Here is a 56976-nt window from a genome sequence, read left to right as displayed (position 1 = left end):
TGTGCGTGTAGAAGGTTGCGCCATCGCGCAGCGCCGCCGCGGCGGCCGCGCGGATGAAGTCCGGTGTCACGCGATCGGATTCGCCGAACCAGAACGGCAGCATGTCCGGCACGCCAAAGCCGGCGTTTGCCACTTCCCGGATCAGCGACGGACGCAACGCGTGTACGGCGTCGCGGGCCGCCGGCGAGCCGGCCACCGGAAGAGAATCTGCGGAATGCACCATCGAGAACCACCTTCGAGGAACACGATCCGCGTAGTGTACCGGCCCGCAAGCAGGGCCGGCGCACGTCGATGCGCGTCAGTCGAGGTCCTCTGCCCTCGCCGGCATCTGCCGCACGAGTTCCCAGATCGCCTGCGCAGCGGGCGACAACGACCGGTCCCGGCGGCGCACGAGTTCGACCGTGCGCTCGGTGCGTGGCGTGAGCGGCCGCGCGACGAGCGTCGAGCCGGCCGGTAGCGGCAGCGACAGCCACGGCTGCACGCTCACGCCGACGCCGGCCTCGACGAGTCCGAACACGGTCGCCGAATGCCCGAGCTCCTGCATGACCGTCGCGTTGACACGATGGGCGGCCAGCGCGGCATCGATCAGCGGCCGGCTTCCCGATGCATGATCAAGGAGCACGAGGCGCTCGCCGTCCAGCGCCGTCCAGGGCACCTCGGCACGCGCCGCGAGCGGATGGTCGGCACGCGCGACCAGGCAGAACGAATCGGTCATCAACGATTCGCAGACGAGATCGGCCACCGTGAGCGGGCCGATCACGACGCCGAAATCGACCTCGCTCGACTTCACCTTGCGCAACACGTCGCTCTGCACGTCGTCGCGCAAACCCAGCGTCACGAACGGAAACTGGCGCTCGCACGACGCAACCACGCGCGGCATCAACCGGCACGCGATCGTCGGACTGGCCGCGACGATCACGCGCCCTCGGCGCTGCTCGCCGATCTCGCGAATCTCGCGCAGCGTGTCGTCGAGATCGTCGAGCAGACGGGACACGCTCGCGATCAGGTTTGCACCGACATCGGTCAGCTGCACGTCGCGCGTCGTGCGGTCGATCAGCTTCAACCCGAGCTCGGCCTCGAGCTCGCGCACGCAGCGACTGACCGCGGACTGCGTGAGCCCGATCTCGTCGCCCGCGCGACTGAAGCTCTTGAGCCGCGCGACCTCGATGAAGACGCGAAGCTGACGCAGCGTGACGTTCATTTCCTGACCTCATCAATCGTCGATATCGATGCGCGATTTTAATGCGTGAATCCGGCTTCGATGTGCGAATCAGGCACCTGCCCCACATGTTTCGCTGCGGTGCAATACGTCAGCGAACGCACGTGGTGCGGGCGAACTGCACAAGATTGGTGATTGTCCCGATTTGCTGGCGGGTTATTTTGGCGTCTTATACGCCCCTAGCTGACTTAGCCGTTAGCTCGCTGCCAAGCGGCTCTCGAGGGAATTACCTCCGACATGGCACGCTTCGTGCATTACCTGACGCACAGGGCGCAGGTTTCGTCGGACGGAAGAGCAGAAACGCCGCTGCCGGCCAACCGGACGCCCTCACCCGGCACTCGACGATCGAGTGCTTGAAGAGTGCGCGGCGCAGGGCAGCGCACCGGAGTTAGCTTCGCTGAGGTGAGGACATGATGCTGTTCGACGATTTGAGAGATAACGAGTGGGCGCTGGTCGAGGGTCTGTTTTGCTCTGAACCCGCACGGAGTGAGCGGCGCGGCCGCCCCCGCGTGGAAGCCCGCTCGGTGGTGAACGCCGTGCTGTGGGTGCTGTCGACGGGTGAAGGCTGGTCGAAGCTGCCGGGCCGCTATCCGTCGCCGCCGACTTGCCGCCGTCGCTTCGACGAATGGCAGGCGGACGGCACGCTCGCCGAAATCGTGAAGCGACTCGGCACGAGCGGCCGGCAGATCTCCCTGCGCGGGCGCATCGGCGCAAGCGCCGCGAAGCCGCCCGCACCGCCGAGCCGCGACCGGCTGCGCGGCGCCTTCTGGACCAATCCGGAATCCTGGCGCGCGCCCGTCAAGATGGCGTAACGAATGCTCGATCGGGCGGCTTCGGCCGCCCGGTTTCTTTCAGCGACGCGACTTGCCCGCGACGCGTGCGTTGCCGTCGATTACCGTTGACGTGCCGCGATACATCTATTTACCAATATTTACAGCAAGCCTGCGCTCCCACGCTTACCTTAGCGAATTATCAACAGGCCGCGTCGACGGCTTGAAGGGAGCCCCGCCATGAAACCAATGTCACTGCTCGTCGCATGCGGCATTGTCATTTCCGTGGCGTTGTCCGCTCCGGCCCACGCCGACGATCGCGTGAAGCCGCCCCACCGCCAGCAGGATCACCGGAACACCCTCCGCCAGCCGCCGTCCGCCAACCTGCCTAGCCGGCAAACCGTGCCGCGTGGCGACCTGCGCGGCGACATCGCCAGCAACGCGAGAGCGCGCATCGGCTCGCAGCCGACCGACGTCCCGCGTCATCCGTAGTCCTGCTAATTTCGGGATTTCGCCAAAGAAAATGCCCACGGTCGGGAACTGCGCCGCACGCGACGAGTCACAACGTTGCCATGAGCACAGCGTGGCAACAGCAAAAGTATCCGGTACGCCCGTATCCTCGCGATACGGGCTTTTTTTTGGTTATCGCCAGCCGCGCGGCGATGCGCGTGACGGGATGATCGACCGCTACAGGCGGCTTTCGAGAATCGCCACGGCACTCGCTTCGCTCAGTGCGTAGTCGGCCATGCGGCGATCGGTCCAGGAAAGTAATTTCTCGTCGCGCTCGAGGCGCGAGAATTCGGCTCGACCGCTTTCGGTCAGTACGGCAATATCGACCGGTGCATGGAAGCCCGGCGCGGGGGCAACGGTTTTCTGCCTGACCGTGTCCATCAGCCCGAGCGAACGGAGATACTCGAACACGCCCGGGCGGCGCGCCCACGGTACCTGGCGGTACTGCACTCGTCTCAATGCGTCGAGCACCGCTTCGTTGGAATACGTGGCCATCTCGATTCTTTCTTAAAGTGCAGCGACAATGCGAAGCGGCGCGCCGGGCGGCTTCTCCGCCCGCCGATACCACCACCGATTCTGGATGCCGACGTTCGGCGTCGCGTCAGGGCCGGATCGTCAGCCGTCCATAAAAAGACACCATACCCCAATCAAATTGATTCTGTTCGATTCATTTGTACTTCTCTTCATCTGTTTCATGCTCTGCCGCAAACGGCGACGAATCATCTCGATCGCCGCCGCTGCGTTGTTCTGGCTGCTCGCGACAGGCTGGCTCGCCGCGCCGCTGATCGCCTGGACCGAGGCGGGCGTCGAACCCGTCGAGCACCCGGACATGCATGGACGGACCACACTGATTCTCATCGGCGCAGGTACGAAGCACGGCGACTCCGGGCTGCGGCCGCCACCTGACGGAACCGCCCGCATCCACAAGGTCGCAGCGCTCTACCGCACCTGCCGGCAGCAAGCCGAGCGCTGCACCGTGGTGATGTCGGGCGGCGACCCGCAGCATCACGGCGAAACCGAGGCTGCCGTATACGGGCGCCAACTCGTCGCCGAAGGCGTCGCGCCCGCGGACCTCGTGCTGGAGCCGGATAGCCGCACAACCTACGAAAACGCGAAATTCACTGCGTCTATACTACGCTCACAGTATGACGACGCACGCATTCTCGTCACCTCCTCATACCAGATGCGCCGCGCATTGCTCGATTTCCACCGGTTCGGGATCGATCCGCAGCCCGTTTATGCGAATCGCCGGCGTGCGCAAACGGGCTGGCTGCCGCACTGGCGCAATGTGGTCAACGCCGAGCAGGCGCTGCACGAACTGGTCGGCATCGCGCAGTTCCATGTCTATCGATGGCTCGGGTGGTTCTGACGGCTCCGGGAAACCGCAGCGGAAATGACCGCGACGGCGACGATGGCAGGCGCGTGACGGAGTGAGCGAAGTGTTGCGCGACTTCAACGGGACCTTGCGTCGCGCCACGATCCGGTGCACATTGATCCGTCACTTTTGTTACACTCGACACGCACTCGATTGCAGTCGCCAGACAAAACGGCAACACTCGGGTTCATCACCACTTAGCGGAGGTAAAGCAATGAAGAAGACGTCCCTGGCTATCCTGGTAGCGATGTCGGCGCTGACTGGCGCAGCGTATGCGCAAGAGAGCACGGAAATCAAGACGATTACCGATCCGGCCAAGATCTCCGAGATCGAGCAACGCGCACAGGCGCTGCAGCAGCAGCAAGCGACTGAAGCCGCACAGCCGGCGATGCAGGAAGAGCATCACCACGGCAAGAAGGCTGCTCACCACAAGGCTGCTGCGAAGAAGGCCGGCAAGAAGGCTGCCAAGGCCGCAGACGCTGCCAGCCAGTAAGTTCGACGGCACCGCACAAGCGAAAAGCCGAATCCGGGCAACCGGGTTCGGCTTTTTTGGTTGCGGTGCCCGTGCGCTGTGCTAAAGTCGCGCACCGAAATTTTCCACCCGTGCGCACCCCGGTGCGGAGGACAGCATGAGCAACATTCAACTCGACATCGAGTGGACCGAAGCCGCCACTCGCCAGATCAAGCAACTGATGCCCCGCGGCTCGGCTGACGCGTTCCTCGCGCTGCCGCCGATCGAATGCCTGCCGATGGAGGGCGACGTGCTTTTCCTCGGCCCGCAAGGCAAGCAGCAACCGTTCATCGTCGCCGAGCGCCAGTACCATCACGACGGCGACGCCGACTGGACGATCATCCTGATCCTCGACGTACCCAACACGTCGCACTGACGCACCCCGCGACCGGACACGTCCGGTCGCCCCGCCCGGCTCAGACGAGCTTCGACAGCACGCGGATTTCGGAACGCTCGATCCAGTCCGCGGCCGCTTCCCGATAAGCGAGAATGTGCGCGGAACGCGCATGAGCAGCCAGTGCCTCCTCGCTTTCCCAGCGCTCGACGAATACGAATCGCGCCGGCTCCTTCAGGTCCCGATGCAGGTCGTACTGCAACCCTCCTGCTTCGTTGCGGGTCGGCTCGACGATCCCTTCGAGCTGAGCACGCAACTCCTCCTCGGCGCCCGGCTTCGCCACGACCAGCGCCACGACTGCAATTTCCGCCATTCCCGCTCCCCTTCATCTGGAAAAGCCCGAGAATACGCGAATCGTGCATCGGCTGCGCCAGCACGGTATCGCACGACGGCCCCAAAAAATAGCCCGCGCTTCAGAGAAGCGCGGGCGAAACCGTCGCCCTACGAGGATAGGCGACGGGGCCATCGAGATCCGCACACTGGCGCGGATCGTCATTCGTTGCGCCGACGCTTGCCGCGGCGACATTCGAAGACGTCGATACCGTTGATCAGGCGCTCGCGGCGCACGCCCGGTATCTGACGCCATCCTCCCTGTTTCAACAATTCCAACATATAAAGCAGGTTGCGTGCCAACTGACATGAACCAATCATCCCATTGATTCATAAGGACAAATTTTTGGACGCCGACGATGCGGCAGGTGTTTTGCCGCCGTAACGCACGGATGTTACGTAACGTCACGAGGAGGGACCGACCGTCCAGCACATGCGCATGCCGGCGAGCGGCCATGAAAAAAGCCCGCCATGTGGCGGGCTTTCCATTGATACGAAGAAACGTCGAGATCAGCGAAGCTGATTCACAAGCAGCCCCATGATCTGGCGAGCCGGTGACGACGTGTCGATCGCACCCGAATCGTCGACGATCGCGACGCGCGTCTGGTCGGCCGTGAGCGCCTTCACGTTGACACGGTATTGCTTCGCCTGCTTTTCCTTCTTGCCGTGGAACAACTGGCTCCAGAAGCCCTGCTCGGCCGAGGTCAGATCCTTCGGATCGACATAGCGCACGAAATACAGGCCCTTCGTGCGATCACGATCGTCGACGGTGAAGTTCGCACGATCGAGCGCCAGACCGACGTGCAGCCACGACCGGTCGTACGGCTCGCCGAGCGTGACTTCCGACGGGACGGCAGCATCGGCCGCATCGTTGCCTTGCGCCGACGTGCGGGAGACGTTTTGCGCGGCAATCGCTGCAGCAGCCTTCGACGATGCGTCGTCGGCCTTCTTGTCCTTGGCCACCGGTACCGTGTTGTCCTTGATGTTCGCGATTGGCGGCTCGCCGTTCTTCGCGCGCTGCTCGTTCTGTGCGAGCACGGCCATCAATCGCTTCAGGTATTCGGTCTCGAGCGCCGGATCATTCGGCTTCGCTTCCCACTTGCTCGAATCGTTGTTCGAGCCCGTGATCGCTTCGCGCATCCCCTTCTGGCTGATGAACACGTAGGTGCCGCCATTCGGTGCCGAATCGAGACGCGTACGGTACTTGTTGCGCTCGGCCGTCACGTACGAGTTGCCCATCGCCTTCGAGATCACGCTGCGGATCAGGCCGTCGTTGATCTGCGGATGGGTTTCGTTCCAGTCGGTTTCCATCACGCCCTTGTCGCGCTGGTCGACGACGAGCAGGAAGCCCTGTTCCTGCCAGAAGCGGCGAACCTGCGGCCAGACGTCGGCGGGCTGCTTGCCGTCGATCACGAGCCAGCTCTCGGTGCCGTCGCGCTGGATATGCATGCCGGCGACGGCCGGAGCAACGGTGTCCAGCGCAGGCGCGGCCTGCTGGACCTGCTGAAGCGCGGACAGGGAAGTCGCGCCGCCCTGGGGCGGCAGCGAACGCTGATCGGCCGTCTCGTCGAGCATGTTGGGCGGCACTGCGAGCGACGCTTCCTTCGATTTCGAATCGCTCTTGTAGTCCACTTTCGTGGGCGACGACGTACCGCAACCGGCGACGAGCGCGCCGGTGGCGAGCACTGCAGCGAACCGCATGGTAAGACGAAGATCAGTCATGTTCGGGGAATCCTCTTCCGCTAAATCACGGCGCTTTCCGTGGATCAACCTTGCATTTTACCGGGGCCGCGCCGCGATGTGCAAAAAAGCGACCGGCAAGAAAAAACCCGCGTCAGCCTGAGCTGACGCGGGTTCTTTATCTGGTCGGGGCGAGAGGATTTGAACCTCCGACCACCTGCACCCCATGCAGGTACGCTACCAGGCTGCGCTACGCCCCGAAAGAAAAAAATTATAACAGACAGTTTTCCGATTTAGAACGGGTCGCATGCATTTTGTGAATATTCTTGTGAAATTTTTTGGCGTGAAGGCGCCGATGCGAGCAACGACGCGCGTGGCATGGACGATTCGCGCGCCGGCCACACGGCCCCGCATCGCATTCACCGCTTGCGCGCAACACAGATGACTGTCAGCCCGGCGACGCGGTTGAAGCGGAAGATCGGCAACTCGATCCGGCAGATCGACTTGAGCAGGCCGTTGACGAACGGATGGTGACGACGCAATTGCGACGCCGGCTCGCTCGGCTGCCGTCGCACCCGCTCGCCGAGCCGCAACGCTGCCGCAAGCGGAAACGTGAGACCGAAATAATAGGCGCCGTGCTCGACGTCGAGCCCCGAGCGACGCACCACGTCCTCGAGACTGCCGAGCGTATATCGGCGCTTGTGCTCGAGAAAATCGTCATGACCGCTCCAGAGGAACTGGAACGCGGGAACCGTGATCAGGAAGCGGCTGCCCGAAGGCGCGCCCCTGACGTACTGCGTGAGCAGACCGACATCGTCGTCGACATGCTCGAGCACGTCCATCAGCAACACGAGATCGGCGTCGAATCGGTCAACGGATCGCCGAAAGTGGATGGGCTTGCCGGACGCCTCGCCGTCGGTATCGTCGGCATAGCTCGTATCGACACACCACGCCTCCGTCGCCTGCGTACGCTCCAGCAAGTGCTTCGAAAAAAAGCCCGAGCCTGCACCGACATCGAGTATCCGGTTCGCGCCTGGCACCCCCAGGAACCGACGGATCGCACTCGCCTTCGACGCGTAGTACCAGTGATCGCCCACGCCCGCACCCAGTACGTCGACTTCCTTGAGATCCATGACGTTTCCCCGTGATGGCTACTGTGCTTTGGTCGATACAGCCACTGATGCCGATCTTACCTCGCTGCCGCCGCCGATCCTACCTGTCGACAACGCGCAGCCGACACCGGCAACCCGCATTCCGACCTAATCGAAAAGGACGATGGCCGGTTCGCCGCAAATCGCTACCGTGCGGTTACCCGGCGCGAGATCGATGCGCACGGGCGGACCGTCCGACTGCATGCCGATCGATCCGGCCCGCCCCGGCTTTGCCGCGTCGCGTGAGACAGGGGCGACTTCGGTCACCCCCGCAGTCGCGATCTCTTGTAACCGTCTTCGACACAGGGCATTGAATGCATCAGAAAAACGAAATTACCCGTCGACATTTTCTCCGGCTGGGCGCCGGCACGATAGGCATGGCGCTGGGAAGCGCATCACTTCTGTCGGCATGCGGAGGCGACTCGATTTCGGTCGCGCCGGTCACGACACCGCGGCTGAGTTCCGCATCGAATTTTCGCGACACGGCCGGGCCGGACGGAACCGGCTACGTGACAACGAGCGGCGCCAGGATGAAAAAAGGCGTGATCTATCGTTCATCCGCGCTCGCGTTGTCGGCCGCGGACATCGCCACCGTCGGCACGCTCGGCATCAGGCAGGTCTGCGACCTGCGCACGCCCGCCGAGATCAAGACGCAACCGGATGTGCCGCTGGCCGGCGCCACCTGGCAAAACCTCAACGTGCTCGGGGCTGCCAGCATCGATCCGATCCCGACCACCGGCGCCACGGCGACGGCATTCATGTCGAGCATGTACCGCGCGTTCGTCACGTCGGACGCTGCGCATGCCGGCTATCACGCGCTCTTCACCGGCTTCTCTGGCTCAGGCGCAAACCTGGTGTTCCACTGCACGGCCGGCAAGGATCGCACGGGCTGGGCAACCGCGATCCTGCACACGATCCTCGGCGCGTCCGAGCAGACGATACTCGCCGACTATCTGTTGACGAACATCTATAGCGCGTCGGAAATCGCCGCTTCAGTCGCCCAGGCACAAAAAGCCGGCGGGCAAAATGCAGCGGACATGATGACCGCGCTGCAAGGCGCGCACACCGACTATCTGCAGGCGGCATTCGACCAGGTCACCGCGTCGTACGGCTCGATGACGTCGTATATCGCGAACGGGCTGCAACTCGACCAGGCGACGCTGAACGCAATCCGGCAGCACATGCTGGTCTGACCGACCCGCGGGGTGCTGCGACGGGGCCGGATCGCATCCCCGCTTCGACCGCCGCGGCCGCTGCCCGTCGCATCCGGCGAAACCCGCATTGGCGAAGGCTGCGACGGATTTTCCAGGTCGCAGAAGCATTCGCCGACGACGGGCCGCGCAAACCAAACGACCGTTTGAGCCCGCCGCCCAACCACCGCGAATCCATTGTCCCGCAGCCCGCCGGACCGCCGCGCCCCGGCGCCCGTTGTTTGGTAACGCCGCTCTAGCGCGCTATGCCACACTGCACGGCATCGACGCTCGCGCCGTGCAGTGGCGCGCGCCGCCGTCGATCACGACAAGACATGGAGACAGACGATGCGGAATGCGGTCCGGCGCGGCCATCGCTCGCCTTTGGCAATTTTCGATTGGATTTCCGGCCCGCCACGTGCGGCCCGCCCCATCTCGCCCGGGACATTCCGCGTGTTCGGCTGCGGCGTGCTGACGCTCGCGCTGCTGTGCGCCGGTTGCGCGGAATCATCCGCGCAGCGTGACGGCAACACGTCGGTCGCGTCGACGAAGATCGAACGCACCAAGGCCGAACGCCTCGCCCGCGAGCAGCAGGTCGCACGCACCATGCCGTCGCTCGCATCGATCAGCCTCACGCAACCGCGCCCGTTCACGCTGCGCGACTCGGGCCAGAACGGCGCGATGACGTTCCTGCGCGACGTCGATTTCCGCATCGTCAACAACCTCGGCTTCTTCATCCATCAGTTGTCGGCCACGCTGGTACCGACGCAAGCCGGCGCGCCGATCGTGTTCGACGATCCGACCAGTTTCCAGATCGACGTGCATGAAGGCACGGTCACGCTCGACGACGCGAAGCTCACCGCCCTCTTCAACACGTACATCTTCGGCTACCGCAACGCGCCGCTGCGCAAGCTCGCCGTGTCGGCCGGCGACGGCGTGATCCATCTGCAAGGCGAGATGCAGCGCGACGGCTGGGTGCCGTTCTCGCTGACCGGTACCCTCGCGATCCGTGACGGTAGCCAGCTCGTGTTCCATCCGACAGGCGTGCGCGTATCGGGCATCAACGCGCAGCCGGTGATGCGCGCGGCCAACGTGAAGATGGCCGACCTGCTGAAAGTCCAGACGCCGATCGCGCAACTCGCCGGCGACGATCTCGTGATGTCGGTCGACAAGCTGATGCCGCCGCCTCGCCTGAAGCTCACGATCACCGCGCTGCGCGTGACGCCGGCCGGGCTCGACCTGAAGCTCGACGACGGCACGCATGCCGGCTTCGCGATGCCCGCGAACGCACCGCAGCAAGCGATGTACATTCGCGGCGGCGACGTGAAGTTCATGCGCTCGATGCCGATGAACGCGGACATCCTGATCGGTCCGGTCGATTCCACGAAGCGCGACCAGATTTTCGTGTTCGATCTCTATCACTATCGCGACCAGGTATCGGCCGGCTACTTCAATTTCGACGAAAGCGGCGCGATGGCGATCCGGATGCCGTCGTATGCGGGCCCGGCCAGCGGCGCGCTGCTCGGCAGCGCGACCGCGCGCCTGAACGACAGCTTCCTCGCCGCGCAACAGAATGCGCTGCGCGACATACGCCAGCACTGGGAAGCCTACGCACTCGCGGCGAACACCGCTCACCCCGGCATGCAGAAGGTCGCCATGCGGCGCACGTCGACCACGCCGTTCAACGAACGGCACGTGTCGAACCGCAACCCGACGATCCATCTTCGCAACGTCGACTTCAACCTGTCCGGGGATATCGGCTTTCACGTCGAGGACCTCGACGTGGAACTCGTCTCGAAGCGGCCCGGCGAACCCGTCGATCTCGACGATCCGAACCAGTACGACATCCGCATTCTTGGCGGCACCGTCGTCGAGTCGTGGAAGGCGATGTCCGCGCTCTTCAACAACTATCTGCTCGACTACTCGCCGCGCTCGCTCAACGACCTGCAACTGAGCGCGGACGGCACGAACCTGCGCGTCCAGGGCGGCATCAAGCTGTGGAACCACGTACCGGGCGTCTGGCTGCCGACCGACATGAACGGCACGCTGTCCGTGCTCGATGACCGGCATCTCGCGTTCAAGCCATCCCAGGTGTCGGTGCTCGGCATCCCGCAGGCGAAGCTGCTGCGTTCGCTCGGCATCGAGCTCGCTTCGCTGACGCCGTTGCAGCGTCGCGGCGCGGAACTGCGTGGCGACACGCTCGTGCTCGACCAGTACACCGTGTTCCCGCCCCCCGTGCTGAACGGCAAGCTCGGACAGGCAACGGTCGAACGCGACGGGCTGCGCCTCACGTTCAGGCGCATGGCAGGCGCGCCCGCGCCGCAACGGCCGCAGATCGATGCACCGAGCTACATGTGGATGGAAGGCGGCGACATGAAGATGTTCAACGTGCTCGAACTGAACGTGCGCGCGCTGATCCGGAATTCGGCCGAGGCCGGCCCGATGCGTTTCGACCTGTACGGCTACCGCAGCCAGGTCGCGCAAGGCTCGGTGCGGATGCTGCCGGACGGCACGCTGGTCGTCGACATGGGGCAGAAGAACCCGCTCGCGTCACGCTGAAACGCACATGGCACGCATGAAAAAAGCCCGGTGGCACGCGGCCAACCGGGCTTTTCATTTCATCCTTCGCTTCGCGCTTGACTCGGAAGACGGTTACTCAGTCGTGCTTCAGTCCGTCGAGCACGTCGAGCAGCGCCTGCCGCAATGCAATGACGTCGACGGTCGCGCCCGGCTTGCCCGGTGTGCGTGCATCGGTGGCCGGCGCCTCCGGCTCGACGGGTGCCGCCGCGGCCCGCTCGCCGGCCGGCGAATCGAGCCGGTTGCGCGCGCCGTTGATCGTGAATCCCTGCTCGTACAGCAACTCGCGAATCCGCCGGATCAGCAGCACTTCATGGTGCTGGTAATACCGACGATTGCCACGCCGCTTCACCGGCCGCAGTTGAGTGAATTCCTGTTCCCAATAACGCAGCACATGCGGCTTGACCCCACACAGTTCGCTGACTTCACCGATCGTGAAGTAGCGCTTCGCGGGAATCGGAGGCAAGACGACTTTCTCAACCGTAGTGGTCATCGTCGGTTAACCGTCGGTAAAGGGTGCGCGGCGGCCGCGCGGAGACGTCAGCGCGCGGGGCTTACTCCGCGCCGTTTTCGACCAGCGCCTTCAGCTTCTGGCTCGCGTGGAAGGTTACCACCCGGCGGGCCGCGATCGGAATCGCCTCGCCCGTCTTCGGATTGCGGCCCGGACGCTGCGGCTTGTCGCGCAACTGGAAATTGCCGAACCCCGACAGCTTGACGCTCTCGCCGTTTTCGAGCGCGTCACGGATCACCTCGAAAAACGCCTCGACCATGTCCTTCGCTTCACGCTTGTTCAGCCCGACGCTGTCGAACAGCAGCTCCGCCAGTTCCGCCTTCGTCAGCGTGGGCGTCTCGGTGGACGCCGGCGCCGAAGCGTCGCGGTTCATGGCGCTGCGTTGCGCCGTCAGGAGGGCTTCGAATTCACTCGAGGTCATGTCGTTCATATCTGCCATACAGCGCGTTAAATCAAAACTTACGATCGGAAAAGGCCGCCCGCAAGCGGACGGACCTCCCCCTTAGCCGCGCAGACGCGCACCGGCACGAGCCATCCGCTCGACCAGCGTCTGGATCGCCTGATCGACGACCTCGTCCTGTAGCGTGCCAGCCGCGTCCTGCAGCGTCACGCGGAAGGCAAGGCTCTTCTCGTGCGCGGCAAGACCACCGGAAGTATTTGATTTTGCACGAAATTCGTCAAAGAGTACAACCTTCTGAACGAATCGGCAGGCCTCTTCGGCAAGCGCCTTCTTCATTTCGTCGAAAAGTGCCTGAACCTCGACCGCCTGATCGACGACAACGGCGATATCGCGACGAACCGGCGGGAATTTCGATACGTCGGTCGGCGCGGGCAACGCACGCGCAATCAGTGCGTCCGCGTCGACCTCGAACATCACCGGCGCGTGCGGCAGTTCGTACTTCTGCATCAGGCGCGGGTGCAGTTCGCCGATCCAGCCGACCGCACGACCATCGACTTCGATGCGCGCGCTGCGGCCCGGATGGAGGGCCGGATGCTCTGCCTTCACGAAGCGTGCGGTCGCGGGCGCGAGCAGTACCTCGAGATCCCCCTTCACGTCGAAGAAATCAACCGGGCGGGTCGCCGTGCCCCATTGCTCGTCGAGTGCCGGACCATAGGCAAGCGCACCGACGCGCTTCGGCTGCACGTAGCCCTCGACCGTCAGCTCACCGGCCTTCGCCGCCGTATCGGTGAGGAACACGCGGCCAGCCTCGAACACGCGCACGCGATCCGCGCGGCGGTTCAGGTTGTGGCGCAGCACGGAAATCAGGCTGCCGAACAGCGTCGTGCGCATCACCGACAGCTGGCTCGCGATCGGGTTCAGCAGGCGGATCGGATGGTCGTTGCCCGCGAAATCCTGCTCCCACTCCGCATCGACGAAGCTGAAGTTGACGGTTTCCGCGTAATCGCGCGCGGCGAGCGCGTGACGGATGTCGTGGATCGAGCGCCGCGTCTCGTTGGTCGCGCGCATTTCGCTCGTCGCGACCGGCGGACGCGCCGGGATCTTTTCGAAGCCGAAGATGCGCGCCACTTCCTCGATCAGGTCTTCCTCGATCTCGATGTCGAAGCGATGCGACGGCGGCGTGACGAGGAATGCGTCGTCTTCACGCTCGAACGGCAGGCCGAGGCGCGTGAAGATGCTGGCGATCTCGTCGGCGTCGATCTGCACGCCGATGATGCGGTTCGCACGCGATACGCGCATCTTCACCGGCGCGCGCTGCGGCAGGTTCACGGACTGATCGTCGACCGGGCCGGCCTTGCCGCCGCAGATCTCGAGAATCAGTTGCGTGATGCGCTCGACGTGCTCGACGGTCGTCGCGTAGTCGACGCCGCGCTCGAAGCGATGCGCCGCATCGGTCGAGAAGTTGTACTTGCGCGCACGGCCGCGGATGCTGTCCGGCCACCAGAATGCGGCTTCCAGGTAGATGTTGGTCGTATCGAGCGTGACGGCCGTGCTGTCGCCGCCCATGATGCCGGCCAGGCTTTCGACCTGACGGTCGTCCGAAATCACGCCGACCGTTTCGTCGAGTTCGACCATGTTGCCGTTGAGCAGCTTCAGCGATTCGCCGCGCTTGCCCCAGCGCACCTCGATGCCACCGTGGATCTTGTCGAGATCGAACACGTGCGACGGACGGCCGAGCTCGAACATCACGTAGTTCGAGATGTCGACGAGCGCCGACACGCTGCGCTGGCCGGAACGCTCGAGGCGCTCGACCATCCACTGCGGGGTCTTCGCATGCGCGTTCACACCACGGATCACGCGACCCGAGAAGCGACCGCACAGATCGGGCGCGGCAATGCGCACCGGCAGCGTTTCGTCGAGCTCGACGCGCACCGGGCGGATGTCGACCGGCGTCAGCGGTGCGCCGGTGATTGCAGCCGTCTCGCGCGCAATGCCGAACACGGACAGGCAGTCGGCCTTGTTCGGGGTCAGCTTGATTTCGAAGATCGTGTCGTCGAGGTTCAGCGTCTCGCGGATGTCCTGGCCGACCGGCGTGTCTTCCGGCAGCACCAGCAGGCCGCTGTGATCCTCGGACAGCTTCAGCTCGCGCGCCGAGCACAGCATCCCCTGGCTCTCCACGCCGCGCAGCTTCGACAGCTTGATCGCGAACGGCTTGCCGCCCTCTTCTGCCGGCGGCAGTTCCGCGCCGACCAGCGCGACCGGTACCTTGATGCCGGGCGCGACGTTCGGTGCGCCGCAGACGATATTCAGCGTCGCGCCGGTGCCGGCGTCGACCTGGCAGACATTGAGCTTGTCCGCATCCGGATGCTTGACGACTTCGAGCACGCGGCCGACGACGATCTTCGACGTCGGCGGCGCAGCCTTGCTCAGCGATTCGACTTCGAGCCCCGCCATCGTCAGCGCGTGCGACAGTTCGTCGGTCGTCAGCTGCGGGTCGACAAAGGTTCTCAACCAGGATTCAGGGAATTGCATGGATGTCTACGTTCGAAACAGGTTAGATCGACGCCCGGGCCCCGTCGGATCATCCGTCGGGGCGTGCACGGGCACAGGTCGGCGCGGCGCGCGGCGTTACGCGAACTGGCGCAGGAAACGCAGGTCGTTCTCGAAGAACAGCCGGAGATCCTGGACGCCGTAGCGCAGCATCGTCAGGCGTTCGAGGCCGCTGCCGAACGCAAAGCCGATGTAGCGCTCGGGATCGAGGCCCATGTTGCGAATCACGGTCGGATGCACCTGCCCCGAACCGGAGATCTCGAGCCACTTGCCGGCGTTCTTGCCTTGCTCGAACATCATGTCGATCTCGGCCGACGGTTCCGTGAACGGGAAATACGACGGACGGAAGCGCACGAGGATGTCGTCGCGCTCGAAGAATTTTTTCAGGAAGTCGGTATAGACGCCCTTGAGGTCGGCGAAGCTGATGTTTTCGTCGATCCACAGCCCCTCGACCTGATTGAACATCGGCGAGTGGGTCGCATCGCTGTCGACGCGATACGTGCGGCCCGGCGCGATCACCTTGATCGGCGGACGGTTCATGCGCGCGTAACGCACCTGCATCGGGCTCGTGTGCGTGCGCAGCAGCAGCTGGCGGCCGTCGGCATCCTTGCCTTCGACGTAGAAGGTGTCCTGCATCGAACGCGCCGGATGGTTCTCCGGGCTGTTCAGCGACGTGAAGTTGTACCAGTCGGTCTCGATTTCGGGGCCGTCGGCCACATCGAAGCCGATCGAGCCGAAAATCTGTTCGACACGCTCCCACGTGCGCATCACGGGGTGCAGGCTGCCTGCACCGGCGCCGCGGCCCGGCAACGTCACGTCGATCGCTTCGGCAGTGAGGCGCTGATTCAGCAGCGCGTCGGCCAGCGCCTGGCGACGGGCGGTCAGCGCGGCTTCAACCTGTTGCTTCGCGACGTTGATGCGTGCGCCTTCGGTCTTGCGTGCTTCGGGATCGAGCTTGCCGAGGCCCTTCAGCAACTCGGTCAGCGCACCCGATTTGCCGAGAAATCGTGCTTTCTCGTTTTCGAGCGTGGTGATGTCGGCAGCCTGTTCGAAGGACTGCTGCGCGTCGGCGACAATCTGGTCCAGATCCATAGATCCCATCATTTCCAACGTCATTCGGTCTTGGCGAGCGAAATCGCCCACCAAACAAAAAAGGGGCTCGGAAGAGCCCCGTTTTCGCTGCAGCGGCCGAGACTACCGGAACCTCGCTGCAACTAACCACGCAGTGCTAATTTCGCAATTAGGCTGCAACGGCGGCTTTCACCTGCTTGACGATCGCAGCAAAAGCAGCCTTGTCGAACACCGCCATGTCGGCCAGAACCTTACGGTCGAGTTCGATCGACGCCTTCTTCAGGCCGTTGATGAACACGCTGTAGGTCATGTCGTGCTGGCGAACTGCCGCGTTGATACGCGTGATCCACAGTGCGCGGAACACACGCTTCTTGTTGCGGCGATCGCGGTACGCGTACTGACCAGCGCGCATCACCGCCTGCTTGGCGATGCGGTAGACGTTATTGCGGCGGCCGCGATAACCCTTGGCCAGGTTGATGATCTTCTTGTGGCGGGCCCGTGCGGTTACCCCACGTTTGACTCGAGGCATGTTTCTCTCCTTAGAGTATCAGTTAGGGGTTACGCGAACGGCAGCATCGCGCGGACGGAGTTCAGATCGGAATCATGAACTGCCGTTGCGCCGCGCAGGTGACGCTTGTTCTTCGTGGTTTTCTTGGTCAGGATGTGACGCTTGAAGGCTTGACCGCGCTTGACGGTACCGCCCGGACGCACCACGAAGCGCTTTGCAGCACTCTTCTTGGTCTTCATCTTAGGCATGACGAACAACTCCAGTTTATTAGATGGCGATGGGTGTGCGGTTGGCTTGCGCCCTTGACCCGCCCTTCGAAACCCAGTCCACTTGTGTACGGCGAACCGCTTGCGCAGCCGCCGTCATTGCTGGCGCGCCGCCCTGACCGGGCAACGCACCGAACCTCTGCGAACCTGCGCGCGACGCGCGCGGGCCCGTTACTTCTTTTTCTTCGGCGAGAGCACCATGATCATCTGGCGCCCTTCCATCTTCGGCATCTGCTCGACCTGGCCGACTTCCTCGAGATCCGTGCGCAGACGCTCAAGCATCCGCATACCGATTTCCTGGTGAGCCATTTCGCGGCCGCGGAAACGCAACGTGATCTTCGTCTTGTCGCCTTCTTCGAGGAAGCGCACGAGATTGCGGAGCTTGACGTTGTAGTCACCGTCATCGGTACCCGGGCGGAACTTGACTTCCTTGACCTGGATGACCTTCTGCTTCAGCTTCGCTTCGTGCTGCTTCTTCGACTCCTGGTACTTGAACTTGCCGTAATCCATCAGACGGCAAACCGGGGGAACCGCTTGCGGCGCGATTTCCACCAGGTCAACATCCAGTTCTTCCGATTTACGGAAAGCATCAGCGAGTTTTACGATACCGAGCGGTTCGTTCTCGATCCCGACCAGGCGCACTTCCGGCGCAGTGATTTCACCGTTGATGCGGTGCGACGACTTATCAGTAGCGATGTTACGTTTCCTCTAAAAATTAAAAAAACGAGCCGCGCTGCCAGGGCGGTTACTTGAACGAGCGCAGGTCTTCCTGCAGACGCTCAACGAAGGCTTCGACCGGCATCACGCCAAGATCGACGCCGCCACGGGCACGCACGGCTACCGTTTGCGCATCACGCTCCTTGTCCCCCACGACGAGGAGATAAGGCACCTTTTCCAGCGTGTGCTCGCGTATTTTATAGCTAATCTTCTCATTGCGCAAATCGGCCGTCACTCTAACCCCTTGTTTTTGCAACGATTGGGCCAGAGATTGCGCATATTCGGCCTGACTTTCGGCGATATTGAGCACAACTGCCTGGAACGGCGCGAGCCAGGCAGGCATCGCACCAGCGTGGTGCTCGATCAAAATGCCGAGGAAACGCTCCATCGAACCGACGATCGCACGGTGCAACATCACCGGACGGCGACGGCTGCTGTCATCCGCGACATACTCGGCGCCGAGGCGCTCCGGCAGGACCATGTCGAGCTGCAGCGTGCCGCACTGCCACGAACGGCCAAGCGCATCCTTGATGTGGTACTCGATCTTCGGACCGTAGAACGCGCCTTCACCCAGCAGCTCTTCCCACGTGAGGCCGCATGCCGTCAGCGCGTCGCGCAGGCCCTGCTCGGCGCGATCCCAGGTCTCGTCCGTACCCGCGCGTTGCTCCGGGCGCAGCGACAGCTTGATGTCGATGTGATCGAAACCGAAGTCCTTGTACACGCTCATCGCCAGCGTGTTGAACGCGATCGATTCCGAGATGAACTGGTCTTCCGTACAGAAAATGTGCGCATCGTCCTGCACGAAGCCGCGCACGCGCATCAGGCCGTGCAGCGCGCCCGACGCCTCGTTGCGGTGGCACGAACCGAATTCCGCGTAACGCAGCGGCAGGTCGCGGTACGAGCGCAGGCCGTGCTTGAACACCTGGACATGGCCCGGGCAGTTCATCGGCTTGATCGCGTAGTCGCGCTTCTCCGACTCCGTCGTGAACATATTCTCGCGGTAGTTCTGCCAGTGGCCCGACGCTTCCCACAGCGAGCGGTCCATGATCATCGGCGTCTTGATCTCGAGGTAGCCAGCTTCGTTCACGCGGCGGCGCATGTACTGCTCGACCTGCTGCCACAGCGCCCAGCCCTTCGGATGCCAGAACACCATGCCCGGCGACTCTTCCTGCATGTGGAACAGGTCGAGCTGCTTGCCGAGCTTGCGGTGGTCGCGCTTTTCCGCTTCCTCGAGCATGTGCAGGTACTGGTCCTGGTCTTCCTTCTTCGTCCAGGCCGTGCCGTAGATGCGCTGCAGCTGCTCGTTCTTCGAATCGCCGCGCCAGTACGCGCCGGCGACCTTCATCAGCTTGAAGACCTTCAGCTTGCCGGTGGACGGCACGTGCGGGCCACGGCACAGATCGGTAAAGCCGCCGTGCGAATACAGCTTGATTTCGTCGCTTTGCGGAATCGATTCGATGATCTCGGCCTTGTACTTCTCGCCGATGCTGCGGAAGTAGCCCGCCGCTTCGTCACGCGACACGACACGGCGCGTCACGGGCTCGTCCTTCTTCACGAGCTCCTGCATGCGCTTTTCGATCTTCTCCAGATCTTCGGGCGTAAACGGACGGTTGTACGAGAAGTCGTAATAGAAGCCGTTGTCGATCACCGGGCCGATCGTCACCTGCGCGTCCGGATACAGTTCCTTCACCGCGTACGCGAGCAAGTGCGCCGTCGAGTGACGGATGATGTCGAGGCCGTCGGCATCCTTGTCGGTCACGATCGCGAGCGACGCGTCGCGGTCGATCACGGCCGACGTATCGACGAGCTCGCCATCGAGCTTGCCACCAAGCGCAGCCTTCGCAAGGCCGGGACCGATCGAGGCTGCAACCTCGGCAACTGTCACCGGATGCTCGTATTGTCGAACTGAGCCGTCAGGCAAGCGTATCGAAACCATAGCAATCTCCGTGATGCCGACAGTGGGCGGCAGACCAGGTACGCGATATAAAAATCACGCGGGAAAATGTCGCGACAAAAAAAATGCGGCCCCGCTTTCGAGGGGCCGCATTCGATACTTCACTCAAACTAAAAGGGCGAAAGGGTTCCTCGACTAGCGTCGCTCCGAAAAGGTTTCGGTCAACGTTCGCGGTGTCATAACCGTATTCGCCTTGTTCGCGTTGAGTTATTTACTGCATCGAACACCCGGAGACCGGGCATTCTCAATTCGTTGGTAGGCTCGATTGGACTCGAACCAACGACCCCCACCATGTCAAGGTGGTGCTCTAACCAGCTGAGCTACGAGCCTAGTGAAGCTAAGATTATATGGAGCCGTTACCCGCTTGGCAAGTATTTTTATGCGGCCGCAGCAAAATAACGGTGTTCGAACCCCACATCACGCCTTCCGCCCCGCCCGCACGACGCCCTGCACCTCACCAAGCAACGTGCACGCGCGCTGCACTTGCGCCGAGTTCGACACCTCGACCGTGAACTGCATGAATGCCGCATTGCGGCGGCTCTGCGTCTTCACGCCGACGACGTTCATCTTCTCGCGCGCGAACACTTCGGAGATGTCGCGCAGCAGCCCTTGCCGGTCGCTCGCCTCGATCATCAGGTCGACCGGATAGACGGACGCACCGCGCCCGCCGAGCACGTCGGCCGACCAGGTCGTCTGCAGCACGCGTTCCGGCGCACGCTCGACCATCCGGCGGAATGTCGGGCAATCGGTGCGGTGGATCGACATCCCCTTGCCGCGCGTGACGAAACCGCTGATCGGATCGGGCGGCGCCGGACGGCAGCAGCGCGCCAGCTGGGTCAGCAGCGCGTCGACGCCCACGACCAGCACACCGGTCGACGCGCCATGCGCCACGCTGGCGCCGCTGCTGCGCTTTTCGAAATCGGCAGGCGCCTCGGGCGCCGGTTCGGGCGGCGGCGCGTCGGACAGCGCGTGCTCGACATTGCGCAGGCTGAACTCTTCCTTGCCGACGACCGAGAACAGCTCCTCGGGCGACTTGAAGCCGAGCTTCGCGGCGAGATTATCCAGGCTGACCGACGTCTTGCCCTCGCGTTGCAGCGTCTTTTCGACGAGCGCGCGGCCATGCGCGACGTTTTCTTCCTGCTCGATCGAGTTGAACCACGCCCGCACCTTCTGACGGGCGCGCGGGCTCTTCATATAGCCGAGCTGCAGGTTCAGCCAGTCGCGCGACGGTCCGCCCTCCTTCACCGCGACGATCTCGACCGTCTGGCCGTTTGCGAGCGGCGTGTTGAGCGGCACCATCGCGCCGTCGACGCGTGCGCCACGGCAGCGATGGCCAAGCTCGCTGTGCAGGTGGTACGCGAAATCGACCGGCGTGGCGCCCTGCGGCAACGCGATCACGCGCGCCTGCGGCGTCAGCACGTAGATGTGATCGTCGTCGAGCGACGTCTCGCGCAATTGCGCCCACGCCTTGTCGCCCGACTTTTCCGCGCCGTCCTCGACGTCATCCTTCCACGCGAGCAGCTGGCGCAGCCATGCAATCTTCTCGTCGTACTTGTCGCTTGCCGAGAACTGGCCGCCGTAGCCACGCGCGCCGGCTTCCTTGTAGCGCCAGTGGGCGGCGACGCCGTACTCGGCGAAACGGTGCATCTCCTGCGTGCGGATCTGCACTTCGAACGCACGGCCGTCGTCGCCGATCACGACCGTGTGCAGCGACTTGTAGCCGTTCGGCTTCGGCCGCGAGATGTAGTCGTCGAATTCCTTCGGCACCGGCTGCCACAGGTGATGCACGATGCCGAGCACCGCGTAGCAATCCTTGATGTCCGGCACGATCACGCGGAACGCGCGCACGTCGTACAGCTCGGAGAAGTCGAGTTCCTTGCCGCGCATCTTGCGCCAGATGCTGTAGATATGCTTCGGCCGGCCGCTCACGTCGGCCTGGATGTGCGCATCCGCCAGCTCCTGCTGCAACCGGTCGATCGCCCGCGTGACGTACGCTTCGCGCTCGATGCGCTTCTCGTCGAGCAGCTTCGCGATCCGCTTGTAAGTGACGGGATCCTCGAAGCGGAACGCGAGATCCTCGAGCTCCCACTTCAGTTGCCAGATGCCGAGACGGTTCGCGAGCGGCGCATAGATCTCGAGCGTCTCGCGCGCGACGTCGGGCGGCGGGTCGATCTTCGCGGCCGCGTAGTAGCGCAGCGACTGCAAGCGCGACGCGAGCCGGATCAGGACCACGCGGATGTCTTGCGCGAACGCAAGCAGCATCTTGCGCAGCGCCTCGATCTGCGTGCGCCGCTCTTCAGCCGCATCGCGCCCCGCGTCGGACCCCGCGTTCTGCGCGGCGCGCAGGCTGACGGTACCGAGCCGCAACAGTTTGCGCACGTCGGACACGAGCCGCGCCACTTCGTCGCCGAAACGCTCGGTGAGCTCACGCTCGGGGTCGCTCAGGTGCGGCGTCAGCACGAATAGTGCGGCCGCCTGCATCGCGGACGGATCGACGTTCAGCGTGCGCATGATCGACGCCGTGCCCGCCGAGTGATCGGCAAGCAGTTCGCCCGACGACAGGCGCACGTCGCCGGCCCGCTCGCGCACGAACGCGAGCACGTCGTCGAACGACGGCGCCGCGACGGGGGATGCGGAAACGGACTCGGTCATTGCTCGGTCTGGCGGAATGCGATCATCGTCGGGTTACGTTCAGTTCAGCTCCGCTGCGCAGCGACGACCACGATTTCGACGAGCAGCGCGGGATCCGCGAGCTTCGCCTCGACGGTAGCGCGCGGCGGCGTGTTGCCGTGCGCGACCCATGCATCCCACTCCGCATTCATGCCTTCGAAATTCGCCAGATCCGAGATGTAGATCTGCACCGACAGCAGATGCGCCTTGTCGCTGTTCGCTTCGGCGAGCAGGCGATCGATGTGGCCGAGCACTTCGCGCGTCTGGCCCCTGATGTCCTGTGTGGTGTCTTCGGCGATCTGGCCGGCCAGATACACGGTACCGTTGTGGATCGCGGTTTCGGAGAGACGGGCCCCGACGTGGTGACGAATGACTGCCATGGAATGTTCCGGTCGTGAGTGGATGGAGATTCGGGCGGCGGCACGGCCCGCGTGCCGCTGAACCGCATATTATGACGCGTTTATGCGCCGCCTTCGACGAAAAACCGCCGCGCGAGGGCAATCTGGCTTGCGTCGATGAACGCCGGCGCGTGGCCCGCCCCTGGGATCTCGGCATGCGTCACATGCCGGCCGCGACGCTCCATGTCGGCCACCGTCTCGCGCGACAGCAAGTCGGACGCCTCGCCTCGCACGACGAGCAGCGACGCGTTCGTCGTCTCGATCGCGTGCCACAGCGCAGCCTCACCGAGCGCCGCCAATTCGGGCGTCGTCGCCCTGAACGGTTCGGCGATGCGCGGATCGTAGCGGATCGTCCAGCCCCCTTCGGGCAGCTCGCGCAGCAGCGGCCCGTTGATCTCGCGCCACTCGTCGGCGGTCAGCGCCCCGAACGGCAGCGACAGCGATGTCAGATAGTCGATGCCTTCCTGCCGGGTCGCAAAGCGCGGCTGCACGCCGAGATATTCGCCGATGCGCGTCAGCGAATCGGGCTCGATGCGCGGGCCGACGTCGTTGACGATCATCCGGCGCAGCGGCGAACCCGGCAGCCCCGCGAACGCCATGCCGATCAACCCGCCCATCGACGTGCCGAACCAGTCGACCGATTCGACATCGAGCCGCGCGATCAGCGTCACCATGTCGGACACGTATTGCGGGATCGCATAGAGCCGCGGATCGGCCAGCCAGTCCGACTGGCCGCGCCCGACGACATCGGGGCAGACGACGCGATACGTATCGGACAGCGCCGCGGCGAGCCGGTCGAAATCGCGCCCTGAACGGGTCAGCCCATGCACGCAGACCAGCACGCGCGGGTTGGCGGGATCGCCCCACTCGGTGTAGGCGACGTGGTGAAGGCCGGCGGCACTCGCGCACTGCACACGCCGCTGGCGAGGAACCTGGGAATTCGCTGGGGTCGTTGGCATCGTTGGCATCCTGTCGAACGGGGGCGACGCGCGGGGCAACGCTTGCGACGCCCGATGCAAACGATTGTAAACCGCTTCAGCCGCACGGGTCCGCTCGCCGGGCACCCGACAATCGGCCTGACGGAGGACACGATGACAAACGCCCCGCATGCCGTCGTCCGGCATGCGGGGCGTCGAAGCCGCGCCGACGCGCGGAACCTTATGCGACCGCGCTGACGTCGAGCGGCGCGCCCGTCTTCGCCTGGATCTCGTCGACGCTCACGCCGTCGGCGAGTTCAAGAACCTTCAGGCCGGACGGCGTCACTTCGATCACACCGAGATCGGTGATGATCAGGTCGACCACGCCGACACCCGTCAACGGCAGGTTGCATTCCTCGAGGATCTTGTGCTGGTCGCCCTTCGCGACATGCTCCATCAGCACGACGACGCGCTTCACGCCGGCGACGAGATCCATCGCGCCGCCCATCCCCTTGATCATCTTGCCGGGGATCATCCAGTTCGCGAGGTCGCCCTGCTTGCTGACCTGCATCGCGCCCAGGATTGCGAGGTTGATGTGGCCGCCGCGGATCATCGCGAACGAATCGGCCGACGAGAAGATCGACGAACCCGGCAGCGTCGTGACGGTCTGCTTGCCGGCGTTGATGAGATCGGCGTCGACTTCGTCTTCGGTCGGCGACGGGCCGATGCCGAGCAGCCCGTTCTCCGACTGCAGCCACACCTCGACGCCTTCCGGCACGTGGTTCGCGACGAGCGTCGGCAAGCCGATGCCGAGGTTCACGTAGAAGCCGTCCTGCAGTTCCTTCGCCGCGCGCGCGGCCATCTGGTCACGATTCCAGGCCATGTCAGTCTCCTTTCGCGCGTACGACGCGTTGTTCGATGCGTTTTTCGGGCGTCGCGTTCAGCACGATGCGCTGCACGAAAATCCCCGGCGTGTGGATGTGGTCCGGATCGAGCGCGCCGTTCTCGACGATCTCCTCGACCTCGGCGACGGTGATCTTGCCGGCCATCGCACACATCGGGTTGAAGTTGCGCGCGGTGCGGCGAAAGATCAGGTTGCCGGACTTGTCGGCCTTCCAGGCCTTCACGAGCGCGACATCGGCCGTCAGCGACGGCTCGAGCACGTAGTGGCGATCGCCGAACTGGCGCGTTTCCTTGCCTTCCGCAATCACGGTGCCGTAGCCCGTGTTCGTGAAGAACGCCGGGATGCCCGCACCGCCCGCGCGCAGCTTCTCGGCGAGCGTGCCTTGCGGCGTGAATTCGAGCTCGAGTTCGCCGGCCAGGTACTGGCGCTCGAACTCCTTGTTCTCGCCGACGTATGACGAGATCATCTTCTTGATCTGGCGCGTTTCCAGCAACAGGCCGAGGCCGAAACCGTCGACGCCCGCGTTGTTGCTGATGCAGGTGATGCCCTTGACGGCCGAATCGCGCAACGCTGCGATCAGTGCCTCCGGAATCCCGCACAGGCCGAAGCCGCCCACCGCGAAGGTCTGTCCGTCGCGGACGATCCCTTCCAGCGCGGCAGCCGCGCTTGGATAGACTTTGTTCATCAGTTGTCCCTTCCTCTATGGAAACCAGCGAAACCGGTTCACGCGCCCACGTGGCCCGCAAGCCCGCCGCATCATTCTATGCATGCACGGCGATGCCTGCGTCGAGGCGCGCTGTTTTTATATCGCGGCAAACCGCCACGAGATGCCTGAAAGGGTACGATGCGGCGCGGATGCGGCACAATACGCAAAAATACATAAGCGTTTGCCTCCGCTTGCCTGCGCCATGCCCGCTCTCGATTACCAGACCGCCTTCCTCCTCGCGCCGCTCGGCCTCGTCCTGTCGCGCGACCGCGTGATCGAGGACTGCAACGACGCGCTCGCGTCGATCTTCCGCTGCGTGCGCGCCGACCTGATCGGGAAATCGTACGAGGTGCTCTACCCGTCGACGGACGAATTCCAGCGCATCGGCGAACGCATCGCGCGCGTGATGGCCGCGAATGGCATCTACTCGGATGACAGAATCATGAAACGGGCGGACGGCGAGCTGTTCTGGTGCCACGTCACCGGCCGCGCGATCGACCGCACCGCGCCCCTTGCGGCGGGCGTGTGGACCTTCGAGGATTTGAGCGCGACGCGCCGGGTCGCCGTCGAACTGACCCCGCGCGAGCGCGAGATCGCCGCGCAGCTCGCGACCGGCAAGACCAGCAAGCAGATCGGGCGCGTGCTCGACATCAGTTCGCGCACGGTCGACATCTATCGCGCACGGCTGATGCGCAAGTACGGGACCAACAATACGCCGGAGCTGCTGCAACGCCTGCTCGGGCAGTGAATGACGGCGCCCGGATGACAATCGGCCGCTCATGGCGGCCGATTCGGTAAACAACGGATATGGCGTGCCGCCCCGGCGACCTTGTGCCGGCCCGGACTCGCCGACTCGACGCTCAGCCGACCTTCGCCGCGAGCGCGCGCTCGATCGTGTCGCGCAGCAACTGCGGCAGCGGCACCGACTTGCCGAGCGCGTAGTCGACCCACACGCAGCGCGCATTGCCGCGCGCATAGACATGCTGCGGATCGTCGGCGCGCGTCAGCTCGAAACCCGTGTCGAAGCTGCTCCGGCCGGGTTTCGCAGCCGACATCTTCGCGATCACGTCGCCCGGATAGTGCAGCTGCTTGAGAAATTCCATCGACGCCGTGACGATGACGGGCCCCTGCCCCTCGCCATTGCCGCCGGCAATGCCGAGTTCCTCGAACCACGAGATCCGCGCCTGCTCCATGTAGCGGAAATAGACCGTGTTGTTCACATGGCCGAACGCGTCCATGTCGCCCCAGCGGATCGGCATCGACATCTCAAAAACGGGGGAATAATCGCTCATTGCAGTCTTCTTTGTTGCTGAATGTCATCCGCTCAGGCGAGGCCGAAGCCGTCGTCGGCGGAGATAATCGAGCCATTGATGAACTGCGACTCGTCGGCCGCGAGCAGCAACAACAGCCCGTCGAGATCCTGCGGCTTGCCGACGCGCCGGCGCGGCAGCATCGACTGCAGCTTCTGGCCCTGCTCGGTTTCCCACAGGTAATGATTGATTTCGGTATCGATATAGCCCGGACAGATCGCGTTGACGTTGATCCCGTGGCGCCCCCATTCGAGCGCCATCGCACGCGTCATCTGCACGACCGCGGCCTTGCTCATCGCGTACAGCCCGATCTGCGGAAACACGCGCAGCCCGGCCACCGACGCGATGTTGATGATCCGGCACGGCGGCTTGCCGTTGCCGCTTCCGTTCGCGCGCATGATCATCCGCTTCGCGACTTCCTGTGCGACGAAAAATGCGCCGCGCGTGTTGGTGTCGAATACGAACTCGAAATCCGCCGGCGTCACGTCGACGAGCTTCTGCATCGTCGAGACGCCCGAATTGTTCACGAGGATGTCGATCGTACCGGCCTCCGTCTCCGCGTGCGCGACCGCCGCCTTGATGCTCTGGACGTCGGTGACGTCGAGCGACACGACGTGCGCGGCGCCACCTGCCGCCTCGATCTCGGCACGCAGCTCCTTCAGGCGCTCGACCCGACGGCTCGCGAGCACGACCTTCGCACCGGCCTGCGACAGCACCTGCGCAAAGCGCTGCCCGAGGCCGCTCGACGCGCCCGTGACCAGCGCAACCTTGCCTTCCAGATTGATCGATCGACCCATTTGCACTTCCCCTTTCGATGTCGTTTCGCCGCCACGGGCAGCACGGCCCGAGCGGCATTACCCTAGCACGAAAATAGAACGATCGTGCTAATCTAGCCGCATGCTGTTGCGGCAAGCGTTTCGTTTCGCAGACAATACGCTCCCGAATAAAAGCATTCTAACGGTTAGAGGAACGCCAATGACCCCCGCAAGCCTCATCGAGCAATATGGCCCGCGCGAATCGATGGAATACGACGTCGTGATCGTCGGCGGCGGCCCCGCCGGGCTGTCGGCGGCGATCCGGCTCAAGCAGCTGGCCGCCGAGAAAGGCACCGAAATCGGCGTGTGCGTGCTCGAGAAGGGCTCCGAGATCGGCGCGCACATCCTGTCGGGCGCGGTGATGGACCCGCGCGCGATCACCGAGCTGTTCCCCGACTGGAAGGAACGCGGCGCGCCGCTCGACGTCGAGGTGACGGAAGACCGCTTCCTGTTCCTGTCCGAGAAGAGCGCGGTCACCACGCCGAACTGGGCGCTGCCCGCCAACTTCCAGAACCACGGCAACTACGTGATTTCGCTGGGCAACGTCACGCGCTGGCTTGGGGCACAGGCCGAGGCGCTCGGCGTCGAGATCTTCCCCGGCTTCCCGGCCGCGGAGATTCTCTATAACGACGATGGCTCGGTCAAAGGCGTCGCGACCGGCAACATGGGCGTGGGCAAGAACGGCGAGCCGACCGAGAACTTCCAGCTCGGCATGGAGCTGCACGCGAAGTACACGCTGTTCGCCGAAGGCTGCCGCGGCCATCTGGGCCGCCAGCTGATCTCGAAGTTCAAGCTCGACGCGAATGCCGATCCGCAGGCCTACGGGATCGGCATCAAGGAACTGTGGGAAATCGACCCAGCCAAGCACAAGCCGGGCCTCGTGATCCACACGGCCGGCTGGCCGCTGAAGTCGGACACCTACGGCGGCTCGTTCCTGTATCACATGGACAACAACCAGGTCGTGGTCGGCTTCGTGGTGGGCCTCGGCTACACGAACCCGTACCTGTCGCCGTTCGAGGAATTCCAGCGCTACAAGACGCACCCGTCGATCCGCGCGTTCCTCGAAGGCGGCAAGCGCGTGTCGTACGGCGCGCGCGCGATCACCGCGGGCGGGCTGCTGTCGCTGCCGAAGACGGTGTTCCCGGGCGGCGCGCTGATCGGAGACGACGCGGGCTTCCTGAACGCGTCGCGGATCAAGGGCAGCCACGCGGCGATCAAGACCGGCATGCTGGCAGCCGACGCCGCATTTGACGCGGTGCAGGCCGGCCGCCAGTCGGACGAGCTCAACGCCTATCCGGACGCCTTCAAGCAGTCGTGGCTGTACACGGAGCTGTACCGCGCGCGCAACTTCAAGCAGTGGATGGCCAAGGGGCTGTACCTCGGCACGCTGATGGTCGGGCTCGAGCAGAAGGTGATGGGCGGCAACGTGCCGTGGACGCTGCACCACAAGCATGCGGATCACGAGATGCTGAAGCCGGCATCGCAATGCCAGCCGATCGAGTATCCGAAGCCGGACGGCAAGCTGACGTTCGATCGCCTCTCGTCGGTGTTCATCTCGAACACGAACCACGAAGAGAACCAGCCGGCGCACCTGACGCTGAAGGATGCGAACGTGCCGGTGAACGTGAACCTGCGCACTTACGCGGGGCCGGAGGCGCGCTTCTGCCCGGCGGCGGTGTATGAATTCGTGAAGAATGACGACGGCAGCGATCGCCTGGTGATCAACGCGCAGAACTGCGTGCACTGCAAGACCTGCGACATCAAGGACCCGACGCAGAACATCGTGTGGGTCACGCCGGAAGGCGGCGGCGGGCCGAACTACCCGAACATGTAATTGCCGGAACGCGCCGCCACGAGCGGCGCGTTGTTTGGCTGCCGCAAACGAAACGGGGCGCTGCATCAAGCAGCGCCCCGTTTTGCATGCTCCGCGCAACGGCCGGGCGAGACGCGCAGCGCCCCACCCGCTTGCGTCAGGTCGCGCTGCCCGCGATCTTCGGCGTCGTCGTCTCGACGTCCCCGCACTGCGCGCGATGGCGCAGCGCATGATCGATCAGCACCAGCGCGAGCATCGACTCGGCGATCGGCGTCGCGCGAATGCCGACACACGGATCGTGACGACCGAACGTTTCCACCGTCGCTTCCTCGCCGGCCTTCGTAATCGAACGACGCGGCGTGCGGATGCTCGACGTCGGCTTGATCGCGATCGACACGGCGATGTCCTGCCCGGTCGAAATCCCGCCGAGCACGCCGCCCGCATGGTTGCCGACGAAGCCGGCCGGAGTCAGCTCATCGCCGTGCACCGAGCCGCGCTGCGCGACGCTGTCGAAGCCCGCGCCGATCTCGACGCCCTTCACCGCGTTGATGCTCATCATCGCCTTTGCGATGTCCGCATCGAGACGGTCGAACACCGGCTCGCCCCAGCCGACCGGCACGCCCGATGCGACGACGTCGATGCGCGCGCCGATCGAATCGCCATCCTTGCGCAGCGCATCCATGTACGCCTCGAGCTCCGGCACGACGGCCGCATTCGGCGAGAAGAACGGATTCTCGTGCACGTGCGACCAGTCGACGAACGGCACGTCGATCTCGCCGAGGCCGCTCATGTAGCCGCGCACCTCGACGCCGAAGCGCTCGCGCAGCCACTTCTTCGCGACCGCACCCGCGCCGACGATCGGCGCGGTCAGCCGTGCGGACGAGCGGCCGCCGCCGCGATAGTCGCGGATGCCGTATTTCTGCCAGTAGGTGTAGTCGGCGTGGCCGGGGCGGAACGTTTCGACGATGTTGCCGTAGTCCTTGCTGCGCTGGTCGGTGTTGCGGATCAGCAGCGCGATCGGCGTACCGGTCGTCACGCCTTCGAACACGCCCGACAGAATCTCGACCTCGTCGGCCTCCTGACGTTGCGTCACGTGACGCGACGTGCCGGGCTTGCGGCGATCGAGCTCGACCTGGATGTCGGCTTCGGTCAGCCCCATTCCCGGCGGGCAGCCGTCGATCACGCAGCCGATCGCGGGACCGTGCGATTCGCCGAAGGTCGTGACAGTGAAAAGCGTGCCGAGGGTATTGCCGGACATGATGGAACCGCCCAAAGAGAAATGGACAAACCGATGCGCTGCCCAGGCCGCAGGCAGGTCGATCGTTTGCCGGTCGAGAAAAGAGGTAAGCCGCTATTATGCCAGCCGTCCCGGGCACGCGGGCCGTGTGAACCGTTCGGACCATACCGGCCTGGTACGGGAACGGCCCGGGCGACGATTGCAGACCCGCGCCGTTCCGGTCGAACGGGCCCGTTCACGGCGGCCATGACGGCCCGGGGCGATGCCGCCGGGCCCGCCCCGCCTACTTCCGCGCGCCGCGCAGTTCGGTAACTGCCGCCTGAAGCGCTTCGGGCGTCGCGACCGACGCCGGGATCGGCTCGCCGACCGCCAGCGTCAGCCGGCTCATTACGCCGCGCTTGATGGGCCGCGGCATCCGCGCATCGGAATGCCGCGAAAAATAGCTGCCCCACAGCCCGCGCAGCGCCATCGGGATCACCGGCGCCGGCGTGCGCCCCAGGATCTCCGTGATGCCGTGGTGGAACGTGTTGATGTCGCCCGTCTTCGTCAGCTTGCCTTCCGGGAAGATGCACACGAGTTCGCCTTCCTTCAGCGCGGCCTCGCATGCGTCGTACGCACGCGCGAGCATCGCGGGATCCTCGTGGCGCGGCGCGATCGGGATCGCCTTCGCATGCCGGAACACCCAGCTCGCGAAGCGCGTCTTGAAGATCCGGTGGTCCATCACGAAACGGATCGGGCGCGGGCTCGCGGCGGCCAGCACGAGCGCATCGACATAACTGACGTGGTTGCACACGAGCACGGCCGCCCCTTCCGCCGGAATCCGCTCCGCGTGCACGAGGCGAATCCGGTAGAACGTATGCACGAGCACCCATGCGACGAAGCGCAGCAGGAACTCGGGCACGAGCAGATAGATATAAGCGGCGACGATCACATTCAGCAGCGCGGTGACGAGGAACAGCCCCGGGATATCGACGCCGGCCTTGGTCAGCCCCATCGCCATCACGGCCGACAGAATCATGAACAGCGCGTTCAGGATGTTGTTCGCGGCGATGATCCGCGCACGGTGCGTCGGCGCGCTGCGGCTCTGGATCAGTGCGTACAGCGGCACGCTGTAGAAGCCGCCGAACATCGCGAGCAGGAACAGGTCCGCCAGGATGCGCCAGTGGCGCGCACCGGCCAGGAATTCGCCGACCGACAGCAGATGGCCGGGCGACGGCAGCGCATGGCTCGCGAAATACAGCTCGATCGCGAACACGCTGATGCCGATCGAGCCGAGCGGCACGAGGCCGATCTCGACGCGCCGCTGCGACAGCCGTTCGCACAGCAGCGAGCCGAGGCCGATGCCGACCGAGAACGTCGCGAGCAGGATCGTGACGACGTCGGGGCTCGCGGACAGCACGTCCTTCGCGAAATTGAAGAACGACGTGAGGAACGTCGCGCCGACGAACCACAGCCACGAGATGCCGAGCAGGCTCAGGAACACGGTGCGGTTCTGCCGGGCGAGCCCGAGGTTGCGCCAGGTCTCGCTGACCGGATTCCAGTTGATCACGAGATCGGGCTGCGGCGCCGGCGTGGACGGCACGCGCTGCGCGACGAGCCGCCCCGCGAGCGCGATGACGACGACGCTCACCGCAAGCACGCGCTCGCCGTTGCCCTCGATGCCCGCGGCCGCGCCGCCGATGATCGTGCCGATCAGGATCGCGATGAACGTGCCCATCTCGACGAGGCCGTTGCCGCCGACCAGCTCGTGCTCGCCGAGATGCTGCGGCAGGTACGAATACTTGACGGGCCCGAACAGCGTCGAGTGCATCCCCATCATGAACGTGCACAGATACAGCAGCGGCGCGCTGTGCGTGACGAAGCCGGCCGCGCCGACCAGCATCAGCACGATCTCGAAGGTCTTCACGAAACGCGTGAGGGTCGCCTTGTCGTACTTGTCGGCGATCTGGCCGGACGTCGCCGAGAACAGCACGAACGGTAAGATGAAGATCGCGGAAATCAGGAAAGCCGCCGTCTTCGCATCGACGCCGGAGAACCGCGCGGTGTGATAGGTGACGAGAGACGTAAAGCCGATCTTGAAGACGTTGTCGTTCAGCGCGCCGAGGAACTGGGTCGTGAAGAACGGCGCGAAACGGCGCTCGCGCAGCAGGTCGAACTGCGACGCGTGCGCGTGCCGTTCGTCACGCCGCCTGGAAGTGGCTTGCGTTTGATCGCTCATGCGGAATACGCGCGCGCCGTCTGGGCAGCGCTGCGCGGGCCTCGTGTGGTCATTGAAAAAACGGCGGCGCAGGACAAACCTGCGCCGCCGCGTGCCGGGTGGCGGCGCCCGCGCGTGACGGCGACGGGCGCGGCGTGATTCACGACTTGTGCGCTTCGGCTTCCGATTCCGGCCAGTCGCGGATGTATGCCTTCAGCATCCGGTTCTCGAAGCTCTGCGCCTCGACGACCGTCTTCGCGACGTCATAGAACGAAATGACGCCCATCAGCACCTTCTTGTCGAGCACCGGCATGTAGCGCGCATGGCGCTCGAGCATCATCCGGCGCACTTCGTTGACGTCCGTTTCCGGCGTGCACGTGAGCGGCTCGTCCATCACCTTGCGCACCTGCACGTCGCCGATCGCGCCGCCGTTCACGTGCAGACGCAGGATGATCTCGCGGAACGTCAGCATCCCGACGAGATCGCCGTACTCCATCACGACGAGCGAACCGATGTCGTGTTCGGCCATCGTATCGACCGCTTCGCGCAGCGGCTTATCGGGCGTCACCGTAAACAGCGTGTTGCCCTTCACTTTCAGAATATCGCTGACGCGCATCGTAGTCCCCTCATGCTTGAATGCAAAACCTCTTTCGATCGTATCGGAAAGCCTGTCAAAAGGAAAGCGCGGGCCCGCGCGGCGGCCCGCCCCCGCTTGCGGAAGCGGACTGCCGGCAGCACAATGGCCCCATGAACAGCGGCCGGAGGAGACGTCCATGGCGCATACGCATTCGGAGCAATTCGCCAGCTTCGCTGATTTCTACCCGTATTACCTGAATGAACACCAGAACCGGACGTCGCGGCGGCTGCACTTCATCGGCTCGCTCGGCGTGATCGGCTGTGTCGCGATGGCGATCGCGACCGGCGACTGGCTGTGGCTGCCTGCAGCCATCGTCTGCGGCTACGGGTTCGCGTGGGTCGGACACTTCTTCTTCGAGAAGAACCGCCCGGCCACGTTCCGGCACCCGATCTACAGCCTGATGGGCGACTGGGTGATGTTCAAGGATATCTGTACGGGCAAGATCCCGTTGTAACGCGGCCGAACGCCCTGCTCACGCGGGCCGCGGCGGACGTGCATGCGGGTCGGACACGCCGCCTGGCGCCTGTCCCGGAACGCCCGCCGGCTGTGCGCCAGCCAGCCGGTGCGCGGCGATCAGCGTCGCGAGCGACACGTCGAAGCGGTCGCTCGACAACACCGCAAGCAGCGCCGCACCGTCGACGTGGCTGCGGCGCCGCTGCAGCTGGTAGGTGAGTTCCGTGCGGTCGATCACCAGCACGTCGAACAGCTGCGCAAGCGTCAACTGCTCCGGATTCGCGAGCAGGATGTAGCGCGGCGTGGTTTCGCCGCCGCCGTCGAGCCGCGCAATCCACTCCCGCTCCTCCATCGTCGTCAGCAGGCGCTGGGCGGTTTCCATGTCGCAGCGCAGCATGGTCGCGAGCAGCATCGCCGTGTAGCCTCGCTTGCCGGCCGTGCGCACTTCGGCCAGCCGCGCGAGCATCTCCAGCGCGTCGAGCAGGTCGCTGCCCGGATAGTGGATGCGGTGAAACTGGCCGACGCGAATCGCCGGCAGCGCGGAAGCCACCATCGCGCCGAGCAGCGCGATGAACCAGCTCAGGTACACCCATAACAGGAACACGGGCAGCGCCGCGAACGCGCCATAAACGGCCGTATAGGTCGGAATGCGCCGAACGTAGTAGCCGAAGCCGCGCTTCGCGAGCTCGAATGCGACGGCCGCGAACAGTCCGCCGATCACCGCGTCGCGCCACGCAACCGTGCAGTTCGGCAGGTACACGTACAGCAGCGTGAACGCGAGCACCGTCAACGGCAACGATACGAGCGCGAGCAGCCACTCGACGATCGACGTGGACGGCCCCGCGCCGGTGAACGCGAGCGACTGCGTGAACAGGTACGACGAGATCGACAGGCTCACGCCGAACAGCAGCGGGCCGAGCGTGATCAGCGCCCAGTACGCGAGCACGCGCTGCGCGAACGGCCGCGGCTTGCGCACCCGCCAGATCAGGTTGAAGGCCGATTCGATCGTCATCATCGTCATCACCGACGTGACGACGAGCACGATCAGGCCGGCCGTCGTCAGCCCCTTCGCCTTCGACGCGAACTGGTTCAGGTACTTGAAGATCTGGACGTTGAACTGCGCGGGCATCAGGTGATCCGCGAGGAACCCCTGCAGCGAGATCTGGAACGACGCGAACATCGGGAACGCGGTGAACAGCGCGAACGCGACCGTCACGAGCGGCACGAGCGCCAGCATCGTCGTGAACGTCAGGCTGCCCGCCACTTGCGGGATGCGATCCTCGGCGCTGCGCCGGGCCGCGAACCGCGCGAGGCGCTTGATGGTGTCGAGATCGACGCTCAACTTCGGCAAACGACTTCTCCTTCTTGATGCCGCGCGCCCGACGGCGCGCCGCCGCCGCGCTGCGCGACGGCTTCAGCCCCTATAATAGCCGCTCGATTCCAGCAGGGGCCGACTGCACCGGGCACGCGCGCGGCCGCACGCGGCTCCGTAGCCCATGAAAGACATCCTCGTCCTCTATTACAGCCGCCACGGCGCCACGCGCGATCTCGCGCTCGCGATCGCGAACGGCATCGACAGCGTGCCGGGCATGCAGGCCCGCATCCGCACCGTGCCGCCCGTGTCGGCCGTCTGCGAAGCCACCGCCCCCGACATTCCCGCCGACGGCCCGCCGTACGCTGAACTGCGGGATCTCGAGGAATGCGCGGGCCTCGCGCTCGGCTCGCCGACCCGCTTCGGCAACATGGCCGCCTCGCTCAAGTATTTCCTCGACGGCACCACACCGCAATGGCTGTCGGGCGCACTGACCGGCAAGCCGGCCAGCGTGTTCACGTCGACGGGCAGCCTGCACGGCGGCCAGGAATCGACGTTGCTGTCGATGATGCTGCCGCTGCTCCATCACGGAATGATGATCGTCGGGATCCCGTACACGGAATCCGCGCTCACCACGACGCGCACCGGCGGCACGCCGTACGGCGCATCGCACGTCGCGCAGCACGATCGCTCGGCAGCCGCCGGGCTGTCGGCGGACGAAAAGGCGCTCGCGGCCGCGCTCGGCGTGCGGCTCGCGCGCGCGGCGGCCGCCCTTTCCAGCGCCCAGGCCGCCGAGACCGCATGAACTCGCCGGCCCGCCCCGCCGTCGCGGCGCGGCCGCGCTACGCGCTGGTCGCCACCGCGTGCCTCGTCGCACTGATCGCGCTGTCGCTCGCGTGGGAGCTGTGGCTCGCGCCGCTGCGTCCGGGCGGCTCCGCGCTGATGCTCAAGGCGATCCCGCTCGCGCTCGCGCTGCCCGGCGTCTGGCGGCGTAACATCTATACGATGCAGTGGGCGAGCATGCTGATACTCGTCTATTTCGCCGAAGGCGTCGTGCGCGGCATGTCCGATCGCGGGCTGTCCGCGACGCTCGGCTGGTGCGAGACCGCGCTCGCCGTCGTCTTCTTCGTGGCGGCGCTGGCGTACGTCGCGCCGTTCAAGCGCGCGGCGAAAAAGTCGCGCGCCGCGTCCTGACCCTTACGCGACAAGGTGATGATGTCCTCCGAAGCTTTCGTTTCCGCGTGCCGCGACGCGATCGGCGCCGATCATGTGCTGACCGACCCGCACGATACCGAACCGTTCCTGACCGACTGGCGCCGCCGCTACAAGGGCGCCGCGTGCGCGGTGCTGAAGCCCGCGAACACGGCCGAAGTCGCGGCGCTCGTCAAGCTGGCCAACGCACACGGCATCGCGCTCGTGCCGCAAGGCGGCAACACGGGCCTGGCCGGCGGCGCCACGCCCGATGCGAGCGGCAGCCAGGCCGTGCTGAGCGTCGCGCGCCTGAACCGCGTGCGTGCGCTCGATCCGCACAACAACACGATCACCGTCGAAGCCGGCGTGATCCTCGCAGACGTGCAGGCGCGCGCCCGCGAAGGCGGCCGGCTGTTCGCGCTGAGCCTCGCGGCGGAAGGCAGCTGCACGATCGGCGGCAACCTGTCGACCAACGCGGGCGGCACCGCGGTGCTGCGCTACGGCAACGCGCGCGAGCTGTGTCTCGGGCTCGAGGTCGTGACGCCGCAGGGCGAGATCTGGGACGGCCTGCGCGGACTGCGCAAGGACAACACGGGCTACGACCTGCGCGACCTGTTCATCGGCGCGGAAGGCACGCTCGGGATCATCACGGCGGCCGTGATGAAACTGCATCCGCTGCCCGCGGCACAGGTCACCGCACTCGCCGCGCTCGAATCGCCGCACGCGGCGCTCGATTTCCTCGCCCTCGCGCAGCGCGCGGCCGGGCCGCTGCTGACCGGCTTCGAGCTGATGTCGGACTTCTGCATGCAGCTCGTCGGCAAGCACTACCCGCAACTGCGCTACCCGTTCGCGCAGACACATGCGCAGACGGTGCTGCTCGAACTGTCCGACAATGAAAGCGAAGCGCATGCGCGCGCGCTGTTCGAGAAACTGATGGAAGAAGCATTCGAGGCCGGGCTCGTGGTCGACGCGGTGGTTGCGGAGAATCTCGCGCAGTCGCGCGCGTTCTGGGATCTGCGCGAGCACATCCCGCTCGCGCAGGCCGACGAAGGGCTCAACATCAAGCACGACATCGCGGTGCCGATTTCGTCGATCGCGCGCTTCATCGACGAGACCGACGCGGCGATCCAGCAGGCCGCGCCGGGCGCGCGGATGGTCACGTTCGGCCACCTCGGCGACGGCAATCTCCACTACAACGTGCAGATGCCCGAAGGCGGCGACCCGAAAGCGTTCCTGGCCGCGTTCCAGGCGCCGATCAACCGGATCGTCTACGACAACGTGCATCGCCACCACGGCACGATCAGCGCGGAGCACGGCATCGGCCAGTTGAAGATCGACGACGCGCAGCGTTACAAGTCGCCGGTCGAAACGACGCTGATGCGCACGCTGAAGACCGCGCTCGATCCGCGCGGCCTGATGAATCCCGGCAAGGTCCTGCGCTGAAGCCGTCCACTCCGGAGCCACGCCCGTGAAAGTCCGCGTCCTGTCCGACCTGCATCTCGAAAGCAACCTGCCCGATGCGATCCCGCATGCCGACGCGGATCTCGTCGTGCTCGCCGGCGACATCCACAATCACGCAGAAGGCCTGCGCTGGGCCGCCGAAACGTTCGATCCCGCGGTGCCGGTGATCTACGTGCCGGGCAACCACGAGTACTACGACGGGGAATTCGGTGCGCTGGAGACGGCGATGCGCGATGCGGCGCAGGCGCTCGACAACGTGCATTACCTGAACAACGACGTCTACGTCGATCCCGAGCAGCGCTTCCGCGTGCTCGGCACGACGCTCTGGGCCGATTTTTCGCTGTTCGGCAACGACGAAGCCAGCCTCGCCGGTTCGATCGAGGCCGGGCTGCGCGTGATGCTCGATTTCAAGGGATTGATCCAGGTGACCTGGCCGCACGACGCGGCACTGCATGCGGCGCCGGGCACGCAAGAGCGGGATTTCTCGCCGGCGGACGCGATCGCGCTGCATCGACGCAGCCGCGCGTGGCTCGAAGCGCAGCTCGCCACACCGTTCGCGGGCCAGACGATCGTCGTGACCCACCATGCGCCGCACCGGCGCTCGCTGGCGGAGCGCTACGCGGAAGATCTTGCGTCGGCGGGATTCGTGACAGACATGGCGGAACTCGTGAAGCCGCCGGTCAATCTGTGGCTCCATGGCCACACGCATACGTCATTCGACTATGTGGCGGACGGCGGCACACGCGTGGTGTGCAACCCGCGCGGCTACATCCACCGGCGCACCGGCGAACTGGAAAATACCGCGTTCGCGTGGGGCAAGGTCGTCGAGCTCGGCTGAACGCCGAGCCCGCGCGGCCGCGTTGCACGGCCTTTTTCGACCCGGAGCGTGACGGCCGGATCAGCGGCCGGGGCGGCGTTGCTCGCGCACTCGCACCGGTACCGGCTTCATCTGCGCCTTCGCCTTCATCGCGCGCAGCAGGTCGCGGGTCGCCGCGGCGGCCGCGGCCGCGCCCAGCAGGACTCCAAGGCCGATCATCAGGTGCGTATCCATTGCTACTCCGGGGTTGCGTATCTCGTTAATTCCCACAGTATCAAACTGTCTGACACGCGTTCGTAAAAAAATGTTGCGTGAAGGACAAATCTCGTCAGATTGCGGTCAACCGCGCTGTCATGTCGCACGCGTGTACGGCTCGAGCGCGGCTTCGTCGGCTGCGAGCGTGGCCGGCAGTTCGTCGCGCAGGAAATCGACCCAGGTGCGAATTTTCGCGTCGAGGTACTGGCGCGACGGATACAGCGCGTAGATGTTCATCGCGTGCGACCGGTAATCGGGCATCACGCGCACGATGTGCCCGCTGCGCAACCAGCCGATCGCCGAATAGAGCGGCAGACCGCCGATCCCCATCCCTTCCCGCACGGCCACCGCAAGCGCCTCGGCGACGTTCACGCGAAACGGCGGCGCCGTGATCGGGACGACCTCGTCGCCGTTCGGCCCCGCCAGCGCCCATTCGTCGAACTGGAAGCCCGGCCCGATCATCCCGAGACAGACGTGCTGTGCGAGATCCGCCGGCCGCTGCGGCACGCCGTGCGCCTCGACGTAGCCGCGCGACGCGCACACCACGCTGTAGCTCTCGCCGAGCCGCTGCGACACGAGCCCCGAATCCGGCAGGTCGCGGCCGACGACGATCGCGACGTCATACCCCTCGTCGAGCAGGTCAGGCATCCGCTGCGCGAGGGTCAGCTCGACGTGCACGTCCGGGTACCGCTCGCGATAACGCGCGATGGCCGGCACCAGGTAGTGCTGGCCGAGGCTCGTGAAGCAATGCACCTTCAGCTTGCCCGACGGGCGCGCATGTGCGTCGCCCGCCTCGGCTTCGGCCTGGTCGACATACGCGAGGATCTGCTCGCAGCGCTGCAGGTAGCGCTCGCCGGCTTCGGTCAGCGCGATCCGGCGCGTCGTGCGGTTCAGGAGACGCGTGCGCAGGTGCGCCTCGAGATCCGAGACCGCGCGCGACGCGTAGGCGGTAGTCGAATTCATCTGCTGGGCGGCCGCGGTAAAGCTTCCCGCGTCGACCACGCGGACGAATACCCGCATGTTTTGTAACGTATCCATCCCATTACCCATTTGAATCCGGACGGATTGTTGCACAGAGGCGAACAAGTATTGTCTCAGGATTCGTAAAAATGACTTGCACCCTTGTCCATTTATTCAGGAATCACTGAAAAATATAATCGCATCCGACTCATCTATATCCGAAAGGGAGAAAATCGTGCAGTCTCCGGCGACAAAAGGGACGCTCGCACTGGCGGTTCTTGCAGTCTCATTAATAATGGCCGGATGCGCGAGCATGGGCGACAACAAGCCGCAGTCGGCCCGCATCGAGGCGAACGCGCTCGATGCCGGCGCCGCGATCCGTGCGGCCGACCGTGACGCGGGCTGGCCCGCAGCCGACTGGTGGCGCGCCTACCGCGATCCGCAACTCGACGCCTGGATCGCCGACGCCCAGGCCGGCAACCCGACGCTCGCGGCCGCCGAGGCACGGGTGCGCGAAGCGCAGGCAATGGCACGCGTGGCCCGTTCGGCCGAGTTGCCGCAGATCAACGGCAACCTGTCGCTGATGCGCCAGCACTGGCCGGACAACGTGTATTACGGCCCCGGCCCGCTCGCGAACGCCGATACCTGGAACAACACCGGCACGCTCGGCCTGTCGTACCACCTCGACCTGTGGGGCAAGGACAAGAACGCGACCGAGCGCGCGCTCGACACCGCGCATGCGACCGCCGCCGACGCGCGTGCGGCCAAGCTCGAGCTCGAAGTCAACGTCGTGCGCGCGTATGTCGGCATGTCGATGAACTATGCGTTGCTCGACCTCGCGCACGAAACGTTCGAACGCCAGCGCTCGCTCGCCGATCTGGCGCGCAAGCGGCTGCAGGCCGGCCTCGGCACGCAGCTCGAAGTGAGCCAGGCGGAATCGACGCTGCCCGATTATGAGCGCCAGATCGACAGCTACGAGGAAGCGATCCAGCTCGCGCGGCACCAGCTCGCCGCGCTGGCCGGCAAGGGCCCGGGCGCGGGCGATGCGATCAAGCGGCCGAAGCTGTCGCTCGACGCACCGGCCGGCCTGCCGTCGGCGATGCCGGCCGACCTGCTCGGCCGCCGCCCCGACGTCGTCGCGGCGCGCTGGACGGTCGACGCGCAGGCGCGCGGCATCGATGTCGCAAAGGCGTCGTTCTACCCGAACATCGACCTGCTCGCGACGGTCGGCGGCTTCGGCGTGACCGCGCCGTTCACCGACTTCCTGCGCGCAATGAACGGCGGCTGGACGGCCGGCCCCGCGCTGTCACTGCCGATCTTCGAAGGCGGCCGGCTGCGTGCGCAACTCGGCGCCGCGAATGCCGGCTACGACCAGGCGGTCGAGCGCTACAACCAGACGATCGTCGGCGCGCTCAAGGACATCGCCGACCAGGTCGTGCGGATCCGTTCGCTCGATACGCAGAAAAAGGACGCCGCACGCTCGGTGGCCGCCAACGACCGCAGCTACCAGCTGTCGCGCGAAGGCTTCCGCCGCGGGCTGACCGACTACGTGAACGTGCTGGTCGCGCAGCAGCAGTTGCTGCGCGCGCAGGAGACGGCCGCCCGCATCGATGCGGAACGCCTCGCCGCGCACGCGCAGTTGATGGCCGCGCTCGGCGGTGGCGTCGAGACGGGAATGGACGTTCGGGGTGGCCATCCGCGGGACGGCCATCCGTCGCACGACGAATCCGCCGCGGGCGCAGCCGCGCCTGCCGCCGCGTCGGGCGCGAAGCCCGTGGCAGCCGTCGCCCGGCCCGCGCAGGTGGCCGCCGCCGGTGCGTCCGGCGTGCCGGCCGCACGATAACGCGGAGCGACGCCATGTCAGCCTCCTCTCCCGCCTCCACGCCCGCCGGCGGCCCGTTCGCGGCCTGGACCGCCGCGTTCGGCGACTGGGCCCGCACCGACGGCGCTGCGTGGCTCTATCTGTTCAAGGCGCTGCTCGCGACCTTCATCGCGCTCGGCGTGTCGATGCGGCTCGACCTGCCGGCACCGAAGACGGCGATGACGACCGTCTTCATCGTGATGCAGCCGCAAAGCGGCGCCGTGCTCGCGAAGAGCTTCTACCGGGTCGCCGGAACGATCTTCGGGCTCATCGCGACGCTCACGTTCGTCGGGCTGTTCCCGCAGCAGCCGCAGCTGTTCCTGCTGGCGATCGCCATCTGGATCGCACTGTGCACCGCAGGCGCCGCGCGCAATCGCAACTTCCGCAGCTACGGCTTCCTGCTCGCCGGCTATACGACCGCGCTGATCGGCTTGCCCGCGTCGCAGCACCCGGACGGAGCATTCATGAGCGCGATGACGCGCGTGTCCGAAGTCATCATCGGGATCGTGTCGGCCGGCGTCGTCAGCGCGCTCGTGTTTCCGCAGTACACGGGCGAACAGATGCGCACGACGGTGCGCAAGCGCTTCGGCAGCTTCGTGGACTACGTCGCGTCGGCGCTGTCGGGCCAGCTCGACCGCGCGCACATCGAGACCATCCACACGCGCTTCGTCGCCGACGTGGTCGGCTTCGAGGCCGCGCGCAGCATGGCCGTATTCGAGAATCCGGACACGCGCATGCGTAGCGGCCGGCTCGCGCGCCTGAACAGCGAGTTCATGAGCGCATCGAGCCGCTTTCACGCGCTGCATCAGTTGATGAACCGGCTGCACGCGGCCGGTGCGCAGGCTGCGATCGATGCGATCGAACCGTATTTCCGCGAAATCGCGCCGCTGCTCACGCGCCATGGCGAACCCGTGCGCACGTCGATCGACGCCGCGCACTCGGCCGAGCAACTGCTCGCGTGGCGCGACGCGCTGCCGCGCCGCATCCGCGCGACGCGCGCGGAACTCGAAACGCAGCCCGATTTCCCGCTGCTCGACTTCGACACGGCCGCCGAGCTGCTGTACCGCTTCATCACCGACCTGCAGGAATACGCGGCGACCTATGCATCGCTCGCGACCGCGACGCACGAGCGCGAACGCTGGATCGAGCGCTACGAGCCGCGCACCAACCGGACGGCCGCCACGATCGCGGGGATCCGCACCGCGACGGTGATTCTCGCGCTGGGCTGGTTCTGGATCGAGACCGCGTGGCCGAGCGGCGTGATGCTGGTGCTGAATGCCGCGGCGACCTGCGCGCTCGCGTCGTCGGCACCGCGCCCGACCGCGATGGCCGCCCAGATGGGGATGGGCACGGCGCTGGCCGTTTGTACCGGCTTCCTGCTGATGTTCGGCATCTATCCGCGGATCGACGGCTTCTGGCTGCTGTGCGCGGCGCTCGCGCCGCTGCTCGCGATCGGCATCTACATGACGCTGAAGCCGAAGCTCGCGGGCTACGGGATGGGCTACCTGATCTTTTTCTGCTTTCTCGCCGGCCCGGACAGCATCACGCACTACGATCCGATGAGCTTCATGAACGACGCGCTCGCGCTGCTGCTGTCGATGCTGGTATCCGCGATCGCGTTCGCCGTGCTGTTCCCGCCGACCGCGCCGTGGCTCAAGAAACGCCTGTTCGCGGACCTGCGCCACCAGGCCGTCGCGGCCTGCCATGCGCGGCTCGCCGGATTGCGCACGCGCTTCGAGAGCGGCGCGCGCGACCTGATTTACCAGGCGCACACGCTGTCGGCCGACCAGCCCGACGTGCAGCGCGACGCGCTGCGCTGGATGTTCGCCGTGCTCGAAACCGGCAACGCGGCCATCGACCTGCGCCACGAGCTGGCCACGCTGCCGTCCGAGCCGCGCTATGCGCCGACGACGCCGTGGCGACGTGCGATCGAGACGATGCGCGCCGCGCTGTCGTCGCTGTTCGCCCGGCCGGACGCCGAACGCTTCGACGCAACGCTCGCCGCGGTCAACGATGCGATCGACGCGACCCGGCAGACGCTCGACGCGTTCACGCCTTCGCGCGAGGAGCGCCACCGGCTGCAGCGCATCCTGAGCCACCTGCATTTCGTGCGCACGGCCCTGCTCGATCCCGAATCGCCGCTCGCCGCGCTCAACCGCAACCGCCCCGTGCGTCCCCAACCAGGAGCCTCGTCATGATGCCGCGTGAAATCGCCATTCTCGATGCCTACATGCCCACGGTGGTGCTGATGTTCGTCCTCGGCGCGCTCGCGACCTGGGCCGTCGACCGCCTGCTCGCCTACACGGGCCTCTACCGTCTCGTCTGGCACCCGTCGCTGTTCCGGGCCTGCCTTCTCGTCTGCATTTGCGGCGGACTGAGTCTTGCCGTTTACCGTTGATTCCGAACCATCATGATTCTCAGAAAACTCTTCGGCTTCGTCGCGACCGCCGTCATTCTTCTCGTCGCGATCCTGATCGGGCGCTCGCTGTGGGTGCACTACATGGATGATCCGTGGACGCGCGACGGGCGCGTGCGCGCCGAGATCGTCAACGTCGCGCCGGACGTGTCGGGCGCGATCGTCGAGCTGCCCGTGCATGACAACCAGCTCGTCAAGAAAGGCGACCTGATCATGCAGATCGACCCGTCGCACTACCAGATCGCGGTCGAGCAGGCGCAGGCGGCCGTCGCCGCCCGTCGCGCGGAACTGCAGATGCGCCGCGACGACGCGGCCCGCCGCGCGGATCTCGATGCGCTCGTCGTGTCGAAGGAAAACCGCGAGAACGCGGCACACAGCGCATCGAGCGCCGATGCGCAGTACCAGCAGGCGATCGCCGCGCTCGATGCCGCGAAGCTCAACCTCGAGCGCACGCGCGTCGTCGCGCCGGTCGACGGCTACGTCACGAACCTGCAGACGTTCAAGGGCAACTACGCGGTGGCCGGCCAGGCGAAGCTCGCGATCGTCGACAGCCATTCGTTCTGGGTCTACGGCTACTTCGAGGAAACCAAGCTGCCGCGCGTGAAGATCGGCGCGCCGGCCGAGATGCGGCTGATGAGCGGCGGCGTGATGAAGGGCCACGTCGAGAGCATCTCGCGCGGCATCTACGACCGCGACAACCCGCAGAGCCGCGATCTCGTCGCGGACGTGAACCCGACCTTCAACTGGGTGCGCCTCGCGCAGCGCGTGCCGGTGCGCATCAAGATCGACGACGTGCCGGCCGACGTGGTGCTGTCGGCGGGCACGACCTGCACGGTCATCATCGATCCGGACAAGCAGAAGAAGTCGTAAGCGCCGGATGGCCGGGCGCGCTTACGCGGCGATGCGGAAACGCCCGACCAGCGACTTCAGCGCCTGAGCCTGCTCGTCGAGCGCATTCGCGGCCGCGGCCGCCTGTTCGACGAGCGCCGCGTTCTGCTGCGTGCCGGCATCCATCTGCGTGACCGCACGGCCGATCTCCTCGATGCCGGCGCTCTGCTCGTCGGATGCCGCCGAAATCTCGCCGATGATGTCGGTCACGCGCTTCACCGCCCGCACGACGTCGCCCATCGTGCGGCCCGCATCGTGCGCGAGCGTCGCGCCGTTCGCGACGCGTTCGACCGATGCACCGATCAGCTCGCGGATCTCCTTCGCCGCGGTCGCCGAACGCTGCGCGAGCAACCGCACCTCGCCCGCGACCACCGAAAAACCGCGCCCCTGTTCGCCCGCGCGCGCCGCCTCGACCGCCGCGTTCAACGCGAGAATGTTGGTCTGGAACGCGATCCCCTCGATCGTGCCGATGATGTCGCGGATATTCTTCGCGCTGTCGTCGATCTCGCTCATCGTCGCCACCACACGCCCGACGACTTCCCCGCCCGTCTCCGCGACGGCCGATGCATTGGCCGCGAGCGCGCTCGCCTGCCGCGCGTTCTCGGCGTTCTGGCGTACGGTCGACGTGAGCTGCTCCATGCTGGCCGCGGTGCGTTCGAGCGCGACGGCCTGCTGCTCGGTGCGCTTCGACAGATCGAGATTGCCGGTGGAGATCTCGCCCGACGCCGCCGCGATCGCCTCGGCGCTGACCGCGATCTCGCCGACCGTCGCCGCGAGCCCCGTCTGCATCTCGGCCAGCGCACGCACCATGCTGTCGCGGTCGTGCCGGCCCAGTGTGATCGGTCGCGTCAGGTCGCCGCGCGCGATGTCCGCGGCGATCGCCTTCGCGTGCGCGGGCTCGCCGCCGAGCTGCGACGCGAGACGGCGCACGACGCGCTCGGCGATCACGATCGCGAGCACGATCAGCGCAACCGTCATCGCCGCGATCATCGCGAACGACGACGAGAATATGGTGGCGGACGCATCGAGCGTCGCCTTCGACTTCGCCCCACGCGTCTTCACGAGTTCGGCGACCAATTTCTCGAGCTTGCCGGTTTCGACCAGCAGCGACACGTCCTGCGTGCCGACCTGCCAGTTCATCTGCGACAGGTCGAGCGGCTGCGCACGCACGAGTTCGACGAAATCGCGCAGATGCGCGCTCCACGTACCGACCGCCGTCGAGAAGGCGCGCAGCCGCGCCGAATCGTCGGCGTCGGCCGGATCCGCGTAGCGCTGCAGCGTACCGAGCGCCTGGCCGATCGACGCGAGCCCCGCGCCCACGTCGGCGCCCAGTTCGTCGCGCTCCTTCGCAGTGGTCGCAGTCAGCAGCATCTTCTGGGCACGGCTCGCGCGCAGCACTTCGGCCCGGACCTCCTCGGCCGCGCGGCTCGCGACGTGGCCCTGCTCGTAGACCGACGAGATCGACGCATTCAGCCGGCTGATCTGCCAGAGCGAAAACATGCCGATCGCCAGCGTGCCGGCGAGCAGGATCGCGAATGCGGCGCGCAACGTCGCCTTGACGGTCCACGGCCGGCGCTCGCGACGCGCCGCGCGCAGGCGCCGTGCGGCGCGACCGGCGGCAACGTCGGGTGCGGCAGCCGCCGCACCGGGCTGTGGATGCAAAGATGCTGCTTTCATCGAACTATCCCCATATTGATCACGCAGCCGGAAAGGTCGGTCCCGGCGTTCCCGCGATGGCTGGCCATGCCGCGCGTCCTGCATCCTGCCCGGCGGGTAGCCGGTGCCGGGTGCGGCGCGCCTGTTGTCATTGGGTCGTTCTACGGCCCCCACCGCCGTTTCTTGAGTCCGGGAAACCACGCACCGGCCCCGGGCGCGCCCTCCATCTAACCGGCAGGCGCATCGCCAGCGTTATACCCGGTCAAAAAAACGCGCACCCGGCGATCCATCAGATGAATGTCCGATTCACGATAAAAGTTGTCCTGACATTCTCGATACGCCACATTACACTTCTTTGACGCAGCAACGATTCAAGACGCGCCGATCCCCAGCAGAGCGCGCCCGCCACCTCAACTCGTTCAGCTCTCACATGGAAACCAGCCTCGACACCGGCTCCGCCGGCGCAGCCACCGCCCAGCCATCCACGCCCCCCGTCGCCCGCACCGTCTACCCGGTGCTCGGCGCGATCAGCTTCTCGCACATGCTCAACGACATGATCCAGTCGTTGATCCTCGCGATCTATCCGATGCTCAAGAGCCAGTTCGCGCTGTCGTTCGCGCAGATCGGCCTGATCACGCTCACTTACCAGATCACCGCGTCGCTGCTGCAGCCGCTCATCGGCCTCTATACCGACAAGCGCCCGAAACCGTATTCGCTGCCGGTCGGCATGGGCTTCACGCTCGCGGGGCTGCTGCTGATGTCGGTTGCGACGAGTTTCCCGATGCTGCTGGTGGCCGCCGCGCTCGTCGGCTGCGGCTCGTCGGTGTTCCATCCCGAATCGTCGCGCGTCGCGCGGATGGCGTCGGGCGGCCAGCACGGGCTCGCGCAGTCGGTGTTCCAGGTCGGCGGCAATGCGGGTTCCGCGCTCGGGCCGCTGCTCGCCGCGCTCGTGATCATTCCGCACGGCCAGCACAGCATCGCGTGGTTCTCGGCGGCCGCGCTCGTCGCGATGATCGTGCTCACACAGATCGGCCACTGGTACAAGAAGCATCCGTCGATGAAGAAGAAGGCCACGGCGGCCGGCCACCCGACGCTGTCGCGCGGCCGCGTGATGGGCGCGATCGGCGTGCTGGTGCTGCTCGTGTTCTCGAAGTACTTCTACCTCGCGAGCATCAACAGCTATTTCACGTTCTACCTGATCGACAAGTTCCACCTGTCGGTACAGGCCGCGCAGATCCACCTGTTCGTGTTCCTCGCGGCCGTGGCGGCCGGCACGCTGATCGGCGGGCCCGTCGGCGACCGGATCGGCCGCAAGTACGTAATCTGGGTGTCGATCCTCGGCGTCGCGCCGTTCACGATGCTGCTGCCGTACGCGAACCTGTTCTGGACGAGCGTGCTGACCGTGATCATCGGCGTCGTGCTGGCGTCGGCGTTCGCCGCGATCCTCGTCTATGCGACGGAGCTGATGCCCGGCAAGGTCGGGATGGTCGCGGGCCTGTTCTTCGGCTTCGCGTTCGGCCTGGGCGGCGTCGGCGCGGCCGTGCTCGGCCAGCTCGCGGACGCGACGAGCATCCCGTTCGTCTACAAGGTGTGTTCGTTCCTGCCGCTGATCGGCGTGCTGACGGTGTTCCTGCCGAACCTCGAAAGCAGCCGGCGCAAGCGGGCGTGACGAACCGGCCGCGGCGTGCGCGCCGCGGCCGGTCGAACGGCTCGAATGAAGGAAAGAAGAAAACGGCGGCGGTGTCAGGCCGCCGTCGTCGCATGCAGCGTCAGGAAACGCTTGAGGATGCCGGACGAATAGCTGCTCGCGATCGCCGACAGGAAGTGCGAGAACGACTGCGTCGCGTGATCGTCGGCCGTATCGGAGATCGTGCGCACGAGCGCGAACGGCACGTCGTGCTCCGCACAGACCTGCGCGATCGCGGCCCCTTCCATCTCGACCGCAAGCGCATCCGGCAGCGCATCGCGCAGCGCGACGACCTCGCGCTCGCTCGACACGAAGCGGTCGCCGCTGATGATGAGCCCCGCATGCAGCGTCGCACCGGCCAGGCCGAAGCGCGCGGCGAATTGCGCGCCCTCTTCCTCGACGAACTGCGTGCACGCCGCCCGCAGGCTCGCGGTCAGCGCCGTGTCGGTAGCGAAACGCGTGATGCCGAGCAGCGGCACCTCGTAGCGCGGAAAGAGCGGCGACGCATCGAGATCGTGCTGCAGCAGCGTATCGGCCACGACGACATCGCCGACCCGCACCGTGCGCGACACGCCGCCCGCGACGCCGGTGAACACGACGCCCGCCACGCCGAACACGTGGATCAGCGCGCTGACCGTCGCGGCGGCCGCAACCTTGCCGACCCGTGCGAGCGTCACGACGCAGGCCGCGCCGTGCACGGTGCCGACGTGATAATCGCGGCGGCCGAGCGTGACCGTCTTCATCGCGCCGTCGGCGCGCATCGCGGCGATCAGGTCGCCGAGTTCCTCGGGCAGCGCGGCCAGAATGCCGAGCGGACGGGCCGCAAGCGTCACATCCATGTCGATGCCCATCATTCCACCGCCTGCAGTTTCGCGACCGCGAGCGCGAGCCACTTCTCGCCGTGCCGCTTGAATTTCACCTGCGCCTTCGCATCGGTGCCGTTGCCTTCGAGCGCGGTGACCGTGCCTTCGCCGAACTTGGTGTGGAACACCTGCTGCCCGACCCGGAAGCCGGCATCGGCGGCGCGCTGCTTGTCCGCGAACGCGGGCAGCGGCGCGGATACGGCCGGATCGACGATCTGCTCGCGACTGCCGCCGCCCGGCCGCGCGAACCAGTCGCGCCCGTACCCGGCGTTGTCCGACCGGCCGCCCCAGCGCGAACCGGCCTCGACCTTCGGCGTCAGCCACTTCAACACGTGCTCGGGCAGTTCGTCGAAGAAGCGCGAGCGCACGTTGTAGCGCGTCTGGCCGTGCAGCATCCGGCTCTGCGCGAACGACAGGTAGAGCCGCTCCTTTGCGCGCGTGATCGCGACGTACATCAACCGGCGCTCTTCCTCGAGGCCGTCCGATTCGAGCACGCTGTTCTCGTGCGGGAACAGCCCTTCCTCGAGGCCCGTGATGAACACGGCCGAGAATTCGAGCCCCTTCGCCGCGTGCACCGTCATCAGCTGCACGGCGTCCTGCCCGGCCTGCGCCTGGTTGTCGCCGGCCTCCAGCGACGCATGCGACAGGAAGCCGGCGAGCGGCGTCATCGTGTCGGGGTTCTGTGCCGGGTCGGCGGGCGATACCGGGTCGAGCACGTCGACCGCCGGATCGTCCGTCGCGGTGCCGAGCTCGGGCACCGCGATCGCGCCCGCGCGCAGCGGGATCGAACGCGCCGGCGTGTCGAGCCCGTAGCCTTCCTCGGCGATGAACGCGGTGGCCGCGTTCACGAGTTCCTGCAAGTTCTCGAGACGGTCCTGGCCTTCGCGCTCGCCCTGGTAGAAATCGGCAAGGCCGCTGGCGCGCACGATGTGCTCGACGGTGTCGGGCAGGTTCATGTGCTGCGTGTCGGCGCGCATCTTCGCGACCAGGTTCGCGAATCCGCCAAGGCTCGTGCCGGCCTTGCCCGTCACGTACGGGATCGCGGCGGCCATCGAGCAGCCGTACAGGCGCGCGGCGTCGGCCAGCTGCTCGATCGAGCGCGCGCCGATGCCGCGGGTCGGGAAGTTCACGACGCGCACGAACGCGGTGTCGTCGTTCGGGTTGTCGATCAGGCGCAGGTACGCGAGCGCATGCTTCACTTCCTGGCGCTCGAAGAAGCGCAGGCCACCGTACACGCGGTACGGGATGCCCGACGACATCAGCGTGTGCTCGATCGAGCGCGACTGCGCGTTGCTGCGGTACAGGACGGCCACTTCGCTGCGCGCCATCCCGGTGTTGATCAGCGAGCGGATCTCCTCGACGATCCAGCCGGCTTCCTGCGAATCGGTACTCGCCTCGTACACGCGCACGGGCTCGCCGTGGCCCGCGTCGGTGCGCAGGTTCTTGCCGAGGCGGTGCGCGTTGTTCGAGATCAGCTGGTTCGCCGCGTCGAGGATGTTGCCGTGCGACCGGTAGTTCTGCTCGAGCTTGATCAGGTTGCGCACGCGGAATTCGTCTTCGAAGTCGCGCATGTTGCCGACGTTCGCGCCGCGGAACGCGTAGATCGACTGGTCGTCGTCGCCGACCGCGAAGATCGCGTTCTCGCCGCCCGCGAGCATCTTGAGCCACGCGTACTGCAGCTTGTTGGTGTCCTGGAACTCGTCGACGAGGATGTGCCGGAAGCGCGCCTGATAGTGCGCGCGCAGCGGCGCGTTGTACGCGAGCAGTTCGTAGCAGCGCAGCAGCAGTTCGGGGAAATCGACGACGCCCTCGCGCTGGCACTGCTGGTCGTACGCCTGGTACAGCTCGACGAACTTGCGGTTGAAGTTGTCGGACGCGTCGACCTTGTCAGGACGCAGCCCCTGCTCCTTCGCGTTGTTGATGAAGTACTGCACGTTCTTCGGCGGGTACTTTTCATCATCGACGTTCGCCGCCTTCATCAGCCGCTTGATCGCGGACAGCTGGTCGGCCGTATCGAGGATCTGGAAGGTCTGCGGCAGGCCGGCGTCGCGCCAGTGCGTGCGCAGCATCCGGTTGCACAGGCCGTGGAACGTGCCGATCCACATCCCGCGCGTGTCGATCGGCATCATCGCCGACAGGCGCGCCATCATCTCGCGCGCGGCCTTGTTGGTAAAGGTCACGGCGAGCACGGTGGGCGGCGATGCGTAGCCCTGCTGGATCAGCCACGCGATGCGGGTGATCAGCACGCGGGTCTTGCCGCTGCCCGCCCCTGCAAGGATCAGCGCCGGTTCGTTCGGCAACGTGACGGCGGCGAGTTGTTCGGGGTTCAGATTGGCGAGCAGGTCGGGCATGGAGCGGCAGCGAACGGGCGAGAAAAATGCGGACCCGACATTATAAGTCGGCCGCGCGATGCTGTTCCCGATCCGTTCGACAGCACGTCACAAGCGCGCGGCGACCGCGTCCCGAGCGGCCCGCGCCGGCAAGGCGATGGCTGGTCGATGTGCATCCATTTATAATTGTCAGATTCGGCATCCAATTCACGCATCTTTCGGCAGATTTCCAACATGAGCGACAACACGCTTGCGAAGAGTTTCGAGCCCCACACCATCGAGTCCCAATGGGGGCCGGAGTGGGAAAAGCGCGGCTATGCGGCCCCGGCCTTCGATCCGGCCCGCCCCGATTTCTCGATCCAGTTGCCGCCGCCGAACGTGACGGGCACGCTGCACATGGGCCACGCGTTCAACCAGACGATCATGGACGGCCTTACCCGCTACCACCGGATGCTCGGCGAGAACACGCTGTGGGTGCCCGGCACCGACCACGCGGGGATCGCGACCCAGATCGTCGTCGAGCGCCAGCTCGACGCGCAGGGCGTGTCGCGCCACGACCTCGGCCGCGAGAAGTTCGTCGAGCGCGTATGGGAATGGAAGGAAAAATCGGGTTCGACGATCACCGGCCAGGTGCGCCGCCTCGGCGCATCGCCCGACTGGTCGCGCGAATACTTCACGATGGACGACAAGATGTCGGCCGCCGTGCGCGACGTGTTCGTCACGCTCTTTGAACAGGGCCTGATCTACCGCGGCAAGCGCCTCGTCAACTGGGATCCGGTGCTGCTGACCGCCGTGTCGGATCTCGAAGTCGTGAGCGAAGAGGAAAACGGCCACCTGTGGCACATCCGCTACCCGCTCGTCGACGGCTCGGGTTCGCTGACCGTTGCCACGACGCGTCCGGAAACGATGCTCGGCGACGTCGCGCTGATGGTCCACCCGGAAGACGAGCGCTACGCGCACCTGATCGGCAAGCTCGTCACGCTGCCGCTGACGGGCCGCGAGATCCCGGTGATCGCCGACGACTACGTCGACCGCGAGTTCGGCACGGGCGTCGTGAAGGTCACGCCCGCGCACGACTTCAACGATTACCAGGTCGGCCAGCGCCACAAGCTCGCGCCGATCGAGATCCTGACGCTCGACGCGAAGATCAACGACAACGGCCCCGAGCAGTATCGCGGCCTCGACCGCTTCGACGCGCGCAAGGCGATCGTCGCCGACCTCGATGCGGAAGGCTTCCTCGACTCGGTGAAGCCGCACAAGCTGATGGTGCCGCGCGGCGACCGCACGGGCGTCGTGATCGAGCCGATGCTGACCGACCAGTGGTTCGTCGCGATGACGAAGCCGGCGCCGGAAGGCACGTTCAATCCGGGCAAGTCGATCACGGAAACGTCGCTCGACGTCGTGCGCAGCGGCCAAATCAAGTTCGTCCCCGAAAACTGGACGACCACCTACTATCAGTGGCTCGAGAACATCCAGGACTGGTGCATCTCGCGCCAGCTGTGGTGGGGCCACCAGATTCCCGCATGGTACGGCGAGAACGGCGAGGTGTTCGTCGCGCGCAACGAGGAAGAAGCGCGCGCGCAGGCTGCCGCGAAGGGCTACACGGGTGCGCTGAAGCGCGACGACGACGTGCTCGACACGTGGTTCTCGTCGGCGCTCGTGCCGTTCTCGTCGCTCGGCTGGCCGAACGAAACGCCTGAACTGAAGCACTTCCTGCCGTCGTCGGTGCTCGTCACGGGCTTCGACATCATCTTCTTCTGGGTCGCCCGGATGGTGATGATGACCACGCACTTCACGGGCAAGGTGCCGTTCCACACCGTCTACGTGCACGGCCTCGTGCGCGACGCGGAAGGCCAGAAGATGTCGAAGAGCAAGGGCAACACGCTCGACCCGATCGACATCGTCGACGGCATCGACCTCGACACGCTGGTCGCGAAGCGCACGACGGGCCTGATGAACCCGAAGCAGGCCGCGACGATCGAGAAGAAGACGCGCAAGGAATTCCCGGACGGCATCGCCGCATTCGGCACCGACGCGCTGCGCTTCACGATGGCGTCGATGGCGACGCTCGGCCGCAACGTGAACTTCGACCTCGCGCGCTGTGAAGGCTATCGCAACTTCTGCAACAAGCTGTGGAACGCCACGCGCTTCGTGCTGATGAACTGCGAAGGCCACGACTGCGGCAGCGACAAGCCGGAAGTCTGCGGCGCGGGCGATTGCGGCCCGGGCGGCTACCTCGACTTCTCGGCGGCCGACCGCTGGATCGTGTCGCTGCTGCAGCGTACCGAGGCCGACATCGCGAAGGGCTTCGCCGATTACCGCTTCGACAACATCGCCAGCGGCATCTACAAGTTCGTGTGGGACGAATACTGCGACTGGTATCTCGAACTCGCGAAGGTGCAGATCCAGAACGGCACGCCGGAACAGCAGCGCGCGACGCGCCGCACGCTGCTGCGCGTGCTCGAGACGGTGCTGCGCCTCGCGCACCCGATCATCCCGTTCATCACCGAAGCGCTCTGGCAGAAGGTCGCGCCGCTCGCGGGCCGTTATCCGCAAGGCAAGGCCGAGGGCGAAGCGTCGCTGATGACGCAGGCGTACCCGATCGCGAACCTGCAGAAGATCGACGAGGTGTCCGAACAGTGGGCGGCCGACCTGAAGGCGATCGTCGACGCGTGCCGCAACCTGCGCGGCGAGATGAACCTGTCGCCGGCCACCAAGGTGCCGCTGCTCGCAGCCGGCGATGCCGAGCGCCTGCGCTCGTTCGCGCCGTACGTTCAGGCCCTCGCGCGCCTGTCGGAAGTGCAGATCCTCGCCGACGAAGCGACGCTCGACAAGGAAGCGCACGGCGCGCCGATCGCGATCGTCGGGCCGAACAAGCTGGTGCTGAAGGTCGAGATCGACGTCGCGGCCGAACGCGAGCGCCTGTCGAAGGAAATCACGCGCCTGACGGGCGAGATCACGAAGTGCAATGCGAAGCTCGGCAACGAGGCATTCGTCGCGAAAGCGCCGCCGGCCGTGGTCGAGCAGGAGCAGAAGCGCGTCGCGGAATTCCAGAGCACGCTTGAAAAACTGCGCGCGCAACTCGATCGGTTGCCTGCGTAACAAAGGGTAAGGTCGTTTGCGTTCACTATAATGGGGACGTGAACATACACCGTCTGACAAGTCGATTACAGGAATAAAGGTTCGATCATGTTGAAAGTTACCAAGGCAGTGTTCCCCGTTGCTGGTCTCGGCACGCGGTTCCTCCCGGCAACGAAAGCGAGCCCCAAGGAAATGCTGCCGGTCGTCGACAAGCCGCTGATCCAGTACGCTGTTGAAGAAGCGATCGCCGCCGGCATCACCGAAATGATCTTCGTCACCGGGCGCAGCAAGCGCGCGATCGAGGACCACTTCGACAAGTCGTACGAAGTCGAGGCCGAACTCGAGGCGCGCGGCAAGGAAAAGCTGCTCGAACTGGTGCGCAGCATCAAGCCGAGCCATGTCGACTGCTTCTACGTGCGCCAGCCGGAAGCGCTCGGCCTCGGTCATGCGGTGCTGTGTGCGGAAAAGCTCGTGGCCGACAACCCGTTCGCGGTGATCCTCGCGGACGACCTGCTCGACGGCAACCCGCCCGTGATGAAGCAGATGGTCGACGTGTTCGACCACTATCACAGCTCGGTGATCGGCGTCGAAGAGATCCCGCCGTCGGAGACGAAGTCGTACGGGATCGTCGACGGCAAGGAGTGGGAAGAGTCGATCGTCAAGATGTCGGCGATCGTCGAGAAGCCGGCGCCGGAAGTCGCGCCGTCGAACCTCGGCGTGGTCGGCCGCTACATCCTGAAGCCGCGGATCTTCGAGCACCTGCGTGCGCTGAAGCCCGGCGCAGGCGGCGAGCTGCAGCTCACCGACGCGATCCAGGCGCTGCTCGCCGATGAGCAAGTGCTGGCCTACAAGTACCAGGGCACGCGCTACGACTGCGGCAGCAAGCTCGGCTACCTGAAGGCGACGGTCGAATTCGCGCTGCGCCACGCGGAAGTCGGCGCGGAATTCGACGCGTACCTGCGCGCGCGCAACGGCGCACACCCGGCCGACTGAACGCGGCAAGGGCACGAGGGGCCGCTCCGGCGAGCCCCGCCCTCACCTCACCGGCCGACGCTCAGCGCGCTTCGGCCGGCTTCACCGAGACGACGCCCGGCATCCCGCCCGCGTCGTCTTTTTTCGTCTTGACGAGCCAGCCGCCGCCGTCGCCGAACGGCACCTTCGCGAGCGCGCTCTTCACGAGCGCCGGCGCGGCCTGCTGCGTGCCGGGATCGCGATCGCGCAGCGCGGCCGATACGCGGTAGACGTCGGCGCCCGATTTCGCGTCGACGAAGCGCAGCGTCAGCACATGGCGATACACGCGGCCCATGAACGGCAGCGCGAACGGCGCCGGCCCGTCGACCGTCACGCATGCGCTGCTCGCGGCCCCGCACCCGTCGGCGCTCGCCGCGACCGAGGCCGGCTGCGTCGCATACGCGATCGACAGCCGGTAGCGCGCGGCCGCGAGCGGCTGCGCATCGAAGCCGCGGTGCGCGAGTTCGTCGCGCACGAGCGTCTCGATCTGCCGGTATTCGGCATCATTGGCCTGCGCGGCCGTCCGCACGAAATCGTAGCCGTGCGCGTCGGATGCGAACGCGTTCGGCTGTCCGACCGCACTCACGCCGCTCGTCACGCCGGCGCAACCCGTCAACAGCGACGCCGCCAGCGCGGTCGCTGCCCATTGCTTTCTCATGGCTTTCCCCAAATGCCTGCCGTCGCACCCGGCCCTGTCAGGCGGACGGCTCGTCGATCGCGGGCAGCGACACCGTCACCGCGGTGCCGACACCCACCTCGCTGTCGACCGACACGCTGCCCCCATGGCGCGTGACGACCGTCTTCACGAATGCCATGCCGAGCCCCGAGCCCGAGATTTCGGGCCGCTCGCCGGCATGGAATCGCTTGAAACGCTCGAACAGATGCCGCTGATCTTCCGGCGCAATGCCGTACCCCTGATCGCGAATCGTACAGAACATCCGTTTCGACGCGTGCTCGACCGCCAGCGTACACGTGATCACGGTATCGGACGGACTGTATTTGACTGCATTGTTCAGCAGGTTCACGAACGCGCGCGTGATCAGCGAGCGGTCCGCGCGCACCCAGCACATGTCGGTGCCGACGTCGGTGTCGACGCGAATGTGCTTCGCCTGCGCCTGCGGCCACACCTCGTCACTCGCATCGATCAGCACGTCGACGAGGCTCGTCACCTCGAGCTGGTACACCTGCGACTCCGCGCGCGCCAGCTGCACGAACTCGTCGGCCAGCGACAGCGCGCGGTGCGCATAGCGCTCGATCCGCGCGAGCAGCCCGCGCATCGCATCGGTCTCGGCGCGGTCGCGCTCGATCTCGACGAGCGCGAGAATCGACGACTGCGGCGAGCGCATGTCGTGCGACAGCAGGTGCAGCGCTTCCTCGCGCTGCCGCTCGGCCGCATGCAGTTCGGTCACGTCGACGAGGCCGGCGATCCAGCCCGTCACGCGGCCC

The 56976-nt window shown here is 65.7% G+C and carries 53 protein-coding genes, 2 tRNA genes and 1 pseudogene (2 of these 56 cut by a window edge); 21 read left to right on the top strand and 35 right to left on the bottom strand.

The window, feature by feature from the left end:
- Together CFB50_RS07995 and CFB50_RS07990 are read right to left on the bottom strand one after the other, a co-directional pair.
- Positions 1 to 223, bottom strand: partial view of a pyridoxal phosphate-dependent aminotransferase gene (locus CFB50_RS07995; protein ID WP_089445480.1) — the start only. 989 nt of this gene lie to the left of the window's left edge; the window shows 223 of its 1212 coding nt (coding positions 1–223); its start codon is at positions 221 to 223; its stop codon lies off the left edge, out of view.
- 75 nt (positions 224 to 298) lie between these two features.
- Entirely contained in the window at positions 299 to 1201 is a 903-nt protein-coding gene (locus CFB50_RS07990) for a LysR family transcriptional regulator (protein ID WP_046545490.1), read from the bottom strand.
- A gap of 431 nt (positions 1202 to 1632) precedes the next feature.
- Between CFB50_RS07990 and CFB50_RS07985 the strand changes: the two are divergent.
- Together CFB50_RS07985 and CFB50_RS07980 are read left to right on the top strand one after the other, a co-directional pair.
- Positions 1633 to 2028 (top strand): annotated as a pseudogene (locus CFB50_RS07985) (transposase); the annotation flags it as partial.
- 201 nt (positions 2029 to 2229) lie between these two features.
- On the top strand, positions 2230 to 2481 hold the full coding sequence (locus CFB50_RS07980; protein ID WP_089445479.1) for a hypothetical protein: 252 nt from the start codon (positions 2230 to 2232) through the stop codon (positions 2479 to 2481).
- 195 nt (positions 2482 to 2676) lie between these two features.
- Here CFB50_RS07980 and CFB50_RS07975 read toward each other — a convergent pair whose 3' ends face one another.
- Entirely contained in the window at positions 2677 to 2994 is a 318-nt protein-coding gene (locus tag CFB50_RS07975) for a hypothetical protein (protein ID WP_011351791.1), read from the bottom strand.
- A 157-nt stretch (positions 2995 to 3151) separates the two neighbouring features.
- On the opposite strand from CFB50_RS07975, the gene CFB50_RS07970 reads away from it, so the two are divergent.
- From CFB50_RS07970 to CFB50_RS07960, 3 genes are all read left to right on the top strand, one after another.
- Positions 3152 to 3868: a YdcF family protein gene (locus tag CFB50_RS07970; RefSeq protein WP_069247813.1), complete on the top strand. Its 717-nt coding sequence runs from the start codon at positions 3152 to 3154 to the stop codon at positions 3866 to 3868.
- A gap of 220 nt (positions 3869 to 4088) precedes the next feature.
- Positions 4089 to 4367, top strand: a complete 279-nt coding sequence (locus tag CFB50_RS07965) for a hypothetical protein (RefSeq protein ID WP_069247812.1) — start codon at positions 4089 to 4091, stop codon at positions 4365 to 4367.
- Between the two features lie 136 nt (positions 4368 to 4503).
- Entirely contained in the window at positions 4504 to 4761 is a 258-nt protein-coding gene (locus CFB50_RS07960) for a hypothetical protein (RefSeq protein ID WP_021162409.1), read from the top strand.
- 40 nt (positions 4762 to 4801) lie between these two features.
- Here the strand turns inward: CFB50_RS07960 and CFB50_RS07955 are convergent, their stop codons facing one another.
- The 5 genes from CFB50_RS07955 to CFB50_RS07940 form a co-directional block, all read right to left on the bottom strand.
- On the bottom strand, positions 4802 to 5092 hold the full coding sequence (locus CFB50_RS07955; RefSeq protein WP_089445478.1) for a putative quinol monooxygenase: 291 nt from the start codon (positions 5090 to 5092) through the stop codon (positions 4802 to 4804).
- Between the two features lie 179 nt (positions 5093 to 5271).
- Positions 5272 to 5412, bottom strand: coding sequence for a hypothetical protein (locus CFB50_RS39440; RefSeq protein WP_179254157.1), 141 nt, complete (start codon positions 5410 to 5412; stop codon positions 5272 to 5274).
- A 207-nt stretch (positions 5413 to 5619) separates the two neighbouring features.
- Positions 5620 to 6831: an outer membrane protein assembly factor BamC gene (bamC, locus tag CFB50_RS07950; protein WP_046545486.1), complete on the bottom strand. Its 1212-nt coding sequence runs from the start codon at positions 6829 to 6831 to the stop codon at positions 5620 to 5622.
- A 141-nt stretch (positions 6832 to 6972) separates the two neighbouring features.
- A tRNA-Pro gene (locus tag CFB50_RS07945) sits at positions 6973 to 7049 on the bottom strand.
- A gap of 159 nt (positions 7050 to 7208) precedes the next feature.
- Positions 7209 to 7922 (bottom strand): class I SAM-dependent methyltransferase, encoded by a 714-nt coding sequence (locus tag CFB50_RS07940; protein WP_089445477.1) that lies wholly within the window; start codon positions 7920 to 7922, stop codon positions 7209 to 7211.
- Between the two features lie 332 nt (positions 7923 to 8254).
- On the opposite strand from CFB50_RS07940, the gene CFB50_RS07935 reads away from it, so the two are divergent.
- Complete coding sequence (locus tag CFB50_RS07935) at positions 8255 to 9133, top strand: tyrosine-protein phosphatase (RefSeq protein ID WP_089445476.1); 879 nt, start codon at positions 8255 to 8257, stop codon at positions 9131 to 9133.
- Between the two features lie 345 nt (positions 9134 to 9478).
- A complete protein-coding gene (locus tag CFB50_RS07930) occupies positions 9479 to 11689 on the top strand; it encodes a hypothetical protein (RefSeq protein ID WP_089445475.1) in 2211 nt (736 codons plus the stop codon).
- Positions 11690 to 11786: 97 nt separating this feature from the next.
- On the opposite strand, the gene CFB50_RS07925 is transcribed toward CFB50_RS07930, so the two are convergent.
- The 14 genes from CFB50_RS07925 to CFB50_RS07855 form a co-directional block, all read right to left on the bottom strand.
- A complete protein-coding gene (locus CFB50_RS07925) occupies positions 11787 to 12200 on the bottom strand; it encodes a MerR family transcriptional regulator (protein WP_089445474.1) in 414 nt (137 codons plus the stop codon).
- Positions 12201 to 12261: 61 nt separating this feature from the next.
- Complete coding sequence (locus CFB50_RS07920; protein WP_006486093.1) at positions 12262 to 12648, bottom strand: integration host factor subunit alpha; 387 nt, start codon at positions 12646 to 12648, stop codon at positions 12262 to 12264.
- Between the two features lie 72 nt (positions 12649 to 12720).
- Positions 12721 to 15150 (bottom strand): phenylalanine--tRNA ligase subunit beta, encoded by a 2430-nt coding sequence (pheT, locus tag CFB50_RS07915; protein ID WP_089445473.1) that lies wholly within the window; start codon positions 15148 to 15150, stop codon positions 12721 to 12723.
- 96 nt (positions 15151 to 15246) lie between these two features.
- Positions 15247 to 16260 carry a phenylalanine--tRNA ligase subunit alpha gene (gene pheS / locus CFB50_RS07910; RefSeq protein WP_006486107.1) on the bottom strand — a complete coding sequence of 338 codons (1014 nt, stop codon included), beginning with the start codon at positions 16258 to 16260 and terminating at the stop codon, positions 15247 to 15249.
- A gap of 148 nt (positions 16261 to 16408) precedes the next feature.
- Entirely contained in the window at positions 16409 to 16768 is a 360-nt protein-coding gene (rplT, locus tag CFB50_RS07905; protein WP_004192938.1) for a 50S ribosomal protein L20, read from the bottom strand.
- Between the two features lie 29 nt (positions 16769 to 16797).
- Positions 16798 to 16995, bottom strand: coding sequence for a 50S ribosomal protein L35 (rpmI, locus tag CFB50_RS07900; protein WP_004191477.1), 198 nt, complete (start codon positions 16993 to 16995; stop codon positions 16798 to 16800).
- A gap of 189 nt (positions 16996 to 17184) precedes the next feature.
- Positions 17185 to 17709, bottom strand: a complete 525-nt coding sequence (infC, locus tag CFB50_RS07895; protein WP_071734130.1) for a translation initiation factor IF-3 — start codon at positions 17707 to 17709, stop codon at positions 17185 to 17187.
- 49 nt (positions 17710 to 17758) lie between these two features.
- Positions 17759 to 19666: a threonine--tRNA ligase gene (gene thrS / locus CFB50_RS07890; RefSeq protein WP_089445472.1), complete on the bottom strand. Its 1908-nt coding sequence runs from the start codon at positions 19664 to 19666 to the stop codon at positions 17759 to 17761.
- 271 nt (positions 19667 to 19937) lie between these two features.
- Positions 19938 to 20014 (bottom strand) — tRNA-Val (locus tag CFB50_RS07880).
- Between the two features lie 87 nt (positions 20015 to 20101).
- Positions 20102 to 22336, bottom strand: a complete 2235-nt coding sequence (locus CFB50_RS07875; RefSeq protein WP_089445471.1) for a RelA/SpoT family protein — start codon at positions 22334 to 22336, stop codon at positions 20102 to 20104.
- A 44-nt stretch (positions 22337 to 22380) separates the two neighbouring features.
- Entirely contained in the window at positions 22381 to 22734 is a 354-nt protein-coding gene (locus CFB50_RS07870; RefSeq protein WP_069247804.1) for a RidA family protein, read from the bottom strand.
- A gap of 80 nt (positions 22735 to 22814) precedes the next feature.
- Positions 22815 to 23711, bottom strand: coding sequence for an alpha/beta fold hydrolase (locus tag CFB50_RS07865; protein WP_089445470.1), 897 nt, complete (start codon positions 23709 to 23711; stop codon positions 22815 to 22817).
- 199 nt (positions 23712 to 23910) lie between these two features.
- On the bottom strand, positions 23911 to 24552 hold the full coding sequence (locus CFB50_RS07860) for a CoA transferase subunit B (protein ID WP_089439875.1): 642 nt from the start codon (positions 24550 to 24552) through the stop codon (positions 23911 to 23913).
- 1 nt (position 24553) lies between these two features.
- A complete protein-coding gene (locus tag CFB50_RS07855; RefSeq protein ID WP_069247801.1) occupies positions 24554 to 25258 on the bottom strand; it encodes a CoA transferase subunit A in 705 nt (234 codons plus the stop codon).
- Between the two features lie 223 nt (positions 25259 to 25481).
- Here CFB50_RS07855 and CFB50_RS07850 point away from each other — a divergent pair, with 223 nt between their 5' ends.
- Positions 25482 to 26027: a LuxR C-terminal-related transcriptional regulator gene (locus tag CFB50_RS07850; protein ID WP_069247800.1), complete on the top strand. Its 546-nt coding sequence runs from the start codon at positions 25482 to 25484 to the stop codon at positions 26025 to 26027.
- A 112-nt stretch (positions 26028 to 26139) separates the two neighbouring features.
- On the opposite strand, the gene CFB50_RS07845 is transcribed toward CFB50_RS07850, so the two are convergent.
- Both CFB50_RS07845 and CFB50_RS07840 read right to left on the bottom strand, forming a co-directional pair.
- Positions 26140 to 26571, bottom strand: coding sequence for an acyl-CoA thioesterase (locus CFB50_RS07845; protein ID WP_069247799.1), 432 nt, complete (start codon positions 26569 to 26571; stop codon positions 26140 to 26142).
- Between the two features lie 32 nt (positions 26572 to 26603).
- Positions 26604 to 27386, bottom strand: a complete 783-nt coding sequence (locus CFB50_RS07840) for an SDR family oxidoreductase (RefSeq protein WP_011351770.1) — start codon at positions 27384 to 27386, stop codon at positions 26604 to 26606.
- Positions 27387 to 27564: 178 nt separating this feature from the next.
- On the opposite strand from CFB50_RS07840, the gene CFB50_RS07835 reads away from it, so the two are divergent.
- The gene (locus tag CFB50_RS07835) at positions 27565 to 29238 is read left to right on the top strand and encodes an electron transfer flavoprotein-ubiquinone oxidoreductase (RefSeq protein WP_089445469.1); all 1674 of its coding nucleotides are present in this window, start codon (positions 27565 to 27567) and stop codon (positions 29236 to 29238) included.
- Between the two features lie 136 nt (positions 29239 to 29374).
- On the opposite strand, the gene aroC is transcribed toward CFB50_RS07835, so the two are convergent.
- From aroC to CFB50_RS07820, 3 genes are all read right to left on the bottom strand, one after another.
- Positions 29375 to 30475 (bottom strand): chorismate synthase, encoded by a 1101-nt coding sequence (gene aroC, locus CFB50_RS07830; RefSeq protein ID WP_089445468.1) that lies wholly within the window; start codon positions 30473 to 30475, stop codon positions 29375 to 29377.
- Between the two features lie 262 nt (positions 30476 to 30737).
- Positions 30738 to 32672 (bottom strand): MFS transporter, encoded by a 1935-nt coding sequence (locus tag CFB50_RS07825; protein ID WP_089445467.1) that lies wholly within the window; start codon positions 32670 to 32672, stop codon positions 30738 to 30740.
- Positions 32673 to 32811: 139 nt separating this feature from the next.
- Positions 32812 to 33267 (bottom strand): CBS domain-containing protein, encoded by a 456-nt coding sequence (locus tag CFB50_RS07820; protein WP_006755543.1) that lies wholly within the window; start codon positions 33265 to 33267, stop codon positions 32812 to 32814.
- A 157-nt stretch (positions 33268 to 33424) separates the two neighbouring features.
- On the opposite strand from CFB50_RS07820, the gene CFB50_RS07815 reads away from it, so the two are divergent.
- A complete protein-coding gene (locus CFB50_RS07815) occupies positions 33425 to 33742 on the top strand; it encodes an Mpo1-like protein (RefSeq protein WP_039347312.1) in 318 nt (105 codons plus the stop codon).
- A gap of 18 nt (positions 33743 to 33760) precedes the next feature.
- Here CFB50_RS07815 and CFB50_RS07810 read toward each other — a convergent pair whose 3' ends face one another.
- Positions 33761 to 35092 (bottom strand): YihY family inner membrane protein, encoded by a 1332-nt coding sequence (locus CFB50_RS07810; RefSeq protein WP_089445466.1) that lies wholly within the window; start codon positions 35090 to 35092, stop codon positions 33761 to 33763.
- A 145-nt stretch (positions 35093 to 35237) separates the two neighbouring features.
- Here CFB50_RS07810 and wrbA point away from each other — a divergent pair, with 145 nt between their 5' ends.
- From wrbA to CFB50_RS07790, 4 genes are read left to right on the top strand one after another with little or no spacing between them, the layout of a single operon-like run.
- Positions 35238 to 35858, top strand: a complete 621-nt coding sequence (gene wrbA / locus CFB50_RS07805; protein WP_069247794.1) for an NAD(P)H:quinone oxidoreductase — start codon at positions 35238 to 35240, stop codon at positions 35856 to 35858.
- Complete coding sequence (locus CFB50_RS07800; protein WP_089445465.1) at positions 35855 to 36247, top strand: DUF2069 domain-containing protein; 393 nt, start codon at positions 35855 to 35857, stop codon at positions 36245 to 36247. Before wrbA ends, CFB50_RS07800 begins: the two co-directional genes overlap by 4 nt.
- An 18-nt stretch (positions 36248 to 36265) precedes the next feature.
- Positions 36266 to 37687: an FAD-binding oxidoreductase gene (locus tag CFB50_RS07795; protein ID WP_027787719.1), complete on the top strand. Its 1422-nt coding sequence runs from the start codon at positions 36266 to 36268 to the stop codon at positions 37685 to 37687.
- A gap of 25 nt (positions 37688 to 37712) precedes the next feature.
- The gene (locus tag CFB50_RS07790; RefSeq protein WP_089445464.1) at positions 37713 to 38543 is read left to right on the top strand and encodes a metallophosphoesterase; all 831 of its coding nucleotides are present in this window, start codon (positions 37713 to 37715) and stop codon (positions 38541 to 38543) included.
- A 60-nt stretch (positions 38544 to 38603) separates the two neighbouring features.
- On the opposite strand, the gene CFB50_RS39435 is transcribed toward CFB50_RS07790, so the two are convergent.
- Positions 38604 to 38756: a hypothetical protein gene (locus CFB50_RS39435; protein WP_163008969.1), complete on the bottom strand. Its 153-nt coding sequence runs from the start codon at positions 38754 to 38756 to the stop codon at positions 38604 to 38606.
- 117 nt (positions 38757 to 38873) lie between these two features.
- On the bottom strand, positions 38874 to 39815 hold the full coding sequence (locus tag CFB50_RS07785; RefSeq protein WP_089445463.1) for a LysR family transcriptional regulator: 942 nt from the start codon (positions 39813 to 39815) through the stop codon (positions 38874 to 38876).
- Positions 39816 to 39972: 157 nt separating this feature from the next.
- Between CFB50_RS07785 and CFB50_RS07780 the strand changes: the two genes are divergently transcribed.
- Genes CFB50_RS07780 through CFB50_RS07765 form a run of 4 tightly spaced genes read left to right on the top strand, consistent with a single transcriptional unit; the run spans position 39973 to position 44884 of the window.
- Positions 39973 to 41580 carry an efflux transporter outer membrane subunit gene (locus tag CFB50_RS07780; protein ID WP_089445462.1) on the top strand — a complete coding sequence of 536 codons (1608 nt, stop codon included), beginning with the start codon at positions 39973 to 39975 and terminating at the stop codon, positions 41578 to 41580.
- 14 nt (positions 41581 to 41594) lie between these two features.
- On the top strand, positions 41595 to 43796 hold the full coding sequence (locus CFB50_RS07775) for an FUSC family protein (protein ID WP_089445461.1): 2202 nt from the start codon (positions 41595 to 41597) through the stop codon (positions 43794 to 43796).
- Positions 43793 to 43996, top strand: a complete 204-nt coding sequence (locus CFB50_RS07770) for a DUF1656 domain-containing protein (RefSeq protein ID WP_011351756.1) — start codon at positions 43793 to 43795, stop codon at positions 43994 to 43996. The genes CFB50_RS07775 and CFB50_RS07770 overlap by 4 nt, the downstream gene beginning before the upstream one ends.
- Before the next feature lie 12 nt (positions 43997 to 44008).
- On the top strand, positions 44009 to 44884 hold the full coding sequence (locus CFB50_RS07765; protein WP_089445460.1) for an efflux RND transporter periplasmic adaptor subunit: 876 nt from the start codon (positions 44009 to 44011) through the stop codon (positions 44882 to 44884).
- A gap of 21 nt (positions 44885 to 44905) precedes the next feature.
- Here the strand turns inward: CFB50_RS07765 and CFB50_RS07760 are convergent, their stop codons facing one another.
- Positions 44906 to 46579, bottom strand: a complete 1674-nt coding sequence (locus tag CFB50_RS07760) for a methyl-accepting chemotaxis protein (RefSeq protein WP_069247786.1) — start codon at positions 46577 to 46579, stop codon at positions 44906 to 44908.
- Positions 46580 to 46988: 409 nt separating this feature from the next.
- On the opposite strand from CFB50_RS07760, the gene CFB50_RS07755 reads away from it, so the two are divergent.
- Positions 46989 to 48227: an MFS transporter gene (locus CFB50_RS07755; RefSeq protein ID WP_089445459.1), complete on the top strand. Its 1239-nt coding sequence runs from the start codon at positions 46989 to 46991 to the stop codon at positions 48225 to 48227.
- A gap of 74 nt (positions 48228 to 48301) precedes the next feature.
- On the opposite strand, the gene CFB50_RS07750 is transcribed toward CFB50_RS07755, so the two are convergent.
- Together CFB50_RS07750 and CFB50_RS07745 are read right to left on the bottom strand one after the other, a co-directional pair.
- Positions 48302 to 49099 carry a 5'-methylthioadenosine/adenosylhomocysteine nucleosidase gene (locus CFB50_RS07750; RefSeq protein ID WP_069247784.1) on the bottom strand — a complete coding sequence of 266 codons (798 nt, stop codon included), beginning with the start codon at positions 49097 to 49099 and terminating at the stop codon, positions 48302 to 48304.
- Positions 49096 to 51459, bottom strand: coding sequence for a UvrD-helicase domain-containing protein (locus tag CFB50_RS07745; RefSeq protein WP_089445458.1), 2364 nt, complete (start codon positions 51457 to 51459; stop codon positions 49096 to 49098). The genes CFB50_RS07750 and CFB50_RS07745 overlap by 4 nt, the downstream gene beginning before the upstream one ends.
- Before the next feature lie 213 nt (positions 51460 to 51672).
- On the opposite strand from CFB50_RS07745, the gene CFB50_RS07735 reads away from it, so the two are divergent.
- Entirely contained in the window at positions 51673 to 54540 is a 2868-nt protein-coding gene (locus CFB50_RS07735; RefSeq protein WP_089445457.1) for a valine--tRNA ligase, read from the top strand.
- Between the two features lie 87 nt (positions 54541 to 54627).
- Complete coding sequence (gene galU, locus CFB50_RS07730) at positions 54628 to 55512, top strand: UTP--glucose-1-phosphate uridylyltransferase GalU (RefSeq protein ID WP_089445456.1); 885 nt, start codon at positions 54628 to 54630, stop codon at positions 55510 to 55512.
- Between the two features lie 61 nt (positions 55513 to 55573).
- Here galU and CFB50_RS07725 read toward each other — a convergent pair whose 3' ends face one another.
- Positions 55574 to 56188: a DUF4136 domain-containing protein gene (locus CFB50_RS07725; RefSeq protein WP_089445455.1), complete on the bottom strand. Its 615-nt coding sequence runs from the start codon at positions 56186 to 56188 to the stop codon at positions 55574 to 55576.
- Between the two features lie 37 nt (positions 56189 to 56225).
- A protein-coding gene (locus tag CFB50_RS07720) for a CHASE2 domain-containing protein (protein ID WP_089445454.1) crosses the window boundary here: on the bottom strand, positions 56226 to 56976 show its final stretch. 1637 nt of this gene lie beyond the right edge of the window; only the last 751 of its 2388 coding nucleotides appear in the window; its start codon lies beyond the right edge, outside the window; its stop codon occupies positions 56226 to 56228.

Source organism: Burkholderia sp. AU33423, assembly GCF_002223135.1.
Lineage (GTDB): Bacteria > Pseudomonadota > Gammaproteobacteria > Burkholderiales > Burkholderiaceae > Burkholderia > Burkholderia lata_D.
This window is presented reverse-complemented; position numbering and strand designations above follow the sequence as displayed.

Coding starts and splice junctions, on each gene's coding strand:
- CFB50_RS07990 (WP_046545490.1), bottom strand. CDS start 1,201: ATGAACGTCACGCTGCGTCAGCTTCGCGTCTTCATCGAGGTCGCGCGG.
- CFB50_RS07980 (WP_089445479.1), top strand. CDS start 2,230: ATGAAACCAATGTCACTGCTCGTCGCATGCGGCATTGTCATTTCCGTG.
- CFB50_RS07975 (WP_011351791.1), bottom strand. CDS start 2,994: ATGGCCACGTATTCCAACGAAGCGGTGCTCGACGCATTGAGACGAGTG.
- CFB50_RS07965 (WP_069247812.1), top strand. CDS start 4,089: ATGAAGAAGACGTCCCTGGCTATCCTGGTAGCGATGTCGGCGCTGACT.
- CFB50_RS07960 (WP_021162409.1), top strand. CDS start 4,504: ATGAGCAACATTCAACTCGACATCGAGTGGACCGAAGCCGCCACTCGC.
- CFB50_RS07955 (WP_089445478.1), bottom strand. CDS start 5,092: ATGGCGGAAATTGCAGTCGTGGCGCTGGTCGTGGCGAAGCCGGGCGCC.
- bamC (WP_046545486.1), bottom strand. CDS start 6,831: ATGACTGATCTTCGTCTTACCATGCGGTTCGCTGCAGTGCTCGCCACC.
- CFB50_RS07940 (WP_089445477.1), bottom strand. CDS start 7,922: ATGGATCTCAAGGAAGTCGACGTACTGGGTGCGGGCGTGGGCGATCAC.
- CFB50_RS07935 (WP_089445476.1), top strand. CDS start 8,255: ATGCATCAGAAAAACGAAATTACCCGTCGACATTTTCTCCGGCTGGGC.
- CFB50_RS07930 (WP_089445475.1), top strand. CDS start 9,479: ATGCGGAATGCGGTCCGGCGCGGCCATCGCTCGCCTTTGGCAATTTTC.
- CFB50_RS07925 (WP_089445474.1), bottom strand. CDS start 12,200: ATGACCACTACGGTTGAGAAAGTCGTCTTGCCTCCGATTCCCGCGAAG.
- CFB50_RS07920 (WP_006486093.1), bottom strand. CDS start 12,648: ATGAACGACATGACCTCGAGTGAATTCGAAGCCCTCCTGACGGCGCAA.
- pheT (WP_089445473.1), bottom strand. CDS start 15,150: ATGCAATTCCCTGAATCCTGGTTGAGAACCTTTGTCGACCCGCAGCTG.
- pheS (WP_006486107.1), bottom strand. CDS start 16,260: ATGGATCTGGACCAGATTGTCGCCGACGCGCAGCAGTCCTTCGAACAG.
- rplT (WP_004192938.1), bottom strand. CDS start 16,768: ATGCCTCGAGTCAAACGTGGGGTAACCGCACGGGCCCGCCACAAGAAG.
- rpmI (WP_004191477.1), bottom strand. CDS start 16,995: ATGCCTAAGATGAAGACCAAGAAGAGTGCTGCAAAGCGCTTCGTGGTG.
- thrS (WP_089445472.1), bottom strand. CDS start 19,666: ATGGTTTCGATACGCTTGCCTGACGGCTCAGTTCGACAATACGAGCAT.
- CFB50_RS07875 (WP_089445471.1), bottom strand. CDS start 22,336: ATGACCGAGTCCGTTTCCGCATCCCCCGTCGCGGCGCCGTCGTTCGAC.
- CFB50_RS07870 (WP_069247804.1), bottom strand. CDS start 22,734: ATGGCAGTCATTCGTCACCACGTCGGGGCCCGTCTCTCCGAAACCGCG.
- CFB50_RS07865 (WP_089445470.1), bottom strand. CDS start 23,711: ATGCCAACGACCCCAGCGAATTCCCAGGTTCCTCGCCAGCGGCGTGTG.
- CFB50_RS07860 (WP_089439875.1), bottom strand. CDS start 24,552: ATGGCCTGGAATCGTGACCAGATGGCCGCGCGCGCGGCGAAGGAACTG.
- CFB50_RS07855 (WP_069247801.1), bottom strand. CDS start 25,258: ATGAACAAAGTCTATCCAAGCGCGGCTGCCGCGCTGGAAGGGATCGTC.
- CFB50_RS07850 (WP_069247800.1), top strand. CDS start 25,482: ATGCCCGCTCTCGATTACCAGACCGCCTTCCTCCTCGCGCCGCTCGGC.
- CFB50_RS07845 (WP_069247799.1), bottom strand. CDS start 26,571: ATGAGCGATTATTCCCCCGTTTTTGAGATGTCGATGCCGATCCGCTGG.
- CFB50_RS07840 (WP_011351770.1), bottom strand. CDS start 27,386: ATGGGTCGATCGATCAATCTGGAAGGCAAGGTTGCGCTGGTCACGGGC.
- CFB50_RS07835 (WP_089445469.1), top strand. CDS start 27,565: ATGACCCCCGCAAGCCTCATCGAGCAATATGGCCCGCGCGAATCGATG.
- aroC (WP_089445468.1), bottom strand. CDS start 30,475: ATGTCCGGCAATACCCTCGGCACGCTTTTCACTGTCACGACCTTCGGC.
- CFB50_RS07825 (WP_089445467.1), bottom strand. CDS start 32,672: ATGAGCGATCAAACGCAAGCCACTTCCAGGCGGCGTGACGAACGGCAC.
- CFB50_RS07820 (WP_006755543.1), bottom strand. CDS start 33,267: ATGCGCGTCAGCGATATTCTGAAAGTGAAGGGCAACACGCTGTTTACG.
- CFB50_RS07815 (WP_039347312.1), top strand. CDS start 33,425: ATGGCGCATACGCATTCGGAGCAATTCGCCAGCTTCGCTGATTTCTAC.
- wrbA (WP_069247794.1), top strand. CDS start 35,238: ATGAAAGACATCCTCGTCCTCTATTACAGCCGCCACGGCGCCACGCGC.
- CFB50_RS07800 (WP_089445465.1), top strand. CDS start 35,855: ATGAACTCGCCGGCCCGCCCCGCCGTCGCGGCGCGGCCGCGCTACGCG.
- CFB50_RS07795 (WP_027787719.1), top strand. CDS start 36,266: ATGATGTCCTCCGAAGCTTTCGTTTCCGCGTGCCGCGACGCGATCGGC.
- CFB50_RS39435 (WP_163008969.1), bottom strand. CDS start 38,756: ATGGATACGCACCTGATGATCGGCCTTGGAGTCCTGCTGGGCGCGGCC.
- CFB50_RS07785 (WP_089445463.1), bottom strand. CDS start 39,815: ATGGATACGTTACAAAACATGCGGGTATTCGTCCGCGTGGTCGACGCG.
- CFB50_RS07775 (WP_089445461.1), top strand. CDS start 41,595: ATGTCAGCCTCCTCTCCCGCCTCCACGCCCGCCGGCGGCCCGTTCGCG.
- CFB50_RS07770 (WP_011351756.1), top strand. CDS start 43,793: ATGATGCCGCGTGAAATCGCCATTCTCGATGCCTACATGCCCACGGTG.
- CFB50_RS07765 (WP_089445460.1), top strand. CDS start 44,009: ATGATTCTCAGAAAACTCTTCGGCTTCGTCGCGACCGCCGTCATTCTT.
- CFB50_RS07760 (WP_069247786.1), bottom strand. CDS start 46,579: ATGAAAGCAGCATCTTTGCATCCACAGCCCGGTGCGGCGGCTGCCGCA.
- CFB50_RS07755 (WP_089445459.1), top strand. CDS start 46,989: ATGGAAACCAGCCTCGACACCGGCTCCGCCGGCGCAGCCACCGCCCAG.
- CFB50_RS07750 (WP_069247784.1), bottom strand. CDS start 49,099: ATGATGGGCATCGACATGGATGTGACGCTTGCGGCCCGTCCGCTCGGC.
- CFB50_RS07745 (WP_089445458.1), bottom strand. CDS start 51,459: ATGCCCGACCTGCTCGCCAATCTGAACCCCGAACAACTCGCCGCCGTC.
- CFB50_RS07735 (WP_089445457.1), top strand. CDS start 51,673: ATGAGCGACAACACGCTTGCGAAGAGTTTCGAGCCCCACACCATCGAG.
- galU (WP_089445456.1), top strand. CDS start 54,628: ATGTTGAAAGTTACCAAGGCAGTGTTCCCCGTTGCTGGTCTCGGCACG.
- CFB50_RS07725 (WP_089445455.1), bottom strand. CDS start 56,188: ATGAGAAAGCAATGGGCAGCGACCGCGCTGGCGGCGTCGCTGTTGACG.